General features: G+C 71.6%; 53 protein-coding genes (1 of these 53 running past the window's edge). 36 read left to right on the top strand and 17 right to left on the bottom strand.

The window, feature by feature from the left end:
- From DMB66_RS41425 to DMB66_RS41395, 7 genes are all read left to right on the top strand, one after another.
- Positions 1-1157, top strand: the 3' portion of a protein-coding gene (locus DMB66_RS41425) for a cobyric acid synthase (RefSeq protein WP_125809598.1). Its footprint begins 400 nt before the window's first position; the window shows 1157 of its 1557 coding nt (coding positions 401-1557); its start codon lies off the left edge, out of view; the stop codon is at positions 1155-1157.
- Positions 1147-1737 carry a uridine kinase gene (locus tag DMB66_RS41420; protein ID WP_125809597.1) on the top strand — a complete coding sequence of 197 codons (591 nt, stop codon included), beginning with the start codon at positions 1147-1149 and terminating at the stop codon, positions 1735-1737. The genes DMB66_RS41425 and DMB66_RS41420 overlap by 11 nt, the downstream gene beginning before the upstream one ends.
- Before the next feature lie 59 nt (positions 1738-1796).
- Entirely contained in the window at positions 1797-2870 is a 1074-nt protein-coding gene (locus DMB66_RS41415; protein ID WP_125809596.1) for a M48 family metallopeptidase, read from the top strand.
- Between the two features lie 138 nt (positions 2871-3008).
- The gene (locus tag DMB66_RS41410) at positions 3009-4358 is read left to right on the top strand and encodes a dipeptidase (RefSeq protein WP_125809595.1); all 1350 of its coding nucleotides are present in this window, start codon (positions 3009-3011) and stop codon (positions 4356-4358) included.
- A gap of 1 nt (position 4359) precedes the next feature.
- Positions 4360-5826 (top strand): FAD-dependent monooxygenase, encoded by a 1467-nt coding sequence (locus tag DMB66_RS41405; protein WP_233625219.1) that lies wholly within the window; start codon positions 4360-4362, stop codon positions 5824-5826.
- Between the two features lie 296 nt (positions 5827-6122).
- The gene (locus DMB66_RS41400; RefSeq protein WP_125809594.1) at positions 6123-6329 is read left to right on the top strand and encodes a hypothetical protein; all 207 of its coding nucleotides are present in this window, start codon (positions 6123-6125) and stop codon (positions 6327-6329) included.
- A 406-nt stretch (positions 6330-6735) separates the two neighbouring features.
- Positions 6736-8325, top strand: coding sequence for an ATP-dependent DNA ligase (locus DMB66_RS41395; protein ID WP_233625218.1), 1590 nt, complete (start codon positions 6736-6738; stop codon positions 8323-8325).
- A gap of 66 nt (positions 8326-8391) precedes the next feature.
- On the opposite strand, the gene DMB66_RS41390 is transcribed toward DMB66_RS41395, so the two are convergent.
- A complete protein-coding gene (locus DMB66_RS41390; RefSeq protein ID WP_125809593.1) occupies positions 8392-8826 on the bottom strand; it encodes a hypothetical protein in 435 nt (144 codons plus the stop codon).
- A 10-nt stretch (positions 8827-8836) separates the two neighbouring features.
- A complete protein-coding gene (locus tag DMB66_RS41385) occupies positions 8837-9655 on the bottom strand; it encodes an SURF1 family protein (protein ID WP_125809592.1) in 819 nt (272 codons plus the stop codon).
- Between the two features lie 111 nt (positions 9656-9766).
- On the opposite strand from DMB66_RS41385, the gene DMB66_RS41380 reads away from it, so the two are divergent.
- Complete coding sequence (locus DMB66_RS41380; RefSeq protein WP_125809591.1) at positions 9767-11308, top strand: cobyrinate a,c-diamide synthase; 1542 nt, start codon at positions 9767-9769, stop codon at positions 11306-11308.
- Positions 11309-11374: 66 nt separating this feature from the next.
- Complete coding sequence (locus DMB66_RS41375) at positions 11375-11980, top strand: TIGR03086 family metal-binding protein (RefSeq protein ID WP_125809590.1); 606 nt, start codon at positions 11375-11377, stop codon at positions 11978-11980.
- A gap of 64 nt (positions 11981-12044) precedes the next feature.
- Here the strand turns inward: DMB66_RS41375 and DMB66_RS41370 are convergent, their stop codons facing one another.
- Positions 12045-14198 (bottom strand): transglycosylase domain-containing protein, encoded by a 2154-nt coding sequence (locus DMB66_RS41370; protein ID WP_125809589.1) that lies wholly within the window; start codon positions 14196-14198, stop codon positions 12045-12047.
- An 84-nt stretch (positions 14199-14282) separates the two neighbouring features.
- Between DMB66_RS41370 and cobC the strand changes: the two genes are divergently transcribed.
- From cobC to DMB66_RS41350, 4 genes are read left to right on the top strand one after another with little or no spacing between them, the layout of a single operon-like run.
- Positions 14283-15374: an Rv2231c family pyridoxal phosphate-dependent protein CobC gene (cobC, locus tag DMB66_RS41365; protein WP_233625217.1), complete on the top strand. Its 1092-nt coding sequence runs from the start codon at positions 14283-14285 to the stop codon at positions 15372-15374.
- Positions 15371-16423 (top strand): nicotinate-nucleotide--dimethylbenzimidazole phosphoribosyltransferase, encoded by a 1053-nt coding sequence (gene cobT, locus DMB66_RS41360; RefSeq protein ID WP_125809587.1) that lies wholly within the window; start codon positions 15371-15373, stop codon positions 16421-16423. The genes cobC and cobT overlap by 4 nt, the downstream gene beginning before the upstream one ends.
- An 11-nt stretch (positions 16424-16434) precedes the next feature.
- Positions 16435-17637 carry a uroporphyrinogen-III C-methyltransferase gene (gene cobA / locus DMB66_RS41355; protein WP_125809603.1) on the top strand — a complete coding sequence of 401 codons (1203 nt, stop codon included), beginning with the start codon at positions 16435-16437 and terminating at the stop codon, positions 17635-17637.
- 9 nt (positions 17638-17646) lie between these two features.
- Positions 17647-18021 carry a VOC family protein gene (locus DMB66_RS41350; RefSeq protein ID WP_125809586.1) on the top strand — a complete coding sequence of 125 codons (375 nt, stop codon included), beginning with the start codon at positions 17647-17649 and terminating at the stop codon, positions 18019-18021.
- Positions 18022-18032: 11 nt separating this feature from the next.
- Here DMB66_RS41350 and DMB66_RS41345 read toward each other — a convergent pair whose 3' ends face one another.
- Positions 18033-19445, bottom strand: coding sequence for a trehalose-6-phosphate synthase (locus DMB66_RS41345; RefSeq protein ID WP_125809585.1), 1413 nt, complete (start codon positions 19443-19445; stop codon positions 18033-18035).
- A gap of 179 nt (positions 19446-19624) precedes the next feature.
- Between DMB66_RS41345 and DMB66_RS41340 the strand changes: the two genes are divergently transcribed.
- The 5 genes from DMB66_RS41340 (at position 19625) to DMB66_RS41320 (ending at position 23693) form a co-directional block, all read left to right on the top strand.
- A complete protein-coding gene (locus DMB66_RS41340; protein ID WP_125809584.1) occupies positions 19625-20086 on the top strand; it encodes a hypothetical protein in 462 nt (153 codons plus the stop codon).
- A gap of 118 nt (positions 20087-20204) precedes the next feature.
- Positions 20205-21881, top strand: coding sequence for an energy-dependent translational throttle protein EttA (gene ettA / locus DMB66_RS41335; RefSeq protein ID WP_125809583.1), 1677 nt, complete (start codon positions 20205-20207; stop codon positions 21879-21881).
- A gap of 37 nt (positions 21882-21918) precedes the next feature.
- Positions 21919-22320, top strand: a complete 402-nt coding sequence (locus DMB66_RS41330) for a thioesterase family protein (RefSeq protein ID WP_125809602.1) — start codon at positions 21919-21921, stop codon at positions 22318-22320.
- On the top strand, positions 22320-22979 hold the full coding sequence (locus tag DMB66_RS41325) for a hypothetical protein (protein ID WP_125809582.1): 660 nt from the start codon (positions 22320-22322) through the stop codon (positions 22977-22979). The genes DMB66_RS41330 and DMB66_RS41325 overlap by 1 nt, the downstream gene beginning before the upstream one ends.
- A gap of 129 nt (positions 22980-23108) precedes the next feature.
- Positions 23109-23693, top strand: a complete 585-nt coding sequence (locus tag DMB66_RS41320; protein WP_125809581.1) for a YbjN domain-containing protein — start codon at positions 23109-23111, stop codon at positions 23691-23693.
- Positions 23694-23742: 49 nt separating this feature from the next.
- Here DMB66_RS41320 and DMB66_RS41315 read toward each other — a convergent pair whose 3' ends face one another.
- The 4 genes from DMB66_RS41315 to DMB66_RS41300 all read right to left on the bottom strand — a co-directional run bounded on the left by DMB66_RS41315 (position 23743) and on the right by DMB66_RS41300 (position 28174).
- A complete protein-coding gene (locus DMB66_RS41315; RefSeq protein ID WP_125809580.1) occupies positions 23743-25002 on the bottom strand; it encodes a delta-60 repeat domain-containing protein in 1260 nt (419 codons plus the stop codon).
- 63 nt (positions 25003-25065) lie between these two features.
- Entirely contained in the window at positions 25066-25491 is a 426-nt protein-coding gene (locus tag DMB66_RS41310) for a globin (RefSeq protein WP_125809579.1), read from the bottom strand.
- Positions 25488-26858 carry an MFS transporter gene (locus tag DMB66_RS41305; protein WP_158647535.1) on the bottom strand — a complete coding sequence of 457 codons (1371 nt, stop codon included), beginning with the start codon at positions 26856-26858 and terminating at the stop codon, positions 25488-25490. Before DMB66_RS41305 ends, DMB66_RS41310 begins: the two co-directional genes overlap by 4 nt.
- A gap of 230 nt (positions 26859-27088) precedes the next feature.
- Complete coding sequence (locus DMB66_RS41300) at positions 27089-28174, bottom strand: mechanosensitive ion channel family protein (protein WP_199752924.1); 1086 nt, start codon at positions 28172-28174, stop codon at positions 27089-27091.
- 214 nt (positions 28175-28388) lie between these two features.
- On the opposite strand from DMB66_RS41300, the gene DMB66_RS41295 reads away from it, so the two are divergent.
- Complete coding sequence (locus tag DMB66_RS41295) at positions 28389-28931, top strand: HNH endonuclease (protein ID WP_125809577.1); 543 nt, start codon at positions 28389-28391, stop codon at positions 28929-28931.
- Between the two features lie 30 nt (positions 28932-28961).
- Here DMB66_RS41295 and DMB66_RS41290 read toward each other — a convergent pair whose 3' ends face one another.
- Positions 28962-29789, bottom strand: coding sequence for a class F sortase (locus DMB66_RS41290; protein WP_125809576.1), 828 nt, complete (start codon positions 29787-29789; stop codon positions 28962-28964).
- Between the two features lie 10 nt (positions 29790-29799).
- Positions 29800-30288 (bottom strand): hypothetical protein, encoded by a 489-nt coding sequence (locus DMB66_RS41285; RefSeq protein ID WP_125809575.1) that lies wholly within the window; start codon positions 30286-30288, stop codon positions 29800-29802.
- A 264-nt stretch (positions 30289-30552) separates the two neighbouring features.
- Here DMB66_RS41285 and DMB66_RS41280 point away from each other — a divergent pair, with 264 nt between their 5' ends.
- Together DMB66_RS41280 and DMB66_RS41275 are read left to right on the top strand one after the other, a co-directional pair.
- Positions 30553-30804, top strand: coding sequence for a hypothetical protein (locus DMB66_RS41280; RefSeq protein ID WP_233625216.1), 252 nt, complete (start codon positions 30553-30555; stop codon positions 30802-30804).
- Between the two features lie 91 nt (positions 30805-30895).
- Positions 30896-31279: a DUF5130 family protein gene (locus DMB66_RS41275; protein ID WP_125809600.1), complete on the top strand. Its 384-nt coding sequence runs from the start codon at positions 30896-30898 to the stop codon at positions 31277-31279.
- Positions 31280-31284: 5 nt separating this feature from the next.
- On the opposite strand, the gene DMB66_RS41270 is transcribed toward DMB66_RS41275, so the two are convergent.
- The gene (locus DMB66_RS41270) at positions 31285-31845 is read right to left on the bottom strand and encodes a Uma2 family endonuclease (protein ID WP_233625215.1); all 561 of its coding nucleotides are present in this window, start codon (positions 31843-31845) and stop codon (positions 31285-31287) included.
- A 122-nt stretch (positions 31846-31967) separates the two neighbouring features.
- Entirely contained in the window at positions 31968-34526 is a 2559-nt protein-coding gene (gene pepN, locus DMB66_RS41265) for an aminopeptidase N (protein ID WP_125809572.1), read from the bottom strand.
- Positions 34527-34652: 126 nt separating this feature from the next.
- Between pepN and DMB66_RS41260 the strand changes: the two genes are divergently transcribed.
- From DMB66_RS41260 to DMB66_RS41240, 5 genes are all read left to right on the top strand, one after another.
- The gene (locus tag DMB66_RS41260) at positions 34653-35279 is read left to right on the top strand and encodes a disulfide bond formation protein DsbA (protein ID WP_125809571.1); all 627 of its coding nucleotides are present in this window, start codon (positions 34653-34655) and stop codon (positions 35277-35279) included.
- A gap of 199 nt (positions 35280-35478) precedes the next feature.
- Entirely contained in the window at positions 35479-35721 is a 243-nt protein-coding gene (locus DMB66_RS41255) for a hypothetical protein (RefSeq protein WP_125809570.1), read from the top strand.
- Positions 35722-35781: 60 nt separating this feature from the next.
- Positions 35782-36972 (top strand): DUF1015 family protein, encoded by a 1191-nt coding sequence (locus DMB66_RS41250; RefSeq protein WP_125809569.1) that lies wholly within the window; start codon positions 35782-35784, stop codon positions 36970-36972.
- Positions 36972-37889 carry an alpha/beta hydrolase gene (locus DMB66_RS41245; RefSeq protein ID WP_125809568.1) on the top strand — a complete coding sequence of 306 codons (918 nt, stop codon included), beginning with the start codon at positions 36972-36974 and terminating at the stop codon, positions 37887-37889. The genes DMB66_RS41250 and DMB66_RS41245 overlap by 1 nt, the downstream gene beginning before the upstream one ends.
- Positions 37890-37913: 24 nt before the next feature.
- Positions 37914-38387 (top strand): ribose-5-phosphate isomerase, encoded by a 474-nt coding sequence (locus DMB66_RS41240; protein ID WP_125809567.1) that lies wholly within the window; start codon positions 37914-37916, stop codon positions 38385-38387.
- 57 nt (positions 38388-38444) lie between these two features.
- Here DMB66_RS41240 and DMB66_RS41235 read toward each other — a convergent pair whose 3' ends face one another.
- Positions 38445-38786 carry a hypothetical protein gene (locus tag DMB66_RS41235; protein WP_233625214.1) on the bottom strand — a complete coding sequence of 114 codons (342 nt, stop codon included), beginning with the start codon at positions 38784-38786 and terminating at the stop codon, positions 38445-38447.
- A 533-nt stretch (positions 38787-39319) separates the two neighbouring features.
- Positions 39320-40561, bottom strand: coding sequence for a GNAT family N-acetyltransferase (locus DMB66_RS41230; protein WP_125809566.1), 1242 nt, complete (start codon positions 40559-40561; stop codon positions 39320-39322).
- A 99-nt stretch (positions 40562-40660) separates the two neighbouring features.
- On the opposite strand from DMB66_RS41230, the gene DMB66_RS41225 reads away from it, so the two are divergent.
- Positions 40661-41269, top strand: a complete 609-nt coding sequence (locus DMB66_RS41225) for a DNA-directed RNA polymerase II (RefSeq protein ID WP_125809565.1) — start codon at positions 40661-40663, stop codon at positions 41267-41269.
- A gap of 26 nt (positions 41270-41295) precedes the next feature.
- Here the strand turns inward: DMB66_RS41225 and DMB66_RS41220 are convergent, their stop codons facing one another.
- Together DMB66_RS41220 and DMB66_RS41215 are read right to left on the bottom strand one after the other, a co-directional pair.
- Positions 41296-41409 (bottom strand): VOC family protein, encoded by a 114-nt coding sequence (locus DMB66_RS41220; protein WP_199752923.1) that lies wholly within the window; start codon positions 41407-41409, stop codon positions 41296-41298.
- Between the two features lie 77 nt (positions 41410-41486).
- Positions 41487-42629, bottom strand: coding sequence for a CAP domain-containing protein (locus tag DMB66_RS41215; protein WP_199752922.1), 1143 nt, complete (start codon positions 42627-42629; stop codon positions 41487-41489).
- A 143-nt stretch (positions 42630-42772) separates the two neighbouring features.
- Between DMB66_RS41215 and DMB66_RS41210 the strand changes: the two genes are divergently transcribed.
- From DMB66_RS41210 to DMB66_RS41180, 8 genes are all read left to right on the top strand, one after another.
- The gene (locus DMB66_RS41210; protein ID WP_125809563.1) at positions 42773-43150 is read left to right on the top strand and encodes a lipopolysaccharide assembly LapA domain-containing protein; all 378 of its coding nucleotides are present in this window, start codon (positions 42773-42775) and stop codon (positions 43148-43150) included.
- 85 nt (positions 43151-43235) lie between these two features.
- Entirely contained in the window at positions 43236-43559 is a 324-nt protein-coding gene (locus tag DMB66_RS41205) for a helix-turn-helix transcriptional regulator (RefSeq protein WP_125809562.1), read from the top strand.
- Positions 43556-44083, top strand: coding sequence for an SRPBCC domain-containing protein (locus DMB66_RS41200; RefSeq protein ID WP_125809561.1), 528 nt, complete (start codon positions 43556-43558; stop codon positions 44081-44083). The genes DMB66_RS41205 and DMB66_RS41200 overlap by 4 nt, the downstream gene beginning before the upstream one ends.
- A 62-nt stretch (positions 44084-44145) precedes the next feature.
- Positions 44146-44322 carry a hypothetical protein gene (locus DMB66_RS61700; RefSeq protein WP_158647534.1) on the top strand — a complete coding sequence of 59 codons (177 nt, stop codon included), beginning with the start codon at positions 44146-44148 and terminating at the stop codon, positions 44320-44322.
- Positions 44323-44430: 108 nt separating this feature from the next.
- Positions 44431-44961 carry a hypothetical protein gene (locus DMB66_RS41195; RefSeq protein WP_125809560.1) on the top strand — a complete coding sequence of 177 codons (531 nt, stop codon included), beginning with the start codon at positions 44431-44433 and terminating at the stop codon, positions 44959-44961.
- Positions 44962-45029: 68 nt separating this feature from the next.
- The gene (locus DMB66_RS41190) at positions 45030-46016 is read left to right on the top strand and encodes an alpha/beta hydrolase (RefSeq protein ID WP_233625213.1); all 987 of its coding nucleotides are present in this window, start codon (positions 45030-45032) and stop codon (positions 46014-46016) included.
- 138 nt (positions 46017-46154) lie between these two features.
- The gene (locus DMB66_RS41185) at positions 46155-48251 is read left to right on the top strand and encodes an ATP-binding domain-containing protein (protein WP_233625212.1); all 2097 of its coding nucleotides are present in this window, start codon (positions 46155-46157) and stop codon (positions 48249-48251) included.
- Positions 48252-48455: 204 nt separating this feature from the next.
- Positions 48456-49172, top strand: coding sequence for an LPXTG cell wall anchor domain-containing protein (locus DMB66_RS41180; RefSeq protein WP_125809558.1), 717 nt, complete (start codon positions 48456-48458; stop codon positions 49170-49172).
- Between the two features lie 149 nt (positions 49173-49321).
- On the opposite strand, the gene DMB66_RS41175 is transcribed toward DMB66_RS41180, so the two are convergent.
- Entirely contained in the window at positions 49322-50656 is a 1335-nt protein-coding gene (locus DMB66_RS41175; protein WP_125809557.1) for a serine hydrolase, read from the bottom strand.
- Between the two features lie 263 nt (positions 50657-50919).
- Between DMB66_RS41175 and DMB66_RS41170 the strand changes: the two genes are divergently transcribed.
- On the top strand, positions 50920-57671 hold a 6752-nt coding region (locus DMB66_RS41170; RefSeq protein ID WP_199752921.1), incomplete at its 3' end, for a LamG-like jellyroll fold domain-containing protein.

The raw sequence follows: 57671 nt of genomic DNA, 5'->3' as shown, positions 1-57671 counted from the left end.
TCTGCGAGGGCGCCGGCAGCCCGGCGGAGATCAATCTGCGTGACGGTGACTTCGTCAACATGGGCCTCGCCCGGCATGCCGGGCTGCCGGCGATCGTCGTGGGTGACATCGATCGCGGTGGGGTCTTCGCGGCGCTGTTCGGCACGGTCGCGCTGCTCAGTCCCGAGGACCAGGCGCTGATCAGCGGCTTCGTCATCAACAAGTTCCGCGGCGACCTCGGGCTGCTGCGGCCCGGGCTCGACATGATCACCGCGGCCACCGGGCGCCCGGTGCACGGCGTGCTGCCGTTCGACCTGGACGTGTGGCTGGACGCCGAGGATTCCCTGGCGTACGGGCGGGTGCTCGGCCGGCCCGCCGCCCCGCGCGGCACCGAGTGGCTGCGGGTGGCCGTGGTGCGGCTGCCGCGGATCTCCAACGCCACCGACGCCGAGGCGCTGGCCACCGAGCCCGGTGTGCGGGTCCGGCTCACGATCGAGCCGGCCGAGATCGCCGACGCCGACCTGGTCGTCCTGCCCGGTTCCAAGGCCACGGTCAGCGACCTGGCGTGGTTGCGTGAGACCGGCCTGGCCGATGCGGTCCGCGCGCACGCGGCCGCCGGCAAGCCGCTCGTCGGCATCTGCGGCGGCTTCCAGATGCTCGCCGACACGATCCACGACGACGTCGAGAGCCGCCGCGGCACCGTGGCCGGCCTGGGCCTGCTGCCGGTGGAGGTCACCTTCGGCGCGCGCAAGACCCTGGCCCGGTCGCGGGGCGCGGCCTGGGAGCAGGTCCCGGTGAGCGGCTACGAGATCCATCACGGGTACGTGTCGGCCGGCGAGCCGGCGCCGTTGCTGCGGTATGCGGACGGCGCCCCGGAGGGTGCGGTCGTCGGAGCGGTCTCGGGCACGCACTGGCACGGTGCCTTCGAGTCGGATGAGTTCCGCCGCCGGTTCCTGACCGAGGCGGCGCGCCAGGCGGGCCGGCACGGCTTCGAGGTGGCGCCGGACACCCGCTTCGCGGAGGTACGGGAGCGAGCCCTGGACGTTCTCGGCGACCTCGTCGAGGAACACCTCGACACGGATGCCCTGTGGCGGCTCATCGAGTCCGGCCCGTCCACCGGCCTGCCGTTCATTCCCCCGGGCGCCCCTGCCCAGCCGGGAGCGGCGGATGGGCGCTGAGTCCTTCGCCTCGCTCGCGGAGCGGATCCTCCAGCGGCCGCCGCTGCTCGGGCCGGTGCGGCTGGTGGCCGTCGACGGGCCCAGCGGGGCGGGCAAGAGCTGGTTCGCCGGCCGGCTGGGCAAGGCTGCCGGCATTCCGGTCGTCCACACCGACGATCTGCTCGACGGCTGGGACGACCAGTTCAGCTTCTGGGAGCGGCTCGAAGAACAGGTGCTCGACCCGCTGCGGCACGGCCGGTGTGCCACCTACCGGCGGTACCTCTGGCATCTCCAGGAGTTCGGCGGCAGCTCTGTCACTGTCGAGCCTGCTGCGGCCGTACTTCTGGAAGGGGTGAGCGCCGCCCGGCGGGAGATCCGGCCGGAGCTTTCCTACTCCGTCTTCGTCGCCGCGCCCGCCGATCTGCGGTGGCGGCGGGCCTTGGCACGGGACGGCCGCGACGATGTTGCCTTTCGGGCGTACCTTGAGCGCTGGCGCATGAACGAGGACCGGCACTTCGCGGCCGATGCGACTGAGGCGCACGCGGATCTCCGGGTCGACGGGGCCGCGGCGGGTTCCGACGATCGGTACGAACGGCTCTGACCGGCGCTGCCGGAGTGAACCACGATCAGCCGCGCGAGCGGCGGGAACGGGGACGGACGATGACGACCGACGACGAGAACCGCCCGGCGCGGCGCCGGATCACGCTTACCGGCATCAGCTCACGGGCCTGGGAGCACCCCGCCGACCGTGGCGCCCTGACCGCCCTGCGGGAGCTGCGCGGCTTCGACGACGTGGTGAAGGCCTTCTTCGGCATGTGGAACGAGCGCGGCTTCCGCCTGCAGTATCTGGCCGGCTCGATCCGGGTCGACCACCGCCAGTATCCGCGTGTCTACCAGCGTTTCGCCGAGGCCGCCGCCGCGCTCGACGTGGCCGAGCTGCCCGAGCTCTACGTGAGCCAGTCGCCGATGATCAACGGTCAGGCGATCGGGATGGACAAGCCGTTCATCGTCATCACCACCGCCGCGGTGGAGAAGCTCGACGACGAGGAATTGCGCGCGCTGCTGGGCCACGAGATCGGGCACGTGCGCAGCGGCCACGCGGTCTACAAGACGATCATGATGATCCTCACCCGGTGGGCGGCGAACCTGAGCTGGCTGCCGGTCGGTGCGATCGCCCTGCGCGCGATCATCGCGGCGATGTACGAGTGGTGGCGCAAGGCCGAGCTGTCCGCCGACCGCGCGGGCCTGCTCGCCGGCCAGGACCCGGCCGCGTCGACGCGCCTGCTGATGAAGCTGGCCGGCGGCGGCGACCTCAGCCAGATCGACACGGCCGCCTTCCTCGAGCAGGCCGCCGAGTACGAGGGCGGCGGCGACCTGCGCGACAGCATCCACAAGCTGGGCATGACCGCCTGGAGCACCCACCCGGTGCCCGTCGCGCGCGCCGCTGAGCTGCGCAAGTGGATCGACTCCGGTGAGTACGGCCAGATCCTCGGCGGCGACTACCCGCGGCGCGACTCCGACGGCAACGCCTCGGTCACCGATGACGTCAAGGCCGCCGCCGACTCCTACCGTCAGTCCTTCAAAGACTCGCAGGATCCGCTCGTCGGCCTGCTCCGCAAGCTCGGCGACGGCGCCGCCGACCTGGCCGGATCCGCCGCGCGCGGCGCCCGGGGCTGGGCCGGCCGGGGCCGCCGCAGCGACGAGGAGGAGCCGCCGCCACCGCCCGCGAGCTGAGTTGTCCACAGGCGTCGAAGTGGGCCCTCCCCGCCCGGGCCGCCCGGCCTAGGATCGGCTTATGAGCGAGCTTACGAGCGATTCACCAACTCTGCGCCCGACGAATGTCATCGCTGGAGCGTCAGCGGAGGCGATGGCATGAGCCTTTCCGAAGACGAGCTGCGCGCCGCGATCGCGCGGGAGCTGCCCGGTGTCCGTGCCGACCTCGAGCGGCTGGTCCGCATTCCCGGGATCGCGTTCGACGGCTTCGACCACTCGCACGTCGAGCGGTCCGCCGAGGCCGTCGCCGAGCTCCTGCGCGGCTGCGGGCTCGACGTGCAGATCGTCCGGGGCTCGGGTCAGCCCGCTGTCATCGGCCGCAAGGCGGCACCCGACGGTGCGCCGACGGTGCTGCTCTACGCACACCACGACGTGCAGCCCGCCGGCGACCCGGCGCTGTGGACCAGCGACCCGTTCGAGCCGGTCGAGCGCGACGGCCGGCTCTACGGCCGCGGCGCCGCCGACGACAAGGCCGGGGTGATGGCGCACGTCGCCGCGCTGCGGGCGTTCGGGGACGCGCTGCCGGTCGGGGTCGTGCTGTTCGTGGAGGGCGAGGAGGAATACGGCTCCGAGTCGCTCGACGAGCTGCTCGAAACGCACAAGGAGACGCTGCGCTCCGACGTCATCGTCATCGCCGACTCCGGCAACTGGGACATCGGCGTGCCCGCCCTGACCACGTCGCTGCGCGGCCTGGTCAACTGCTTCGTCGAGGTCAGCACCCTGGGCAACGCCGTGCACAGCGGCATGTTCGGCGGCGCGGTGCCGGATGCGCTCACGGTCCTGGCCCGGCTGATCGCCACCCTGCACGACGAGAACGGCGAGGTCGTCGTCGATGGCCTGGCCCGCCGTGAGGGCGCGACCGTCGACTACCCGGAGGATCGCTTCCGCCACGAGGCCGGCGTGCTCGACGGCGTCAAGCTGATCGGCGAGGGCCGGCTCACCGACCGGATCTGGACGAAGCCGGCCATCGCGGTGCTCGGCATCGACGCGCCGAAGACCAGCGAGGCGCCGAACGCCTTGGTGCCCCGGGCGAAGGCCAAGCTGAGCGTGCGGCTGGCGCCCGGCGACGACTGGAATTCGGCATACGCGGCGATCCGCGCCCACGTCGAGAAGTTCGTGCCCTGGGGCGCTCACGTCGAGGTCACGCTGGAGAGCGGCGGCGAGCCCTGCGTGATCGACGCGACCGGCCCGGCGTTCGACGCCGCCCGGGCCGCGTTCCAGGAGGCCTGGGACGGGGTCGCGCCGGTCGACATGGGCGTGGGTGGCTCGATCCCGTTCATCGCCACCTTCCAGGAGCTGTTCCCGGAGGCGGCGATCCTGGTGACCGGGGTCGAGGATCCCTACGCCGGCGCACACGGGCCCAACGAGAGCCTGCACCTCGGCGAGTTCGCCCGGGTGTGCCTGGCCGAGGCGCTGCTGCTGCGCAACGTGGCTGCGCTGGGCAAGTGACGTGGCCGCCGAGCTGAGCTGCGACGTGCTGGTCGTCGGCGCCGGCCCCACCGGGCTGATGCTGGCGAACTGGCTGGTGAAGCTCGGCGTCCGGGTCGTCGTCGTGGACGGCAAGGACGGCCCGACCATCCAGTCGCGGGCGCTGGTGGTCCAGGCCCGCAGCATGGAGGTCTATGACCAGCTCGGCATCGTGGAGAAGGTGCTCGCGGCGGCAAACCGTGCCGAGGCGCTGGCTCCGGGCTTCGGCAGCCGCGCCTTCGGCCGGATCCCGACGGGGCCGCTGGGCACGGGCGTCACGCCGTACCCGTGGATCGAGGTCTTGGAGCAGAGCCGCAACGAGGAGATCCTGTACGAAAACCTGCGGGCGCTCGGCGGCGCTGTCCGCTGGGGCCGGCAGGTCGACTCGTTGACGGCCACGCCGGAGCACGTCGAGGCCGTGCTGGGCGGCGAAACGATCACCGCCCGGTACTGCGTCGGCGCGGACGGCGCGAATTCCGTGGTCCGCAGGTCGCGCGGCATCGCGTTCGACGGGGTGACGAACCCGCACACCTTCTACGTCATCGACGCCGCGGCGGTGGGCGGGCTGGTCGACGGCGCGATCAACGTCCGGCCGGGCGGCGACGAGTTCCTGCTCGGCTTTCCGATGCGCGGCCGGGGCAACTGGCGCCTGATCGGCCTGGCCAGGGACGACGACGGCGACGACAAGATCGCCGAGGCGGACGCGCGGGCCCGGATCCGCCGCTCCTTCGCGGTGACCTATGCCGAGTCCCGCTGGTTCGCCACCTACAAGGTGCATCACCGGGTTGCGGCGACGTTCCGCGACGGCCCGTTCTTCCTGGCCGGCGACGCGGCGCACGTGCACTCGCCGGTCGGCGGCCAAGGCATGAACACCGGCCTGCAGGACGCGCACAACCTGGCCTTCAAGCTCGCGGACGCGGTGCACGGCCGGGCCGGCGACGCGTGGCTGGACCGCTACGAGGCCGAGCGGCGGCCGGTGGCCAAGACGCTGGTGGCGACGACCGACCGCCTGTTCGGCTTCATCACGTCGCAGCGAGTGGCCTTGCGGGCGTTGCGCCGGCTGGTCGTGCCCTTGCTGGCGCCGGTCGGCGTCCGCGTGCTGCCCCGCACGGCCGGCGGGTCGCGTTTCTTCCAATACGTTTCCCAGATCCGGATCCACTACAGCATGTCCTCTGACCCGCGGCGGGATCCCGTGATCGGCCGCCGGCTGCCCTGGGCCGGCGGCAACTACGAGGTGCTGCGGTCACTGCAGTGGCAGATCCACGGGTACGGCGGCATCGAGCGCGCCGAGGTGCCGGATCTGGGCCTGCCGGTGCACTTGTTCGGCGCCGCGCCGCAGACGCTGCTGCTTCCGGGACAGCTCTACCTCGTGCGGCCGGACGGTTTCGTGGCCGCAGCGGCCGCGCCGTCCGCGGCGGCGTCGGTGTTCCGGCAGGCCATGCCGCAGTGACCGGGCGCGCACCCGGCGTCGAGCGGCCCTGGCGTCGAGCGGCCCTGGCGTCGAGCGGCCCTGGCGTCGAGCGGCCCTGGCGTCGAGCGGCCCTGGCGTCGAGCGGCCCTGGCGTCGAGCGGCCCTGGCGTCGAGCGGCCCCGGCATCGAGCCGCGCGGCATCGATCTGGTTGCCGGGGCCTTTCGGGCTCGGCGCTCGCGCCGTTGTCGGCGAGGGTTGTCCGCTGCCGTTATCCGCGTCGCTTGATCGGGTGAGTCTGCTGCGCACGTGAGATCAATCCTGTTAGGATTCGAACATGAGTTCGAATGAGGCTATCGTGGCGCTCCGCGCCGCCGGCAGTGCTCTGGGGGACGTCGACGTCTCCGGGTGGGACGAGACCGCCCTCACCGACCAGCTCGCCGAGCTGTCGGACGCCCTGTGCCAGCTCGACGCGCAGCTCAGCCGCGTCGCCGAGGCTGTTCGCGCCCGCGGCTACCGCATCACCGAGCCGGTGGCCGCCTGACTTTGTTCCATGTCCCCGGGCCCGTCGCCCGGCGCGCCCCGTCGCCACGTGGTGCGCCGGGCGGCAGGCCCCTGCCCCTGGGCTCCCGATCCGGCCGCCGACTAGCTCGGCTGCCGGTTGGCACGGCCGTCGACTGGCTGGGGCTGCCGGTTGGCTGGGGCCGCCGGTTGGCTGGTCAGTCGGCTGGCTGGGCTGCCGGTTGGCACGGCCGTCGACTGGCTGGGGCCGCCGGTTGGCTGGTCAGCCGACTGGCTCGGCCGTCGCCCGGCAGCGGGTACCGGCCGCGACTCGCCCGACCGGGGGCGGATCGCTCCGCTTGCGCACCCTTTGGACGAGGCCGGCTTGCGAACGCTTCACGGGGGAGCGGCTCGTGACCGGCCCACGAATGTCGTAGGTGGCTGCCAGGATGGGGTTCGTGCAGTTCCTCGACCTGGCAGCCACCTCGGCAGCCGTTTCCGCCACCTCCGGCCGCAAGGCCAAGATCGACCTGCTCGCCGGCGCCCTGCGGCGTCTCGAGCCGAACGAGCTGGCCGCTGGCTCCGCCTACCTGGCCGGCGAGTTGCCGCAGCGCCAGACCGGGGTCGGCTATGCCGGCCTGCGCGACCGGCCCATCCCCGCCGTCGAGCCCAGCCTCACCGTGGCCGAGGTCGACGACCGGATCGCTGCCATCTCCGTCGTCTCCGGTGCCGGATCGCAGGCTCGCCGCCGTGAGTTGCTGGCCGAGCTCTTCGGGCGGGCCACCGCCGATGAGCAGCGCCTGCTTGTCGGCCTGTTCAGTGGTGAGCTTCGCCAGGGCGCTCAGGCCGGGCTGCTCGCCGATGCGATCGCCCGCGCCGCCGAGGTGCCCGGCACGGCTGTGCGCCGGGCGCTGCTGCTCTCCGGTGACCTCAAGCAGGTTGCTGTCGCGGCGCTCACCGGCGGTGCGCCCGCGCTCGCCGGGATCAGCCTGCGGGTCGGCACCCCGCTGACCCCGATGCTCGCGGGCAGCGCGCCTGATGTCGGTGCCGCGCTGCTGGCGACCGGTTCCCCGGCCACCGCCGATGTGAAGCTCGACGGCATTCGCATCCAGGTGCATCGGTCCGGCGCTGACGTCGCCGTCTTCACCCGCAGCCTGGATGACATCACCCCTCGGCTGCCCGATGTCGTCGCCGCCGCGCGGGCTGTGCCGGCGCGGGAGTTCGTGCTCGACGGCGAGGCCATGGCGCTTGACGCTCAGGGGCGGCCCCGGCCGTTCCAGGAGACGTCGAGCCGGGCCGCCACCCGGGGTGCCCGGCGTGGCGGCGCCGCCGCTGGGCCGGTCGAGGGGCCCGCGCTGGTTCCATATTTCTTCGATCTGCTGCATCTCGACGGCACCGACCTGCTGGACGAGCCGGGGCGGGTGCGCTGGGCGGCCTTGGCCGGCGCGCTGCCCGCCGAGCTGATCGTCGGGCGGCGGACCGTCGAGACCGAGGCACAGGCCGCCGAGGCCTTCGCCGCCGCGCTCGCCGCCGGGCAGGAGGGCGTCGTGATCAAGGCCCAGGAGGCGCCGTACGACGTGGGCCGCCGGGGTTCGGCCTGGGTCAAGGTCAAGCCGCGGCACACGCTGGATCTCGTCGTTCTCGCCGTGGAGTGGGGGCACGGGCGGCGCCAGGGGTGGTTGTCCAATCTGCACCTCGGCGCCCGCGATCCGGCGACCGGCGGGTTCATCATGCTGGGCAAGACGTTCAAGGGCCTCACCGACGAGCTGCTGCGCTGGCAGACCGAGCGGTTCAGGGAGCTGGCGATCGACGATTCCGGCTGGGTTGTCACCGTCCGGCCGGAGCAGGTCGTCGAGATCGCCTTCGACGGGGTGCAGACCTCACCGCGATATCCGGGCGGCGTGGCGCTGCGGTTCGCCCGGGTCCTGCGATACCGCGCCGACAAACGCGCGGAGGAAGCCGACACCATCGACATGGTCAAAGCTATCGGTCTGCCCGCCGACCCCGATGCCGGAAGGGCCGCGACCCCCGAGGATTGAGAGGGCGCCAGGGCCGCGCCGAAAGAACCACCGCACAGGGGCGGCTGAGCTGCGGAAACGGATCAGTTAGAGCGCCGCCAGGGAGCGGACGTAGTTGACCTGCTGGTGGACGTAGGTGACCTGGGACTGGTCGGTCACCGGGATGCGGGCCACGTACTGGCGGGTCGCGTTCGTCACCGTCACCTGCACCGTTCCACGCGGGATCGTCACCTTGACCAGCAGAAACAGCAGGCTGAAGATCGTCAGCACGCAGAAGCCCACCACCGCCGCCACGATCGCCCACGGGGGGATCTTCTGCTCGTTGTGCCAGTAGTCGTGCACCGTCCACGTCGAGCCTGCCAGGGGTATGTCGCCGGCGGGGGTGTGCACCAGCGTTGACGTCACCCCCATGTCGCCGATCTGGACGATCACCGGGCCCGGCAGCACCGGGTCCAGCGGGAGCGGCTGCTCGGGGGCGGGCACGCTCCAGGGATCACTCGGCGCGGAGTCCGGAAAGGTCACTCCGCCGAGGTTAGTCGGGCTGCCGCGTGCTGGGAACGGCCGCCAGGCGCTGGTCTGCCGCCGCCACCCGGTCCACCCGGTTCTTCGGCGTGTCTCCGTTGGCTTCCTTGCGGGCCTGCCACCCGTACGCCAGCAGCGCCATCACCGCGAACAGCCACCACTGGACCGCGTAGCCGCCGTTCTGCCACGAGTCCTCGTGGTCGATCGGTGTGCCCTTGAAGCCCGGCTCGGGGTCGCTGACCAGCACGTACGCCCCGTACACCGGGAATGGGAGCTCTTTTGCCAGCTTGGGCACCGCGATCCGTCGGGTGTCGATCCGGCCGTCGCGCCGGGCCAGCGGCGCCGGCCGGCTCTCCGACAGGTGCACCTGGCCGACCACCGTGACCTCGCCCGCCGGGGCGGCCGGGGCCACCGGCGCCGAGATGGCGTCGCCGTCCTTCGACGGCACCCAGCCCCGGTCGACCAGGACAGCCGTGCCGTCGGCGAGCAGCAGCGGGGTGACGATCTCGAAGCCCACCGAGCCGTCGACCGTGCGGCCGCGGGCCTGGATCTCGTGCGCCGGGTCGTAGCGTCCGGTGACGGTGACCTTGGTCCACGCCGCGTCCTCGCCGGGGGAGGAGCCGGGCGTGCCCGGCGCGGCGGGCTTGGCCAGCACGGATGTCAGCGGCACCGCGGGGGTGGAGTCGGCCGCGTCGATCCGGGCGTTGATCGCGCTGCGCTCCTGGTAGCGGTGCAGCTGCCAGTTGCCGAGGAATACCATGATCACCGAGGCGGCCACGGTGAGCGCCGCAGCGGCCAGCCAGCGGGGCGTCAGCAGGAACCGGTACACGAACCGAGGCTACCCGGCTCCCGGTCGCCGCTTTCCGCTGGCGGGTAGGGTGCGATGTTCGGCGGTCAATATCATGTCGCCGCCGTTTTCCGTATCCCCGAGGGAGCCATGATGTCCGCCCACTCGCGCCTGGTGGTGAGCGCACCCTCGTCGGGGCACGGGAAGACCGCGATCGCGGTCGGCCTGCTCGCCGCCTGCTCCGCGCGCGGCGTGCCGGCCACCGGCTTCAAGGTCGGCCCCGATCACACCGACGCCGCCTACCTCGGCCTGGCCGCGGGGCGGCCCGGCCGCAACCTCGACCCGCGCCTGGTCGGCGCGCAGCGCATCGCGCCGCTGTTCGCGCACGGCGCGGCCGGCTCCCAGATCTCGGTCATCGAGGGCGCGATGGGCCTGTTCGACAGCCTGACCGGGCAGCCCGAGATCGACGGTACGGCCGCGGTCGCCGCCGCGCTGCGCGCGCCGGTGGTGCTCGTGGTGGACGTGGCCGCGATGGGTCACTCGCTGGCGGCGCTGGTGCACGGGTTCCGGATGTTCGACGAGATGGTGCACCTCGGCGGCGTCATCCTCAACCGGGTGGCCTCGCCGCGCCACGAGGAGATGCTGCGGACCGCGCTGGACGACATCGGCATGCCCGTGCTGGGCGCGCTGCGCCGCGGCGACCTCCCCGCCGTGCTGCCCGGCCGCGCGCAGGGTCCGGTGCCGGTCGCGCACCGCTCGGTCGAGGCCGTCCGCGCCGTGCGCCGGCTCGGGGAGGCGGTCGCCGGCGCGATCGACCTCGATCGGGTGATGGCGCTGGCCGAAGCGGCGCCGCCGCTGCCCGGTCAGGCCTGGTCGCCGGCGGACGCGCTGGCCGAGGCGACCGGCGAGCCGCCGGTGCCGCCGGAGCACCGGCCGGTGATCGCGCTGGCGGGCGGGCCGGGTGCGCCCTACACGTACGTGGAGACGGTCGAGCTGCTCACCGCGGCGGGCGCCGAGGTGGCGATCGTCGACCCGCTGCGCGACGAGACCCTCCCGGCGGGCGCGCGCGGGCTCATGATCGGGGCGGCCCTGCCGGAGGGGTACGCGGAGGAGTTGTCCGCGAACCGCCGTCTGTGCGCGGCCGTGGCCCAGCTCGCCCATGACCACCTGCCGATCATCGCCGAGGGGGTCGGCCTGCCCTGGCTCACCCGGGACTTCGACGGCCGCCCGATGTGCGGGATCCTGGACGCGTCGGCGCAGACCTCGGGCCAGACGATCGCGGGCTACCGGGAGGCGACCGCCCCGGCGACCTCGCCGCTGGCCCCGGCCGGCGCCCGGATCACCGGCTACAAGCAGCACCGGGCGATCGTCACGCCGCGGTCCGGCTCGGTTCCGGCCTGGACCTGGGCCGGCGGCAATCCGGAGGGCTTCGTCTGGCGCCAGGTGCACGCGTCGCAGCTCGGGCTGCACTGGGCGGGCGCGCCGGAGATCGCCCGCCGCCTGGTCGCGGCGATGCTGAGCCCGGCTGAACAAGCGGCGATGCTGTCTCCGGGACAACAAGCGGCGATGCAGTCCTCGGGACAACAGACGGCGATGCTGTCCCAGGTGCAGCCCGCGGCGGTCGTTCCGCCGCCGGACGACGATCCGGGCGAGCAGACCCTGTCGCTGTCGGGACTCACCCCGCCCACCACCTGAACGATGTCTGCCGATGTCGCACCCCTTCCGTACGGTGAGGGTGTTCGACGAGAAGGGAGCACTCCCGTGGCCGACCGTGTCCCGCTGGATTTCGCCCCGCCGGTTCGCCGGGTGCGGTCGCTGTTGCTGGGCATCACCGACGATCACCTGGGCCTGCCGACGCCCTGCCCCGGCTGGAGCGTCGGCGACCTGCTCGACCACCTGACCGGCCTGTCCCGGGCGTTCACCCAGGCGGCGCAGAAGAGGTCCGGCGCGCCCGGCACCGACGACGCCCCGCCGCCACCGTCGTCGGCCAATCTGTCCCCGCAGTGGCGCAGCCGGCTCCCGGTCGTCCTGGAGGATCTGGCGATCGCCTGGCGTGCGCCCTCGGCGTGGGAGGGCACCGCCCGGGCGGGCGGCGTGACCCTGCCGGCCACGGTGATGGGCACGGTCGCGGTCAACGAGCTGACCATGCACGGCTGGGATCTGGCCCGGGCGACCGGCCAGGGATATGCCGCCGATCCCCGGCTGCTCGAGCCGCTGATCGAGTTCCTGTCCCAGGGCCCACGGGAGGGCACGCCGGGGATGTTCGGCCCGGTGGTGCCGATCGAAGACGAGGCCGACCTGCTCGACCAGGCGGTTTCGCTGGCCGGCCGGGATCCCCGCTGGCGCCCGACCTCGGCCGCACACTGACGGGCGAGGGGTGTCTGGCGGATCATGACGGCCCGCGCCGGGCCGCAGGCGACGCCAGAAACCCCTAGGGCGAGCCGTGGATCATCTCGTCCGGCGGCGGGTTGAATTTCAGCTTCGGCTGGCCCTTCAGGGCGTCCTTCAGCGTCTCCGCCACGGTGAGCTTCGAGATCGTGCCCCGGCTGGTGCCCACGGTGTTCTCCGGGTTGTCCGGGTCCGCCACGAAGGCCGCCGCCGCGAGCTGGGGCGTGAAGCCGCAGAACCACGCGCTCCGGTTGCTGTCGGTGGTGCCGCTCTTGCCGGCGACCGGGCGGTTCAGCGTCGCGTGCACCATGGGGGAGGTCTCCCAGCCGCCGCAGCTGCCCTTCGCCGCGCCGTAGCCGGTGACGCACCGGGCCGCGTCCGTCGCCGCCTGCGCGATCTCGGGTCGCAGCGCCTGGTGGCAGCGGGCGCCCGCGACCTTCTTGCCCTGGTAGCTCAGCGAGGTCCCGTCCCGGGTGTTGATCATGCGGACCGGGATCGGCTCGCAGTACTTGCCCTCGGCGGCCAGCGTCGCGAAGACGTTGGCCATCTCGACCGGCGTCGCGTCGCTGACGCCCAGCGTGAACGCGCCCCACCCGTCGGCGTGGTCCGGCCCGGCCAGCGTGCGGTCGATGTCGGTGCGCCACTTCAGGCCCAGCCGCTCGGCCATCCGGACCGCCTTCTCCGCGCCCACCTCCTCCTCGAGCTGGACGAAGTAGGTGTTCACCGACTTGCCGAAGCCGCTCCACATGGTCTGCCGGCCGGTCATCGACTTGCTGGAGTTCTGCGGGCACCAGTTGTCGCCGCAGGTCGCCGGGCCGGGCGCGGTGATGTACTTCGACACGTAGCGCTGCGGCGCGTAGAAGGCCGTGTCCAGCGGCATGCCCTCGTCCAGGGCCGCCAGCATGGTGAAGATCTTGAAGGTCGAGCCGGCCTGGTATCCCGCCATGTCGCCGCCGCCGAGCAGCGGGTTGACCGTGTTCGGATAGTTGCCCTTGAAGTGGTCGCGCTTGTGCCGGTCGCTGTGCTCGCCGTTCTTCGTCTGGTCGAGCGAGTACTTGCGGTTCACCGCCATCGCCTTGATCCGGCCGGTGCCCGGCTCGATGACGACCTCGCCGTGCGCGTAGACGCTCTTCTTCTTCTCCTTGGCCAGGACGTGCTTCATCGCGGACTTCTGGATCTTCGGGTCGATGGTGGTGACCACCTTGTAGCCGCCGCGCCGCAGGTTCTCCATGCGTTCCTGCGACGTCCTGCCGAAGGCCGGCTGCTCCATCCACCAGTTGCGCAGGTAGTCGCAGAAGAAGCCCCAGCTGTTGTGCTTCTTCGACACCGAGACGCAGTCGTTGGGCGGGGTGGTCAGCCGCAGCTTGATCCTGGTCCTCGTCGCCGTCGAGGCCTGGGCCGCGGTGATCGTGTTCATCTTCAGCATCTGGTCGATCACGTAGTTGCGCCGCTCGGTCGCCGCGCGCTGGTCGTTGGTCGCCGGGTCGTAGGCCGAGGGGGCCTTGACCAGCCCGGCGAGCAGCGCCGCCTCGGTCAGCGTCAGGTCCTTCGGCTTCTTGGAGAAGAACACCTCGGCGGCGGCGAAGATCCCGTACGCGCGGTGCCCGAAGTACGCCGAGTTGAGGTAGCGCTCCAGGATCTCCTCCTTCGAGATCCGCTTCTCCAGTTCGATGGCCAGCCGCATCTCCCGCAGCTTGCGGGCGGTGGTCTGCTCGGTGGCCTCGAGCGCTTCCTTCGGGGTCTGCGCGCCGTCGCGCAGCGCCATCCGCACGTACTGCATGGTCAGCGTGGACGCGCCCTGCGAGACGCCGCCGGCCTGCTGGTTCGCGACGAAGGCCCGGGCCACGCCCTTGGCGTCGACGCCGTTGTGCTCATAGAACCGGGTGTCCTCGGAGGCCACGATCGCCTGGGTGACGACCGGCGCCATGTCCGCGATCTTCGTCGGCTTGCGGTGCTCCTCGTAGAACGTGGTCAGCAGGGTCTTGCCGTCGTTGGCGTACACGTAGGTGGTCTGCGCCGACGGCACCTCGGTGAGGCCCTCCGGCAGGCTCTGCAGCGCGTCGGCGCCGCTCTTCGCCCCGGCGCCGGCCAGCGCCACCAGCGGGAAGATCAGACCGGCGACCACGATCCCGGCGATGAGGCCGGCGCGGATGAGCGGGGCGATCCGTCCAGCTTTGGCGAGTCCGGTCTGCGTCACCCCTCGAAGGTATGACAAAACGGCTGATGTCCTGACGGAACGGCCGAAGTAATCCGCCGGATCACATCGGGCATGCTGGGCCGTGTGACCTCTTCCGTGGATCTTCCTCAGCACGCCAGCGCCGGGGAGGCGGACCTGCATCATCACGGTGACGCGGAGGTGGCTCCGGGGCTGGTCGACCTCGCCGTCAACGTGCGGCGCCAGCCGATGCCGGCGTGGCTCGCCGAGCCGATTCGCGCGGCGTTGACGGAACTCGCGGCGTACCCCCGGGACACCGAGGCGACCGCCGCGGTCGCGGCCCGGCACCGCCGCGAGCCGGACGAGGTGCTGCTCACCGCCGGTGCGGCCCAGGCCTTCGTGCTGATCGCCCAGGCGCTGCGGGACGCGCGCCGCCCGGTCGTGGTGCACCCGCAGTTCACCGAGCCGGAGGCCGCGCTGCGCAACGCCGGGCACGTCGTCGAGCGGGTGCTGCTGCGCGAGGCCGACGGCTTCCGGCTCGACCCGGCCCTGGTGCCCGACGAGGCGGACCTGGTCTTCGTCGGCAACCCCACCAACCCGACGTCGGTGCTGCACCCGGCCGCCGACGTGGCCGCGCTGGCCCGCCCGGGCCGGGTGCTGGTCGTGGACGAGGCGTTCGCCGACACCACGTACCGGCCCGGGGTGAGCGGCGAGCCCGAGTCGCTGGCCGCGCGCCGCGACGTCCCGGGCCTGATCGTGCTGCGCAGCCTGACCAAGACCTGGGGGCTGGCCGGGCTGCGGATCGGCTATGCGCTCGGCCCGGCCGGCCTGCTGGCCCGGCTGGCCGCCGCGCAGCCGCTCTGGGCAGTCTCCACCCCCGCGCTGGCCGCGGCGACCGCCTGCGCGAGCCCGGTGGCCGTGGCCGCGGAACGCGCGATCGCCGCCGAACTGGCGGCGGAGCGCGAGCACCTGGTGGCCGGGCTGGCCGGCGTGCCGGAGGTCACTGTCGCGGGCCCGGCGGCCAGCGCCTTCGTCGCGGTCCGCCTGCCCGGCGCCGGCCAGGTGCGCCTTGAGCTGCGCAACCGGGGGTACGCGGTCCGCCGTGGCGATACATTCCCGGGGCTGGGTGCCGACTGGCTCCGGATCGCGGTGCGCGACACTGCCACCACGGACGCGTTTCTTGCGACCCTGACGGATGTGCTGAAGGAGCGACAGTGACCCTGGAGACGACCCTCGCCGCGATCGGTCCCGCCGACGAGCCGGCCATGGCCGCCGCCCGCGACCTGCAGGCCCGCCTGACCAAGCCGGCCGGCTCGCTGGGCGCGCTCGAGGACCTGTCGGTACGCCTGGCCGGGCTGGCCGGAAGCTGCCCGCCGCCGCTGCCGGAGCCGGCCGCGATCGCCGTCTTCGCCGGGGACCACGGCGTGCACGCCCAGGGCGTCACGCCGTGGCCGCAGGAGGTCACCGCCCAGATGGTGGCGAACTTCGTGGCCGGCGGTGCGGTGATCAACGCGTTCGCCCGCCAGGTCGGCGCCTCGCTGATGGTCGTCGACGTCGGCGTCGCGATCCCGCTGCACGGCGGGGACACGCTGCTCGACGCGAACGTCCGCCGGGGCACCCGCGACCTGGCCGTCGAGGCGGCGATGACCGTCGAGGAGGCGCGCGCGGCGCTGGAGGTGGGCATCTCGGTGGCCGGCGCGTTGGTCGACCAGGGCGCGAAGTGCCTGATCACCGGGGACATGGGCATCGCCAACACCACCCCCGCGGCGGCCCTGGTCGCCGCCTTCACCGGCGCGGACGCGGCGGCGGTGACCGGCCGGGGCACCGGGATCGACGACGAGACCCACGCCCGCAAGACCGCTGTCATCGCCGGCGCGCTGGCCCGGCACGCGCCCGATCCCCGGCAACCGCTGGCCACGCTCGCCGCCCTCGGCGGACTGGAGCACGCCGCGCTCGCCGGCTTCATCCTCGGCGCGGCCGAGCGCCGCGTTCCAGTGATCATCGACGGGATCATCGCCGGCTCGGCCGCCGTGGTCGCCGCCGCGCTCGCCCCCGACGCCGTCGCCGCGATGGTCGCCGGGCACCGCTCGGTCGAGCCCGGCGCGACCGTGGCGCTGGCGCACTTGGGCCTCACCCCGCTGCTGGATCTGGGCATGCGGCTGGGCGAGGGCTCCGGCGCGGCGCTCGCGCTGCCGATCGCCGCCGCCGCGGTCCGGGTTCTGCACGACGTGGCCACCTTCGACTCGGCGGGAGTATCGGAGAAGTGAACCTCTATCCCATGGCGCTGAAACTCGCCGGCCGGCGGGTGCTGGTCGTCGGCGGGGGTGCGGTGGCGACCCGGCGGATGCCGGCCCTGCTCGCCGCCGGTGCCCGGGTCGACGTCGTAGCACCCGCGCTGACCCCGGCGCTGCGGGCGCACGCGGATGCCGGCCGGCTGACCTGGCAGGAGCGGCGGTTCGTCGCCTCCGACGTGGACGGCGCCTGGCTGGTGCAGGTGGCCATCGACGATCCGGCGGCGTCCGCCGAGGTCAGCGTGGCCGCCGAGGAGCGTGGCGTGTTCTGTGTGCGCGCGGACGACCGCGAGGCCGCGACCGCCTGGACCCCCGCGGTGACCCGGCACGACGAGGTCACCGTGGCGGTCACCGACGGCGGTGACCGCAAGCGCGCCCGCGCGGTACGGGACCTGATCGCTGCCGCCCTCGAGGAAACGCCGCAGCGCCAGCAGGAACCCCTGCGTGGCCACGTCGCCCTTGTCGGCAGCGGTCCCGGGGACCCGGAGCTGATCACCGTCCGGGGCCGCCGCCTGCTGGCCCGCGCCGACGTGGTGGTGGCCGACCGGCTCGTGCCCGGCATGCTGCTCGACGAGCTGCGGCCCGATGTGGAGCTGGTCGACGCGGCCAAGATCCCGTACGGGGCCTCGGTGGCGCAGGAGGAGATCAACCGGATCATCGTGGAGCGGGCCAGGGCGGGCGCCTTCGTGGTCCGGCTCAAGGGCGGCGACCCGTTCGTCTTCGGCCGCGGCGGCGAGGAGGTCGTCGCGTGCGCCGAGGCGGGCGTACCGGTGCTGGTCGTGCCCGGGGTGACCAGCTCGATCGCCGTCCCGGCGCTGGCCGGCATCCCGGTCACCCATCGCGGCGTGGCGCACGAGTTCACGGTCGTCTCCGGGCACGTGCCGCCGGACAGCCCCGAGTCGCTGGTGGAGTGGCCCGCGCTGGCCCGGCTGCGCGGCACCCTGGTGGTGCTGATGGGCCTGAAGAACCTGCCGGCCATCGCCGCCCGGCTCGTCGCCGAGGGCCGCGCCCCGCGGACGCCGGCCGCGATCGTGCAGGAGGGCTCGACGGATGCCCAGCGGGTGCTGCGCAGCACTCTGGGCGAGGTGGCCGCGGCCGCCGCCGAGGCGGGGATCAAGCCGCCGGCGGTGGTGGTGATCGGCGACGTGGTCGCGATCCTGGATGGGGATAGCAGCGTGATCGATGGGTAACGCAATGATATGAGTGAGCGACCGCACATGACACTGTCCGGGATCGTGCTCGATTCCCCGGACGCGCAGGAACTAGCGGCCTTCTATCACCGGCTGCTCGGCTGGAGCGTCATCCAGGACGAGCCGGACTGGGTGAAGTTGGGCGCACCCAACGGCGGCCCGGGGCTGTCGTTCCAGACCGAGCCGGCGTACGTGCGCCCGGTCTGGCCGGCCGGCCCGGGCGATCCGCAGATGAAGGTGCACCTGGACATCCAGGTCGTGGATCTGGAAGCGGCCGGGGCGCACGCCGAGAAGGCCGGCGCCACCAAGGCCGACTTCCAGCCGCAGGAGGACGTCCGGGTCTATCTCGACCCGGACGGCCACCCGTTCTGCCTGTTTCTCTAGCCACCCAGCCGCTAGCCCTGCTCGGGCGACTCTTCGGCGTCGGGGCCGGCCAGCTCGGTGAGGAACGTGCGGGCCCACTCCGCCACGTCGTGGGTCCGCAGGTGCCGCTGCATGACGCGCATCCGGCGCTTGAGCTCGGCGGGCTCGGCGCCGGCGGCGCGCAGCAGGGCGTCCTTGACCCCGTCCGGGTCGTGCGGGTTGCACAGGAACGCCTGGCGCAGCTCGGTGGCCGCCCCGGCGAATTCGCTGAGCACCAGCGCACCGCCGCCGTTGGCGCGGCAGGCGACGTATTCCTTGGCGACCAGGTTCATGCCGTCGCGCAGCGGGGTGACCATCATGACGTCGGCCGCGACGTAGAGCGCCGCCAGCTCGGCCTTGCTGTATGACTGGTGCAGGTAGTGCACCGCGGGCATGCCGACCCGGCCGAACTCGCCGTTGATCCGGCCGACCTCGCGCTCCACCTTGACCCGCAGCGTCTGGTAGTGCTCGACGCGCTCCCGGCTGGGCGTCGCGACCTGCACCATCACCGCGTCCGGCACCTTGAGCTTGCCGTCGGACAGCAGCTCGCGGAACGCCTTCAGCCGCAGCTCGATGCCCTTGGTGTAGTCGAGCCGGTCGACGCCGAGGATCACCGTCTCCGGGTCGCCGAGCTCGGCGCGGATCTGCTTGGCCCGGGCCTGCACGGCCGGGTCGGCCGCCATCCGTTCCATCTCCGCGGTGTCGATGCTGATCGGGAACGCCCCGGCCTTGACCTTGCGGCCGTCGACCTGGATCGACTGGCCCTCGTATCGCAGGCCCAGCAGGTGCCGCGCCAGCCGGACGAAATTCTGCGCCGCGAGCCGCTGCTGGAAGCCGACCAGGTCGGCGCCGAGCAGGCCGCGCAGGATCTCGGCGCGGAACGGCATCTGCATGAACAGCTCGATGGGCGGGAACGGGATGTGCAGGAAGAAGCCGATCCGCAGGTCGGGCCGCAGCTCGCGGAGCATCGCCGGCACCAGCTGGAGCTGGTAGTCCTGCACCCAGACGGTCGCGCCCTGCTCGGCCACGTCCGCCGCGGCCTGCGCGAAGCGCTGGTTGACCAGCCGGTATGCCTCGCGCCAGCGCCGCTTGTAGACCGGCGTCTCGACGGCGTCGTGGTAGAGCGGCCAGATGGTCGCGTTGGACTGGCCCTCGTAGTAGCGCTCGAGCTCCTCGGCGCTCAGCGGCACCGGATGGATCTTGATGCCCTCGAGCTCGAACGGCGGGGGTGCTTCCCCGTCCCCGCCGGACCAGCCGATCCAGGTGCCCCGCTGCTGGGTGAGCACCGGATGCAGGGCGGTGACGAGCCCGCCGGGGCTCGGGCGCCATTGGCGTTCGCCGTCGACCATGATCTCGTCGACGGGCAGTCTGTTGGCTACTACGACGAAGGAACTTCGTTCGGCCACGCTGAGTGCACCTCCGGGTCGTTCTGGGTTCCGTCCCCGAGCCTACTGTGCGTAGCCGGTCGGGGCGTCCCCAGCTATGGTCCGGCCGCGCGGCACCGCTCTTGGCGGGAAGGTGCCATCCTGGGCCGGTGAGCCAGTCCGATGATCTTCCCCCGCCGCGCCGGCCACTGTTCTTCCCTGTGGTCATCGCCACCGTGCTGCTGAGCATCATCGGGATGTCGGCTGGCCTGGTCCTCGGCACTCGCCACGAGACGCCGCAGCGCACCGGTGACCAGACCAGCTATGTACCCCCTGGCCAGTCGGCTGCACCTGTCGCCTGCCCGCAGAAGATGCACGAAACCGCCAGGAAGGTCGGCTTCTACCTGCCGATGACCCAGCTGCTGAAGGTTCGGGCGGAGAGCGGCCTCACGGTTTGGATCTGCACGAACGAGAACGGCAAGCTGTTCTACCAGGCCAACCGCACTGACGACGAGGATGACTGGAGGGAGGGCGAGACGGCGCTGTTCCTGCCGGACGTGGTCAGGCAGGACGACGGCTTCTTCGCCAAGGCGCCCGACGGCAACACGTTCTTCGTCAACGACCAGCGGTTGGAGGTCGTGCGAGGGGGTAAGTCGCGGACGACGGCGGTCGAGCCGGAGTGAGTTTTCCGGGAATCCGGGCGGGCGGGACGGGGTTGTTGTAGGTGGCCGGTGGGGACCTGGAAAGATTGTCCTTTCGTTCCGGTAACCGGAAATCACGATCTCGGAGGTAGGCCGCACCGTGGCCCAGTTCATCTACGTCCTGGAAAAGGCGCGCAAGGCGCACGGCGACAAGGTCGTGCTCGACAATGTGACGCTCAACTTCCTGCCCGGCGTCAAGATCGGTGTGGTCGGCCCCAACGGCGCCGGTAAGTCCAGCCTGTTGAAGATCATGGCCGGGATTGACACCGTGAGCAACGGCGAGGCACGGCTCATGCCGGGCGCATCCGTCGGCATGCTCGCCCAGGAGCCCCCGCTCAACGAAGCCAAGACCGTCCTCGGCAACATCGAGGAGGCGGTCGCGGAGACCAAGGCCAAGCTCGAACGGTTCAACAAGATCGCCGAGCAGATGGCCACCGACTACACCGACGAGCTGATGGAGGAGATGGGCAAGCTCCAGGAGGAGCTCGACCACTCCAACGCGTGGGACGTCGACTCCCAGCTCGAACTGGCGATGGACGCCCTGCGGTGCCCGCCGCCGGACGCCGACGTCACCCTGCTCTCCGGTGGCGAGCGCCGCCGGGTCGCGCTGTGCAAGCTGCTGCTCGAGGCGCCCGACCTGCTGCTGCTCGACGAGCCCACCAACCACCTGGACGCCGAGAGCGTGCAGTGGCTGGAGCAGCACCTGGCCAAGTACGCCGGCACGGTCATCGCGATCACCCACGACCGGTACTTCCTGGACAACGTGGCCACCTGGATCCTGGAGCTGGACCGCGGCCGGACGTTCCCGTACGAGGGCAACTACTCGACATACCTGGACAAGAAGGCCGCCCGGCTGAAGCTGCAGGGCCGCAAGGACCAGAAGCTGCAGAAGCGCCTCGAGAACGAGCTCGAGTGGGTGCGCTCCAACGCCAAGGCCCGGCAGACCAAGTCGAAGGCCCGCCTCGACCGCTACGAGGAGATGGCCAACGAGGCGGAGAAGACCCGCAAGCTGGACTTCGAGGAGATCCAGATCCCGCCGGGCCCGCGCCTGGGCAACACGGTGATCGAGAGCAATGACCTGGTCAAGGGCTTCGACGACCGGGTGCTCATCGACCACCTGTCGTTCTCGCTGCCGCGCAACGGCATCGTCGGCATCATCGGCCCGAACGGCGTCGGCAAGACCACGCTGTTCAAGACCATCGTCGGGCTCGAGCAGCCGGATGAGGGCACGGTCCGGGTCGGCGAGACCGTGAAGCTGTCGTACGTGGACCAGAGCCGCGCCGGCCTCGACCCGGCGAAGACGGTGTGGGAGGTCGTCTCCGACGGGCTCGACTACATGATGGTCGGCAAGGTCGAGATGCCGTCCCGTGCCTACGTGGCCGCGTTCGGCTTCAAGGGCCCGGACCAGCAGAAGCCGGTCAAGGTCCTGTCCGGCGGTGAGCGCAACCGGCTCAACCTGGCGATGACCCTGAAGATCGGCGGCAACGTGCTGCTGCTCGACGAGCCGACGAACGACCTGGACGTGGAGACGCTGTCCAGCCTGGAGAACGCGCTGCTGGAGTTCCCGGGCTGCGCCGTGGTCATCTCGCACGACCGGATGTTCCTGGACCGGATCACCACCCACATGCTGGCGTGGGAGGGCACCGACGAGGACCCGGACAAGTGGTTCTGGTTCGAGGGCAACTACGACGCGTACGAGAAGAACAAGATCGACCGGCTCGGCGCCGACGCGGCCCGCCCGCATCGGGTGACCTACCGCAAGCTGACGCGTGACTGAGCCGACCCGCGGCGGAAAACCCCAGCGAACCCCGTCGATGAGGTTCACCCACGACGTGGCCGTGCGTTGGTCCGACATGGACGCGTACGGCCACGTCAACAACGCGCGCTTCCTCACCCTGTACGAGGAGGCGCGCGTCGCCATGTTCTTCGTCGGCGCCCGGGCGCAGGGCCTGACCTCGTTCGAGGACGGGATCGTGATCTCCCGGCACGAGGTCGACTATCTGCGCCCGGTGGATTACGGCGATGCCGTCCGGATCGAGTTGTGGGTCTCCGAGCTGCGGGCCGCCAGCTTCACCGTGGACTACGAGCTCTTCGACGGTGACGTGCTGGCCAGCCGGGCGAGGTCGGTCTGTGTGCCGTTCAACCTGGAGAAGCAGTTCCCGCGCCGGTTGACCACGGCCGAGAAGGACTTCCTCAAGCCGTACCAGGAGCTCTGATGACCGCGCACGGCATCGCCGGCGTCGCGGACGCGGGCGCGTTCCTGGCCCGGCTGACCCGGCTCGACCGCAACGTGCTGGTCCGGCTGCGCTCGGCGGGCGAGCACACCGCGCTGTGGGCGGTCCTGCCCTGGGGCGTGCTGGTCACCCGCAAGGTGGCCGGGCCCGGCCCGGGCGACGCGACCGTGCCGGCGGCCGGTCTGCTGGCCGCGCTGGCCGGGCAGAGCCCGGAGTTGCCCGCCAGGCGGGACGCCGAATGGCGCTGGCAGCTGCCGCCGGGCCGATCGATCGCGGTCGAAACGGTGGCGGCGGCCGAGCTGAGCCGGCTGGCCGAGGCGGCGGCCGTCACGTTGCGCGAGGTGACCGCGGGCGGCCTCGCGGGCCGCGCGGTCGGGCAGCGCGCCGTGCGCGACGCCTTACTGGATCACGTCGCGCTTGTGGTCACCCGGGACGAGGGCGAGCCGGTGGAGGTCTCCCAGCGACTCGTCCAGGCGGTGTCGCGGATGGGTTTCCTCGGTCCGGCCGATCAGGACACCCCCGCGACGCGGGTGCGCATGGCGGGACGCTGGGTGGGGCTTTCTGCACCATATGGAGTTGCGTGGCTACAGCCGGTCCAAGTATTGACCGTCATGCCTATAGGGGGTCACCCGAAAGGGTGATGTGGCATCGGTCGTCCGGTCGCGCCCTCCCTTTGAGGGGATGACCTCCGCGACCTGTACGGGTACCGTCGCCCCGAGGTCCACCGCTACGTCCGGCGGCGGGCCTGCTGGGGAGCGAGGTGCACAACGATGCCGTGGTGGTCATGGCGTCCCGCGTCGGCCGGAGGCGATGAGCCCGAGACCGGCGGCGAGGTGGCGTTGCAGAGCAACGTCCGCGTCGGAGTGCCGACGCAGCGTGAGCCGGGACACTCTTCGATGTCCTCCGCCGATCGGTCCGCGAGCGACGAGCCCGATCAGGTCGCCACCGTGGATCTGGAGCGCATCGGCAAGGCCCTCGATCTGCTGGATATCCGGTTCCTGGCCGACGGCGGTGGCAGCCTGCTGGCCATGTGGGAACGGCACGCCGTGTTGTTCACGCTCGAGGGGCCCGACGACGAGATCCTGGTGATGCGGGCCCGTCCGCACGCGACGGTCCCGCCGGACTGGGCCGACCGCGCCTACCGCGTGGTCAACGAGTGGAACCACACCCGCCGCTTCTGCAAGGCCTACGTCGGCGATCCCACCGAGCGGGGCCAGCTCCCGATCTACGCCGAGCTGCAGGTGCCGCTCGCCTCGGGCGCGCACGACGCGCTGCTGGTGGAGATGCTCGACTGTGGCGCGGCCGTCGCGACCTCGTTCGTCGACTGGTTGCACGACGAGGGCGCGCTGCTCTGACGGACGTGAAGAAGGGCCCCGAGGGGCCCTCTTTCCTTTGCGGGACCGTTCAGCTCAGCGGGAACATACCGACCCGGCCGTGATACTCGCGGCCCAGCTTGTCGGTGTCCGAGCCGACGATCAGGCCCTCCGGCACGACCTGGAACGCGCGCACGCCGACCCCCCGGTCCCGGCTCGGGTTCCAGACCAGGGCCTTGCCGGTCGCGGGGTTGATCGCGCCGATGCCGACCCGCGGGACGGCACCCGGACCCGGGCCCTTGGCGTCGCTGCCGTACGGGTTGTCCAGGTAGCGCTGGTGGCCGCCGACGTACACCGCGCTGCCGGTCACCGCGACCGCGTAGAGCGAGTCGCCGCCGGTGCGCTGGACCCAGGTCGGGTTGTGCTTGCCGCCGCCGGTGGCCTCGAAGCGGGCCGCCGAGTCGCAGAGCTTGGTCGGCGAGGAGACCCGGCCGGTCGCGGCGACGACGAACCACCTGCCGTCCGGGGAGAACTTCACCTGGCGCAGGTAGGTGTCGAAACCCTCCAGGCAGGCCGGCTGGTAGGCGTCGGTGTACCAGCTCGTGAGGGTGGCCGCGGCGCCGGTGATGTCGAACATCGCGATCTGGGTGCGGGCGGCCGTGCCCACCTTGAGCAGCGCGCCGACCGCGATCAGCCGGCTGCCGTCGGGGGAGATGTCGAAGTGCTCGACCCGGGGCCGGCTCAGGCCGGGCGCGGAGATCTTGGCATCGAAGCCGGGGTCGACCCGGCCGGTGCCGGCGTCCACCCGGGCCAGCCCGACCCGGGTGACGCCGTTGATCGCGGAGAAGGTGCCGCCGGCGTAGAGCTTGGCGCCGCGCGTGTTCAGGACGCGCACGTCGCCCCAGTTGGTCTTCGCGGCGAAGCCGGTGATCCGGGCGCCGTCGCCGATCGCGACCCGGGCGAGCCCTCGTTGCGCCGCGCCGTTCACCGTCTTGAAGCCGCCGCCCAGGTAGACGGTGTTGCTCGCGCCCGGAGCCAGGGCGTAGACCGCGGCGTCGACGGCCGGGGCGAACGAGCGCACCGCGCCGTCCCGGAGCCCGTACGCGAAGATGTTCTTCCGGGCGTAGGTGGTCTTGCGCGCGCTGTCCTGGACCCTGGTGAAGCTGCCGCCGACGACGACCGTGTCGCCGACCACCGCGAGCGCCCAGACCGTCCCGTCCAGCACGTGCGGGGTGAAGTCGACCGGGTTGGCCGAGACCACCGCCGATTGGGCCGGGTCAGCCACCGAGGGCGTCGCGCCCAGCAGGGCGGCGCAGGTCAGCGCGGTGGCGGCGAGCAAGCGGCGTCGCATCGGTCAGCTCCTGGGATCGGGAACGCGACCGTCCGTGGTGGGACGACCGCGTCATACACCCGATCAACGAGCGGGTTGACCTCCGGGATGCGCGTCCATCTTGTTGACCATGAAGTATGCGGCGCGCTCGAGATAGTCCCAGAGCGTGGTGTGTTGGGGCTCCGGCAGCCGCAGCGAGTCGACGGCGGCGCGCATGTGCCGCAGCCAGGCGTCCCGCTCGGCCGGGCCGACCGTGAACGGTGCGTGCCGCATCCGCAACCGTGGGTGGCCGCGCTGGGCCGAATAGGTGTTCGGGCCGCCCCAATACTGCATCAGGAAGAGCGTCAGCCGTTCCGCGGCCGGGCCGAGATCCTCCTCGGGATACATCGGGCGCAGCAGGGGATCCTCCGCCACGCCCGCGTAGAAGGCGTCGACGAGCCGGCGGAAGGTCGGCTCGCCGCCGATGGCGGAGAAGAAGCTGACGTCCGGTTCCTCGCTGGATGCGCTCACCGATCCAGTTTGCCAGCCGCGCTGCGCCGAACCTGCTCCGGTGTGACGCGCGTTGCTCCGGCGTGCTCGGGCACGGCCGGGCTGACCGGCATGTCATACGCCGAATATCGCGGCCGGCGGGACACCAGCACGACCATCAGCACCAGGCCGCCGAGGCTCCACAGGCCGACGACCAGGGGAATCGACGAGACCTGGGCCAGCGCGCCGGTCACCACCACCGCGAAGAACTGGATGAACTGCACGCCGCCCTGCATGACGGCGTATGCCCGGGCGCGGTAGCCGTGCGGGAGCGCGAGCACGAACTCGCCGTTGAGGGTGGGCATCAGGCCGCCCTGGGCGACGCCGGAGACCCCGGCCAGCACGGCGACCGTGGCGGCGTTCGGCGCGAACATGGTCAGGGCCAGGGCCAGCGGCGCCAGCACGGCGAACGGCTTCACCAGGCGCCGGCGGCCGGACGGGCGAACCAGCCGGCCGACGGCCAGCCCGCCGATCACGAAGCCGACCGGGCCGGCCGCCATGATCAGGCCCTGGTCGAAGCCCCGGGCGGACGGGTCGTGGTGGAACAGCGCGGCCCAGCCGGCGGCCAGGCCCTCGGGCAGGATCGCGAAGGTGGTCAGCGCGAACACCGTGAGCGCGATCGAGCGGAGCAACGGCGTGCCGAAGACCAGCCGGAACCCCTCGCCGGTCTCGCGCAGCAGGTGCCGGCGCTGGTCCGGACCGGCGGCCGCGGGCCGCGGATCCACCCAGAGCGCGATGATCACGGCCGAGATGACGAACGAGATCGCGTCCAGGGCGATGCCGAGCCGGGCGTTGATCCCGGTGGCGACGAGGGCGCCGACCACATAGCCGAAGACCTGGGCGGCCTGCGAGGTAGAGGCGTTGACCGCGAGCCCGGTGACGAGCGTGCGGCGTTCCAGGATCAGCGGCAGCAGCGCCGAGCGGGCGGCCTGGGTGGGCGGCGCGCCCAGCATGGCCACGAAGAGCAGCACCAGGATCGCGTATATCGGCATGCCGGGCAGGGCGATGAGCGCGATCGGGACGGCCCGGGCCAGGTCGGCGACGATCAACACCCGACGGTACGGATAGCGCTCCGCGATCGCCGCCAGGAACGGCCCGCCGACGATCCACGGCAGGTAACTGATCGCGAACGACGCCGCGGACAGCAGCACCGACCGGGACTGCTGGTAGACCAGCACCATGATGGCGGCCCGGGCCAGGTAGTCGCCGAGCCAGTTGACGACGAGCGAGGAATAGACCGCGCGATATTCACGGGCCGCGAAGAGATCTCGGAACGTGACAGAGGTGTCCGGCTCCGGAGCGCCCCCGGCTCGGTCAGCCGGCTGCGCAGCGGGTCGGTCGTCCGACACCTGGACCCTCCATCGATCGCGATCACCGGCTGATCGGCGGGATCGCCGCCGGCCGGACACGTTCGTGAAGGAAATTCGGGGTGGTCGGATCCCGCGCGAACGTGACGCTGCAAGTGCAGATGCTCCTTGCACGATTCTGCCCGATCGTCCGAGCCCTGGCTAGGGCGTACGGGGAAAATGTCGGCCATTCGGTGGAGTCCGGACATCCCCCATCTTGTCGTCCTCCCAGGTCAGGTCGCACCCCCAGGGGTGCCGGAGGAGTCGCCGGAACCGCCGGAGGACATCGGAGGCACCGCCGAACGGGGCAACATCCGCGACGCGGCGATGCGTTCGGAGATGCCGGAGGTCTCCAGCGCCTCGGTGAGCCGGCGCCGCAACTCGCGTTGCACGATCGGCTGACCCTCCGCGGTGGTCTTCGCGATCGTGCGGATCACCGCGCCGTCGACGGTCATCTGCTCGACTCCGATCACGTCCGGCGGCTCGAGGAACTCGGTCGCGTGCTCCGGCTCGTCGGCGAGCGCCATCGCGGCCTCGCGCAGGACCGCGGTGGCCTGCTCGGAGTTGACGAAGCCGATCGGGATGTCGATGACCACCATCGCCCAGCCCTGGCTCTTGTTGCCGACCCGGATGATCTCGCCGTTGCGGATGTACCAGAGCACGCCACGCATGTCCCGCACGGTGGTGACCCGCAGGCCGACCGTCTCCACGACCCCGGCCGCGTCACCCAGGTCGACCGAGTCGCCGACGCCGTACTGGTCCTCCAGCAGCATGAACAGGCCCGCGATCAGGTCCTTGACCAGGCTCTGCGCGCCGAAGCCGAGGGCCACGCCGACGATGCTCGCGCTGGCCAGCAGGGGCCCGAGGTTGAACCCGAGCTCGCCCAGGACCAGCAGCACGGCCATGGTGAAGACGACCGCGGTGACGAAGCTGCGCAGCACCGAGCCGATGGCCTCGGCACGCTGCCGCCGGCGCTCCGGGATGAAGGTGTTGTCGGCGGCCTCCTGCTGCTTGTCCGCGCGCTCGCGCAGGGGCTTGAGCAGCGCGGGCATGGCGGCCCGCGAGGTGGTGGCGGTGAGCCGGTGGATGGCGCGGTGCAGCAGCCATCGGATGAGCACCGCGATCAGAATGATCAGGATGATCCGCACCGGCTTCACGACGAACAGGTATCCGCCGTTGGCCAGCCACTGGATCCCGGTCTGGTCGAAGACCCAGGTGCAGACCGCGTCGGTCTTGCAGCTCTCGGTGACGTTCGGCGTCCCGGGCAGGAAGGGCGCGGGCGAACCGGAGGGGGCTGGGATGGGGGCTAACGGAATCACGGGGCCCTAACCTACCGGCTCGCCCGCCCCGCGCCGGAACCGGACATCTGCCCCGGAGACCTCAGACGTTTACGGTCCGGCCACAGATTGTGCTCGCCAATTCGCCGTTCGTCAGGGACTATTGGGCCACGAGCACCGGAGGATTCCGGCGCTCGTGCCATGACGACAAGCACACGGGAGCGGTTGCAAGCACTTACACCGAAGGGTGATCGCGATGCCTGACATACGACCCGCAGTGGGCTCCTCCGCGTTGGTGTTGAACGCTACCTACGAGCCGCTGTGCGTCGTATCGGTGCGTCGAGCGACCATCCTGGTGTTGACGGCCAAGGCTGAATGCGTCTCCGACGGGGACGGCATCCTGCACAGCCCCCACTACACCCTCCCGGTGCCGTCGGTGGTCCGGCTGACGAGGTACGTGAGGGTTCCGTACCGCACCCACGTCGGGCTCTCCCGCCGAGCGATCTTCGCCCGCGACGGCGGCCGCTGCGCCTACTGCCGCGGCTCGGCCGAGACCATCGACCACGTCTTCCCCCGCAGCCGCGGCGGCCTGCACGCCTGGGACAACGTGGTGGCGGCCTGCGCCAAGTGCAACCACAGCAAGGGCGACAAGACGCCGGCGGAGCTGGGCTGGCGCCTGCACCAGGCCCCGGCGGCCCCGCGCGGGGTGGCCTGGCGCGTGCTCGGCCACCGCACCCCGGACCCCCGCTGGGCGGACTGGCTGGATCTCCCGAAGCCCCTGATCGCCGAAGCCGCCTGACCGCTCGCGCGGCCCACGAATCGTGCTGACCTAGGTCTCCTCGGCGCTGACCAGGCTGGCGAAGACCACGACGTTGTCGCTGTAACCCCGCTTGCCGCCCAGCCACTTGCCGCCGCAGGTCATCAGGCGCAGGGACGGCCTGCTGTAGTCGCCGTAGACGCGCTTGGCCGGCAGCTTCTCCTTGCTGAAGGACTCCACCGAGTTGATCTGGAAGATCGCCACCGAGTCGTCCTCGCGGAGCACCTCGATCCGCTGGCCCGCCTTGAGCTTGCCCAGGTTGGCGAAGACCGACGGGCCGGTGCGGGTGTCCGCGTGCCCCACGATCAGCGCCGGGCCGAACTGGCCCGGCGTCGGGCCTTGATCGAACCAGCCCGCCTCGTTGTGCCTCTTCAGCGGAGGCACGTCCACCGACGAGCCGTCCTTCGCCAGCCCCACCCGCAGGATCGGCGCCTCCACCTTGATCGACGGGATGGTCAGGCGCTTCGGCGGGCTCGGGTCCAGGACCGGGAACGCGCGTGGCGGCGGCTTGTCCGGGCCCTTGAACAGCTCGCCCAGGTCGAAGCCGGTCGCCGCGCCCAGGCCCGCGCCGACGGTGAACAGGCCGACGAACACCAGGATCGCCGCCATCAGGCCGAGCGGCATCGGCCGGCGGCCGGACAGCGCGCGGGGGCGCGGCGGCGGTGTGCGGGCCGGTGCGACCAACAACCGGGGGCGCACTGTCCCGGGGACGGGCCTGGGGCGGACTCGCGTGGGGACGGGCCGGGGGCGGGTCACGATCTCGGCGGGGCGGCGGCGCAGGACCGAGGCGGGCATCTCGGGGCCGGGAGGCGCGGGGCGGTGGAGCGCCGGTCGGGTCATCGGCCGCGCCTCAGCCGAGGCGGCGGCGACGGGTGGCCACCACGCTCAGTGCCAAGCCGGCGGCCAGCGCCACCAGGCCGCCGCCGATCAGGAACGGCGCGGCTCGACCGGGTGCCGTGCCGCCACCGCCGGTCGCCGGTCCGCGGACCGGTTCCACCTTGACCACGACGTGCAGCGTGCTCTTCGCCGTCTTGCCGTCCGGGCACTTCAGGTCGACGTCGTAGTCGCCCGCGTCGGTGGTGGCCGGCACCCGGGCGGTCGCCGTCAGGAAGCCGTACCGGGGGGAGACGATGATCGCGCCGGTCGGGTCGATGGTGACCGTCGCCGCCTTGAGGTTGTCGTCACAGCTGGCCCGGATGCCGATCTCGTCGCCGGCGCGGACCGTGCTCGGGTTGACCTCCACGAAGACGCCGACTGCCCGAGCTGGGGAAACGTCGATCAGCACGACCGGTACGGCCAGGGCCAGCGCCGCGAGCGCGGCCGGGACGGGTATGCGCATGACCTCCCCCTCCTGCCGTCCGGGGCAGGAACTTCGCGGACGGCGCGTGAGGGTGATTTTCGCACCTCCGGGCCGTTTTCGCGTGGGCGCGGAGATCCCGCTTATGAGTGTTGACACCCGACGCTCCGCGACGACCCGCACTCCGCTACCGTGATTGACGTTCGGATCACTGGGAAGACAGTGAATTAGCCCGGTTCCTTTTGACGCCTGGGGGCGTTGAGGTTGTCGATTTTCAGCACGATTCTCGTTTATGCGATCATCCCTTTGGGTGTCATCGCCGTCGTCGCCGCACTCGTCGCGTCCGGCTCCACCCGGGCCCGGCCCGCCCGCCGCTACCGGCCCGGCCGGCCCTACGACTTCAAGCCGATCTGGTTCCTGGCCTCGCCCGCACAGGTGAGCCCGGCGTTCGGTGGCAGGAACGCGTCCGCTCCGGAGCTGCCCGCAGGTGTCATCGAGGACTCCGCGGGCAGGCAGGTGCGGCCCGGCCCGACAGGAGGCGCAAGTGACCGTTGGTGAGCACGACGCCATCGTCAGCGGCTCCGAGCAGCCGTTGACCGCCCTCGACCACGCCGGTGGCCCGACGCTGACCGAGGCGCCCGAGCTGACGATGTCGCCGGAGAGCATCGCGGCGCTCGACGGGCCGTTCACCACCCGGCAGCTCCTGCGCCTCGACGAGGCGCTACGGGTCGCCGACCAGCAGACCGGCCTGACCTTCAGCGTCTTCATCGGCGACCTCGAGGAGCCGACCCGCGATCACGCCGAGCGGCTGCACCGTCAGCTCGACGGCGCCGCGAAGGCGGTGCTGATCGCCATCTCGCCGAACCAGCGGGTGCTGGAGATCGTCACCGGCACGGATGCCCGCAAGCGCATCACCGACCGCGACGCCAAGCTCGCGGCGCTGTCGATGGCGGCCGCATTCGCCGGCGGAGACCTCTCCGGGGGCGTGCTCGCCGGGATCGACCAGCTGGCGTCACACGCCGGCCGGCACTAAACGCGTCAGAGCCACGCGGACGGGGCCACCCGCACCGGGAACGGGGCGTCGACCTGCACCGGGTCGGCGCCCTGCACCGTCTGCAGCGGCAGGTAGCCGTCGGGACCCAGGACGTAGGTGTGCAGCACCGGCACCGGCTCCGGCTCGATCCGCCAGTAGGCGGGGATGCCCGCGTCGGCGTAGAGGGTCGGCTTGAGCAGCCGGTCGTAGCGGCGGCTGGTGTCGGCCTCCACCTCGATCACGCACGCGACGTCGGCGGGGTCGGCCCAGATCGCGCCCGACGAGTGCGGCCGCAGCACGGTCACGTCCGGGACCAGGCTGCTGGCGCCGGCCTCGACGCCGAGCCGGGCGCAAACCCACCAGCCGCGGGGCGCGGCGCCGCGCAGTGCGACCAGCACGGCCTGGACGATGGCCTCGTGCGGACCGTCCAGCGGCGGGGTGACGTGCAGGCTGCCGTCGACGATCTCGTAGCGGTGCCCGTCCTGCGGGAACAGGTGCAGGTCCGGTTCGGTCCAGCGGCCGTCGGGGGCGGTCCACCTCGGCAGGGAGTTCGTACCGATGGCCACCGGCCCACCTCCATCACTGTGGAGTGCCAGCGTACTCACGCAGTGTTGTTTCCGGTGGGTTTCGGCGCCGTAGGTTTTGCGGGTCGCGCGGAATTCAATTCCGCACGACCCGCGTGAACTCATCAAGCGGCGCTGGCGTCCTTCGCGCGGGCCCGCAGCGCCCGCAGCACACCGTCACGGCCCTCGGCCACCAGGCGGCGCAGCGAGGGCGAGTGGTCGTCGTCGGCCAGCCAGGCGTCGGTCAGGGCGACCGTCTCCTGGCTGACCTGGTACGCCGGGTAGGCCAGCATGGCGAACTCCTGCGCGGGCTCGCTGTCCGAGCGGGCCCACACGTCGTCGATGACCTCGAAGAACCTCGGAGCGTAGGGCGCGGTCAGCGCCACCTGCGTCGAGGTCTGGAAGCCCTGCAGCAGCGACCGGCTGAGCCAGTTCGCCAGCGTCTCGTCGCCGGTCAGCTGGGCCCAGACCCGGGCCTTGTTCTCCGGCGTCGGCAGCAGCGCCCGGGCCAGCGCGGCCTCCCGCTCGCCGCTGGCCGTCCGGTCCGACGCCAGCTCCTCGTCGATCTCCGCCTCGGTCGCCGCGCCCCGGGAGGCCAGCGCCTCCAGCAGCGACCAGCGCAGCTCGGTGTCGATCGTCAGACCCTCGGGCACGCCGGTGCCGCCCCGCCAGCCCCGGAGCACCACCAGGTCGTCCTCGCTGCGGGCCGCGTTGATGAAGGCGCGCGCCCAGGCGAGCTGGAAGCCGCTGCCCGGCTGGGCCGCGGCCAGCGCCTGCCGGGCCGTGTCGGCGAGCAGCGCCCAGCCGGTCGGCGCCCACGCCGGGTCCGCGTACACGGTCAGCGTCGTCGCCGCCTGCCGCAGGGTCGCGGTGGTCAGGTTGATGTCGCGTTCCTTGGGCAGGCCGGTGCTGACCAGGGCCAGGTAGTCCCGCGCCGCCAGCTCGGCGTCGCGCAGCATGTCCCAGGCCGCGGCCCAGCACAGCGCGCGCGGCAGCGACGACTCGAAGCCGTCGATGTGCTGAACGACCGCGGCCATCGAGCGCTCGTCCAGGCGCAGCTTCGCGTACGTCAGGTCGTCGTCGTTGAGCAGCAGCACGTCCGCGGCCGGCACCCCGACCAGCGCCGTGATCTCGGTCTCCTCGCCGGTCACGTCGATCTCCAGCAGCTCGCGGCGCACCAGCCGGTCGCCCCGGACGTCGTAGAGGCCGACGCCGATGCGGTGGGTGCGCAGCGTGGGATAGGCGGCGGGCGCCTCCTGCTTCACCACGACCTTCGCGTACGCGCCGTCGGCGCCGATGGTCAGCACCGGCCGCAGCGTGTTGACCTGGGCGGTCTCCAGCCACTGCGCGGCGAACTTGCGCAGCTCGCGGCCCGACGCCGTCTCCAGCTCGGTCAGCAGGTCGTCGAACGTGGCGTTGCCCCACGCGTACCGCTGGAAGTACGCCCGCAGCCCGGCCCGGAACGAGTCCAGCCCGACGTACGCGACGAGCTGCTTGATGACGCTCGCGCCCTTGGCGTACGTGATGCCGTCGAAGTTGACCTCGACCGCCTCCAGGTCGGGCATCTCGCAGTAGACCGGGTGGGTCGAGGACAGCTGGTCCTGCCGGTAGCCCCAGGACTTGCGGACCGACAGGAACGTCGACCAGGCGTCGGTGAAGCGGGTGGCGGAGGTGTTGCACCAGTGGCTCGCCCACTCCGCGAACGACTCGTTCAGCCACAGGTCGTTCCACCAGCGCATGGTCACCAGGTCGCCGAACCACATGTGGGCCAGCTCGTGCAGGATCGTGTTGGCGCGCTGCTCGTACTCGTAGTCGGTGACCTGCGACCGGAAGATGTAGTGCGCCTCGGCGTGCGTGACGCAGCCGAAATTCTCCATCGCGCCGGCGTTGAAGTCGGGCACCCAGAGCTGGTCGTATTTCGGCAGCGGATAGCGCACGCCGAACTGCTCGTGGAAGAAGTCGAAGCCCTGCTTGGTGATCAGGAACAGCTCGTCCGGGTCGAGATACCGCGCCATCGACGCCCGGCAGTAGATGCCCAGCTCGATGCCGTCGTGGCTGTCGCGCACCTCGTGGTACGGCCCGGCGCAGAGCGCGGTGATGTAGGTGCTCATCCGCGGCGACGTGCCGAAATGCACCGTCTTCGCGCCGTCGGCGGCCGGCACGCTCTCGGCGGCCGGCATGTTGGACACCACCGTCCAGTGCCCCGGCACCGTCGCGTGCCAGGTGTAGACGCTCTTCAGGTCGGGCTGGTCGAAGGCGGCATAGACGCGCTGGGCGTCCGCCGTCTCGAACTGGCTGTACAGGTAGATCTCGTGGTCGACCGGGTCCTCGCTGCGCTGCATGCCCTGCCCGCTCGCCGAGTAGGCGAAGTCGGCGTCGACGACCAGGGTGTTGTCCGCGGCCAGCCCGGTCAGCGTCAGGCCGTTCTCCGCCGACCAACCGGACAGGTCGACCGGCGCGCCGTTGAGCACCGCGGACCGTACGCTCGCCGCCGCCACCTCGATGAACGTCTGCGCGCCGGGCTCGGCGCAGCGGAACGTGACCTCGGTGGTCGAACGGAACGTGCCGGCGCCGGGCCCGCCTCGGCCGTCCGTCAGATCCAAGGCGATGTCGTACCCGGTCACCTCGAGCAGGCGGGCCCGCTCGGCGGCCTCGACCTGGGTCAGGTTACGAACTCCGGCCACGTTCACTCTCCTCCATGCTGATCCGGGCTTCGGCGGCCCCGACCCAGAACTTTCCCGTAACCCTATGCGCTCGACTCGTGGTGCATGTCACCGCCGGGTTCGGGCCGGGCGAGGCAGGATCGGGGTATGACTGAACGCTCCGCGGTCGACATGTGGTTCGACCCGATCTGCCCCTGGGCCTGGATGACTTCCCGCTGGCTGCTCGAGGTCGAGCAGGTCCGTTCCATCGACATCACGTTCAACGTCATGAGTCTCTCGGTGCTCAACTCGGGCCGCGAACTGCCCGAGCAGTACCAGGACCTCATGGCCAAGGGATGGGGCCCGGTCCGGGTCTGCGTCGCCGCCGCCGAGACCGCCGGCCCGCAGGTCCTGCGCGCCCTCTACGCCGCCCTGGGCACCCGCATCCACCTGGGGAAGTACGAGCTGGACGCCAAGCTCTACACCGAGGCGCTGGCCGAGGTGGGCCTCGACCCGGCGCTCGCCGACGCGGCCACCAGCGACGCCTGGGACGACGCGCTGAAGGCCAGCCACAACGCCGGCATGAAGCCGGTCGGCACGGACGTCGGCACGCCCGTCATCCACGCGCCCGGGCCGGTGGCGGGGGAGAAGGTGGCCTTCTTCGGCCCGGTGGTCACGCCGGCGCCGAAGGGCGAGGCGGCGGGCAAGCTCTGGGACGGCGTCCTGCTGGTCGCCGGCACGCCCGGCTTCTTCGAGCTCAAGCGCAGCCGAGACATCGACCCCATCTTCGAGTAGCAGTTCCTGGACGAGTTCGCCGCTTAGCCCACCCGCGGCGGAAAATCCAGGCAAGTTCGCCGCTCAGCCCACCCGCGGCGGAAAACCCAGGCAAGTTCGCCGCTCAGCCCACACGCGGCGGAAAACCCATGCAAGTTCGCCACCTGAGCCTCCGACAGGTCGTTGGATGGGTGAGAACCACATCTGACCGGAGGCTTTGATGGCCGAGTCCGACTGCGTCGCCACTTCCACGATCGCTGTCTATCGCGGGGCCTGGGACAGCGTCTGCCCCAGTCTGCCGGCGGATGTCGCCGCGATGGTGGCCCCGCCCGTCACCGTCATCGCCTTCCCGGTGGTGGTGCCGGGCCGCCCCGTCGCGGCCGTCCGCGAGGCGAAGCAGGCCAAGATGCGCGGCAACATGCCGTCCGTGCCCGCGTACGGCAAGGCCCGCCGCACGAAGTGAGGGTGGGAACACACCTGGGGTGTGCATACGAATGTCACAGCCGGTAGGTAGGTTCGCGGCATGACGGTCGTGCACCCGATCAGCCGGGCCTGGATCACCACTGGCGGCACCGGCGCGCAAAATTACGACGAGTTCGCCGACGATGCCGAGATCACCGGGATCATCGCCGCGAACCCGCACAGCGCGCTCGCCATCGAGATGCCCCACCGGGCGCCGGGGTCGGTGGGCAAGTCGTTCCTCGACTGCCTCGGCGACGCCGCCGGCCGGCTCGCACGGGAGCAGGAGGTGGGCAGCTATTCACCCGCTGAGCAGGTGGTGGTCCTCTACCGGATCTCCGCGCCCGGCGAGCCCGACGCCTTCGGCCTGTGGGCGATGGTCGACACCGACCAGATCTCCACCAGCGTCGACGAGCCCGGCCTGGTCATCCGCAACGAGGACGTGTTCATCGCCAAGGTGCGCGAGCGCGTCGCCCTGGCCGAGGCCCTGCGCACCCTGCTCTCGCCGGTGCTGCTGCTGCAGACCGGCAAGGGCGACGAGCTGCACGCCGCGCTCGCCGCGGCCACCGACGCGGCCGGCGTGCCGGCGGCCACCGACACCGACCAGAGCGGCCGCACGCACGCCATCTGGGTGGTTCCCGCCGGCCCGCTGCAGGCCGAGCTGACCGGGCTGGCCGGCGGCGGCGAGCTGGTCGTCGCGGACGGCAACCACCGCAGCCTGGCCGCGCAGACCGGCGGGCTGGCGCGATTCCTGGCGGTCGTCACCACCCCGGCCTCCGTCGCCATCCAGCCATACAACCGCCTGGTCAGCGAGGTCCCGGAGGCCGACTTCGTCGCTCGCCTCACCGCGGCCGGGGCCCGGGTCGAGGAGCTGCCGCGCCCCGCGGCGGTGCCCGCCAAGGGCACCATCGAGCTGTACGCGGCCGGCCGCTCGTATGCGGTGGTGTTGCCACCGGCGCCGGGCGCGTCCCCCGTGGAGAGCCTGGATCACGCCCTGGTGGAGCGGATCCTGCTCGGCGACGTGCTCGGGCTCGACCCGGGCGACAAGCGGGTCTCCTATGTCGGCGGCGACTACCCGGCCGGGTGGCTGCGCGGCGAGGTGGACGCGGGCCGTGCCGAGCTGGCCGTGCTGATCGCCCCGGTGACGGTCGAGGATTTCGTGGCGGTCAACCTGGCCCGGCAGAAGCTGCCCCGCAAGAGCACCTGGTTCACCCCGAAGGCCCGGGGCGGCCTCGTCCTGGCGCAGCTCGGCTGATGCTGCACCCACAAGTAGAGGCGTCGCTGGCGATCCGGCGGCGGCCGAGCGCGGAGGCGCTCGCCGCCGACCCATACGAGTTGTTGCTCTTCGCCCGGCAGGCGATGGAGGAGTCGAACGAGGCCGAGTGCGGCCCGGCGGTCCCGTTGCCGGTGGTGGCCGACGTCGACGCGGACGGCGTGCCCTGCCGGCTGTATGCGGCCCGCACCGGCGCGCCCGTCCTGGTCTACGTGCACGGTGGCGGCTGGTGCTACGGCAGCGTCGAGACGGTCGACAGGCTCTGCCGGCGCATCGCGGACCGCTCGGGCTGCGCGGTCCTGTCGGTCGACTACCGGCTCGCCCCCGAGCATGTGTTCCCGGCCGGCCTCGAGGACGTGGAGACCGTGCTGGGCTGGGTCCGCAAGGAAGGCGCGGGCCTGGGCGTCGACCCGTCCCGGCTGGCGATCGGCGGGGACAGCGCCGGCGCGCAGCTCGCCACCGTCGCCGCCCGGCGCCAGCGGGACGCCGCCACCCCGCTCGACTACCAGGTGCTGATCTACCCGGCGATCGACCCGATGACGGCCTCGGAGTCCTACGACGAGGTCGGCGGTTACGGCCTCGACCGGGCGGCGATGCGGCTGGCGTGGGAGACGTTCGTGCCCGATCCGGCGCAGCGCTTCAGCCCCGACGTGGCGCCGCTGGCGGTCGCCGACCTGGCCGGCATGCCGCCGACGCTGCTGCTCACCGCCGAATACGACGTCCTGCGCGACGAGGGCGCAGACTATGCGGACGCGCTGCTCACGGCGGGTGTGTCGGTGGTCCACGTGCGGTATGCGGGCGTCAATCACGGGTTCGTCCGCAAGCTCGCCCTCTTCGACGCGGCGCGGGTCGCCGCCGACCAGATCGCGGCCGGCCTGCGGGCCGCGCTGACGTTCTGATCGTGGTTTGACAGACTTCGGGTCATGCGCGTCTACCTGGGTTCCGATCACGCCGGCTTCGAGCTGAAGATGCACCTCGTCAATCACCTCGCCAAGCAGGGCTACGACGTCGTCGACGTCGGACCGCACGTTTACGACCCCGAGGACGACTACCCGGCGTTCTGCCTGGCCACCGGCGCGAAGGTGGTCGCCGACGAGGGCAGCCTGGGCATCGTCATCGGCGGCTCCGGCAACGGCGAGCAGATCGCCGCGAACAAGATCCCCGGGGTCCGCTCGGCGCTGGCGTGGAAGGTCGAGATCGCCCAGCTGGCCCGCCAGCACAACGACTCGAACGTGTTGAGCATCGGCGGCCGCGAACACACCCTCGACGACGCCACCGCGATGGCCGAGGCCTTCCTGACGACCCCGTTCTCGGGCAGCGAGCGCCACGCCCGCCGCATCGCCCAGCTCGCCGAGTACGAGAGCACCCGCGTGCTGCCGCCCCTGCCCGCAAGCTGATCCGCTTCCGGGCGCTGATCCGCTTCTGGGCGTTGGCCCGCTTGCGGGTGTTGGCCGCTAGCGGTTGCGGGGCAGGTCCTCCCGTGGCATCCAGTTGCGCCGCACGATCACCAGCTCGTCCGCTGCCTCGGCGAGCTGCTCGGCCGTCGGTCGGGCGGCGTCCCGGGCCCGCAGCGCCGCGCCCACGCTGACCTGCGACGAGCCAGAGCCGACAAGCCCGCGCAGGCCGCGCTCGGACTGGTCGTCCCCGCCTGCGCCCGCACCGGACGTCGGCCGAGCCGCGGGCCTGGTGGGCCGCCCGGCCGGCGGCGGGCCGGTCCGGATCGGTCGCGCACCCGGGCGGGGACTCGCGCCCGCGACCTCGATGTGGGCGGGCCCGGCCGCAGCTGGCCCGGGCACGGCTGGCCCAGGCACGGCTGGCGCGGGCACGGCTGGCCCAGGCACGGCCACGGCGGGCCCGGGATCGAGCACCTCCGCCGTCTCAGCCACGGATCCCACGGATCCCGCCGCCTCGGCCGCAGGCCTAGCTGCTTCTGCCACGAGCCTGGCCATCTCGGCCGTCCCCGTCGCTGGTCCGGCCATCTCGGCTGGCCCGGCCGAAGGCCCGGCCCTCTCGGCAGGACCGGCTGCGGCCCTCTCGGCAGGACCGGCTGCGGCCCTCTCGGCAGGACCGGCTGCGGGCCCGGCAGGACCGGCTGCGGGCCCGGCAGGACCGGCTGCGGGCCCGGCAGCACCGGCCACGGGCCGGGCCCCGGCCGCGGGTCGGGCAGCCTCAGCCACAGGCCGGGCTGTCACAGGTGGCTCGGCCGTCCCGGGGGACGGGTCGGCCGGCGCGGCGGGCGGGGTCGCGGCCGACGAGGAGGGACGCAAGCGACGGCGTCGACGTTCGGGTTCTTCGCCCATGACGCCGAACCTACCGTCGCCCGGCCCACTCAGAACACCTCGGTGGGATTCGGCATTCGATGCCAGCCGAACGCGACGGACGCCCGCCGCAGCGTGCCCGGGGTCAGTTCGCGGACCGTTCCGGCGGCGGCCAGCGCGGCGAGCGACGTCGCACCCAGGTAGGCCGAGCCGAGCTCCAGCACCGTGCAGGCCAGGTCGGCGGGGTCGGTCGTGGGCCGGCAAGTGGCACCGCCGTCCGGGCCGGCGGTGAGGCGCCAGCGGCCGGTGTTCTGCTCCAGCAGCGGGTCGGTGACCTCCAGCACGACGTCGACCGGGGCCGCGTACGACCGGGCCGCGAGCGCCTTGGGCAGGTCGGTGATGCGGATCCAGAGGCCGTCGGACAGGGCGCTGCCCAGCCGGCGCGGCTCGTCGACCAGATACTGCAGCGGCTCGTCCACGGCGGCGAAGGAGACCGTCGCCGAGCGGGCCAGGTCGATGGTGAGCAGGAAGTTCCACAGGGCGGCGTAGGCGACCGGATCGTCGGCCACCACCTCGCGGACCTGCACCTCGCTGTCCGGCCCGTGCCGGTTCCAGCGGTCCTTGGTGCGCCAGAGCGCGTACCCCGTCGGGCCCTTCGGGGTGTCGTACACCAAGCCGTGCAGGCTGGTCGCGCCCTCGCGCTGCGATTCCAGGTCGGCCAGCACGTACCGCCACCACCGGTCGTCGCGGCTCGACCAGCCGGTGCGCTCGGGCCGTACCCGCTCGTAGACCTTGGCCAGCTCGGCGATCGCGTCCTTGGGCTCGACCAGGCGCAGCCGGTCGGCGGAGCCGGGCGCGAGCCCCGCCGGTGGCCGTACCTCCCGCATCATGATCTCCATGTGCAGACGCCGCGCCGCCGGTCCGTAGCCGAAGCGCGGATAGATCTTGGTCTCGCTGGCCCAGAGGGTGGCGATCGGCTCGCGGCCCGCGGCCGCGATGTCCCGCAGCTGGCGGTGCATCATCCGGGTGAGCAGCCCGCGGCGCTTGTGCGTCGGCGCGACGCTGACCAGCGAGACGTGCGCGGCCGGCACGATCGCGCCGGGCACGGTCAGCTCCCGGGTGAACGCCGCCGTGTGCCCCACGATGGCGTCGCCGTCCTGGACCACGAGCGTGCGCTCGGGCTCGACGACCGAACCTTCGGAGTCGCGGGCCTCCGGGGTGCCCTGCTCGTGGAAGGCGAAACTGAGTAGCTCGAAGACGGCGGGCCAGTCGTCGGCGTCGCCCGTCCTGATGATGATCCCGGAGTCGTCCATGCTGATTGTGTAACGGACTGGCCGCGCGAAGGCGACCTATTTGTTGGCTCGTTACTCTCGTTGTAGGGCGGCAACCGGCCGTACCGGGGGAGGGACACGATGCCAGAGCAACCGCAGTGGTCCGAGCGGACGCTCGACATGCCACCGCAGGATCCCTGGGCCGACCCACCGACGGCCTCAGTACCGCCGCGGCCGGCCTCGGCGCCGCCGGGCCAGCCGGCCCAGCCGCCACCCGCGCCCTCGCCGTTCTCGAGCGGCCGCGCGGCGGTGAACCCGCGTCCGCGGACCCAGCAGTTCGCGGCGGAGCACGAGCCGACCGGCACGGGCTGGCCGGGTGCCGACGCGCCGCAGGAACGCCACTCGCTCGGCTGGCACATGCGCCAGCTGCGGATCGGTGGTGAGTGGAGCTTCGCGGGCCTGCTGTTCGCGTTCGTCTGCTGGGGGATCTGGGCGATCTCGTCCGACGGCGACCTGACCACGCCGGTCGTGGTCTTCATCGTGTCGTTGCTGGTCGCGGCGGGCCTGTTCGCGCTGTCCCGGCTGGTCGGCCGGCTGGTGCTGGAACGGCAGTTCGGCCGCGTGCGCCGCACCGCCCGCGGCTCGCACATCGTCGCGGGGATCTTCCTGGTCGGCGTGGGTGTCGCCCACCTGCGCCAGACGGAATGGGTGATGACGGCCTTCAACTGGACCGTCGACCTGTTCCAATGACGGCGGCGCCGTTTCCCGACAGGAGATCAGACGTCGGCTTCCAGGGCGGACCGCAGCACCGGCAGGCCCAGCTTGCCCTCATAGAAGGCGACCGCCTGCTGGATGTCGGACACGGCGATCGAGGCTCTGAGGTGATACATGCTCAAGGGCATGCACCGCACTCTTCCATGCGAGCCGGCTGACCGCCGGCCGCGCGTGCGCGGCCGGCGGCTACCGGTCAGAGCGGGCTGGCGAAGTCCTGGGTCCAGACCAGCGAGCCCTGCGCGTCGGCCGCCACGCCGACGCCGATGTTCTTGAACCCGCAGTTCAGGATGTTCGCCTTGTGCCCGGCGCTGTTCATCCAGCTCGTCATGACCTCGGCGGGGGTGCGCTGGCCCTTGGCGATGTTCTCGCCGGCGCCGGACCAGCGGTAACCCGCGCTGGTGATCCGGGTGGAGAAGGCGACCCCCTCCGGCGTGGTGTGGCTGAAGTAGCCGCGGGCCGCCATGTCCGTCGAGTGCCCGCGGGCCGCCGCGATGAGCCGGTCGTCGGTGGTCAGTGCCGCGCAGCCGGCCTTCGCCCGCTCGGTGTTGACGATCGTCACGACCTCGGCCTCCAGCGCCGTGTTGCCGGTCGGCGCGCTGGTCGGGGTCGGGGTCGGGATCGGCGCCGGGCTGGTCGGCGCGGGCGCGGACGGGCTGGCCGGTGCCGTGGGCGGGGCGGTCGGCTGCGTCGTGGTCGGGGCGGTGCTGCTGGGCGCCGTACCGCCGGGTGTCGGGCTGGTCGGCACCGGGCTTTCGGAGGCCGGCGGCGGGGCGGGCGGGGTCGGCGTCGCCGACCCGCCGGGGGTGACCGTGGCTGTCGCGCCGGGGACACCGGAGGCTGTCGCTGTCGGCGCAGTGGTGGGCGGCGTGCCGTCGGTGGTGATGACCACCTTGTCGATGTCCGGGGCGGCGCCGACCGGGTTGGCGAAGGCCAGGTTGTTCACGCCGGCCCGCAGCGTCGCGGTGAGCCGCAGGGTGCCCGGCCGGGAGGTGCCGCGGGTGCCGGGGAAGGCGACCGCGATGGGCACCGCACCGTTCACGCTGATCTGTGCGGTCCGGTCGCGCTCGGCGGTGTACGTCACGGCCAGCCGGGTCGACCCGGCCTTCTCGGCCACGACGCCGGTGATGGTGAGGACGCCCTGGCCGCCGATGCCGGTGACCCGGCTGCCGCCTGAGCAGCGCCGGCAGTCGACGGTGCGGGCACCTCCGGCGAAGGTGTTGGCGGAGGCCTCGGCCTCGTACGTCGCGGTTCCGGCGCTCGCGCTGGCGGCGACGGCGATCCCGGCGGCGACGGTGACGGCGGCCATAACGGCGCCGATGAGGACGGGTCTGCGCATGATCATCCGATTCAGGTGGGGGTGGGCGGTCCGGCGCAGACGGTAACGGCATTATTTGATGTTGGTCTATTAGTTCTGGCTTAATTCTGGCAACGCCCGTGAACGGGGTTAACAGAGCGCAAGGATGGGCAAGACTGAGAGCTATGGCGCACCCATCCGAGAACCGTCCGCTCACCTCCGCCGAGGACACGCCGCCGCCGCTCCCGCCGGAGCTGGCCGGGACGCTCGCGGGCCTGGAAGGTGCGGGTGAGGCGCCGCCGCGCCGGGAGCCGGTGAGGGTTCCGCGGACCCGTACCAGTGCGGTCTGGTTCGGGGTGTGGGCCGGCGCCGTCTCGCTGATCCTGCTGATCGTCTTCGTCGCCCAGAACACTGGCAACGTGCGCCTGAGCTTCCTCTGGTTCGACGGCCAGATCTCGCTGGCGCTGGCGATGCTCATCGCCGGGGTGTGCGGCGCGTTCGTCGCGATGGCCGTCGCCTCGGTCCGGATCATCCAGCTGCGCCGCCTGGTCCGCCGCCGCTGACCGCTTGCCGACCCCGCCCGGCCGCTCGCCGGGCGGGGTTCTTTCGGGCTTGACATGTGACCTATTGGTCACATAACTTTACGTCATGAACGAGGACGACGACCGGGTGTTCAAGGCACTCGCCGACCCGACCCGTCGCTTCCTGCTCGACCTGCTCTTCACCCGCGAGGGGCGCACGCTCACCGAGCTCGAGTCCGAGGTGGAGATGACCCGCTTCGGCGTGGCCAAGCACCTCAAGGTGCTCGAGGAGGCCGGGCTGGTGGTGGTCCGCCGCGCGGGCCGGGAGAAATTGCACTTCCTCAACCCCGTGCCGATCCGGCTGATCCACGACCGCTGGATCGACAAGTACACAGAGCGTCACGTGACGGCGCTCATCGATCTCAAGAACGCGCTGGAGGACGAGACATGACCACGGAGACGATCGCCGAGACCACCCAGGTCTACCGCGTGTGGATCAAGACCACGCCGGAACGGATCTGGACCGCGATCACCGACCCGGAGTGGACCGTGAAGTACGGCTACGCGGCCCCGGCCTATTACGAGCTGAAGCCGGGCGGTGCCTACCACTCGGACGCCACCGACGAGATGCGCGAGTTCGGCGCGCAGAACGGCTTCCCGATCCCCGACCAGGTCGTCGACGGCGAGGTCGTGGAGTGCGACCCGCCGCGCCTGCTGGTGCAGACCTGGCGGATGCTGATGGACCCGACGACCGCGGCGGAGCCGTACACGACGCTGACCTACCTCATCGAGGAGCTCAAGTCGCAGCCCGGCGTCTGCCGCCTGACCATCACCCACGAGATGGCCGGCGCCCCGGCCACGGCCACGATGGTGGCCGGCTCGCCGCTCGACGAGGCCGGCGGCGGTGGCTGGGCCTGGGTGCTCAGCGACCTCAAGTCGGTGCTGGAGACGGGTACGGCGCTGAGCGGTCGCTAGCCGACAGGGGACGCCGGTCCGCGCGGGCGGGCCGGCGTGCCCCTCTCCGCTACCCTGGCGCCATGACCGGGTTCTGGACGCTGCTGGTGGTGCTGGCCGTGATGATCGCCGGGCTGGCGATCTTCGTTAGCCGCCGCGACCGCGGCCGGCAGCAGGCCACGGAAGCGGCCGCCTACGGTCACCCCGTGATCGAGACCCCGGGCAAGCGCGACACAGGCCTCGACGGCGGCTCGATCTAGACCGGTTTGACCGGAGCTGCCAGTCTCCAGGCATGGCGGCACCCCTCGATGTGAGCACCCCGCGTCGCGCGGTGCGGCACCCGGCGGCATCGACAGTCGGTCGCCCTGGTGGTGGCCGTTCCGCTGGGTGCGCTGCTGGCCGGAGTGACCGTAGCCGTGGCCTTCCCACTCGCGCGGGGCCTGGAGACCGGCCGGTCCGCCGGCTCCGCCGTCGACGATCCGACCCTGATGCCGGTCCTGCTGCGGGAATTGGCCGCCTTCCCGCTGTACGCCGCGGCCGGCGTCGGGTTGGGCATGCTGTACGCCGGCAGCGGGCGGCTGCGCGGGAAGGCGAAGCTGCTGGTGCCGTTGCTGCTGCTCGGCTGGTGCGTCGCCACCCTGACCGGGCTGCTTCAGGACGACGAGTTCGATGCCTGGCCCTGGCTGCTGTGGGCCGTCCCGTTCGTCGCGGCGGGTGCGGCGATCGCGCTGGCGGGCCTGTCGCTCGACGTGTGGGAATTCCCGCCGGTGCCGGTGGGCGACTGGGGGCACGGCGCGAGCGTCGCGCTGCTGGTGAGTGCCACGGCGTACGCGGTGGGGTTGAACCTGCTCGCGCACCTGGCGGCGCGGCGCCGGCGGACACCAGGGAAGCCTGTCTGACCGCCGCCGCCCGGGCCGATCAAGATTGACGGCAGTGAATGGTACGGTCCGAGATCGGGAGGTTCGCTGTGCACCCGTCTTTTGGACCGCCGCCGCCGTTCGATCCGGAACTGGCGGCGGGCCTGGCCGCCCTGGGCGACGCCGCGCCTGCTCCGCTCACCCCGGAAAGGCTTCCTGACCTGCGGCGCGAGGCCGCGGAAGCGACGCCGCCGACGGACGAGGAGCTCAGCCAGGACGGCGCCTACCAGGTCTCGGAACGGACGATTCCCGGGCCGCCGGGAGCTCCGGATCTGTCGCTGCTCATCTGCCGTCCCGTTGGCGGCACCGCCCCGATGCCCGTGCTCTACGGCATCCACGGCGGCGGCATGGTCGGTGGCCACCATCGCAACAGCGCCGCCAACGTGCTGCGCTGGGCCAGGCATCGGCCGACCATCATGCTGCTGTCGGTCGCATACCGGGTGGCGCCCGAGACGCCGCACCCCGGGCCCGTGGAGGACTGCTACGCCGGGCTGGTCTGGACGGCGAAGCACGCCGGCGAATTGGGCATCGATCCGGACCGGATCATCGTGGCCGGCGGCAGCGCGGGCGGCGGGCTCGCCGCGGCCGTCGCCCTGCTGGCCCGGGACCGGACCGGCCCGCCGCTGCTCGGACAGTTGCTGCTGTGCCCGATGCTGGACGACCGCAACGACTCCCCGTCGGCGCATCAGATGACCGGCGTCGGCATCTGGGACCGCGTGTCGAACGAGACCGGCTGGACGGCGCTGCTCGGTGCCGCTCGCGGCGGACCGGACGTGTCGCCGTACGCCGCGCCCGCACGCGCCACCGATCTGTCCGGGCTTCCCCCGGCCTTCATCGACGTCGGCTCCGCCGAGACGTTCCGGGACGAGGACGTGGCGTACGCCAGCCGACTCTGGCAGGCCGGCGGCCAGGCGGAGCTGCACGTCTGGCCGGGCGGATTCCACGGCTTCGACGGGTTCGTGCCCGATGCGGCCATCTCCCGAGACGCTGAGGAAGCCAGACTGCGCTGGCTGGACCGCCTGCTCGGCGCCCCATGATCGATTTTCGCCCACGCACGGAGTGGGGTCGGTCACTTATTGCGGGCGAGCCTCGCCCGGCTGCCGCCGGAAAGTAAGTCAAGCCTTACATTGCCGCACATTCTCCCGACAATTGAAGGTCGGCGAGAGGGGGTGGCGGTGGCGGATCAGGTCGCGGCCGAGCAGGTACGGGTGACAGCCATGTACGAGCGGCTGGATGCGGAGGCGGCCGCGGTGCGGGCGGAACTCGCCGCCGCCGGGGTTTCTCCGGGGCCGAGCCTGACGCCGGCTCCCGGCTCGTCTTCGGCACCCGACCTGGCCTCCGCGCTCGACCGGGAGGCGGCCGTGGCCCGGCTGGCACGCAAGCTGGCGGACCTCCACGCGGCGGAGTCGGCCTGCTGCTTCGGCCGCATCGACCGGGCCGACGGGACGACCCTGCACATCGGACGGCGCGGGCTGTGGCAGGACGGGGAACCGTTGCTGGTCGACTGGCGCGCGCCCGCCGCCACCCCGTTCTACGCCGCAACACCCGCACACCCGATGGGGCTCCGCCGCCGGCGCCACCTGCGGCTCGCCGAACGTACGGTGAAAGGCCTCTCGGACGAGATCCTCGACGGCTCGGCACCGACCGCCGACGACGTGCTCGGCGACGGCCCGCTGGCCGAGGCGCTGAACGCCGAACGCACCGGGCGGATGCGCGACGTGGTGACCACCCTGCAAGCGGAACAGGACGCCATCGTCCGCTCACCCCACCGCGGCGTCACCGTCGTCCAAGGCGGACCCGGCACCGGAAAGACCGTCGTCGCGCTGCACCGCGCGGCGTATGCGCTGTTCGCCTTTCCACCGGCAGCGTCGCGGGGCGTGCTGGTGATCGGTCCGGACCCGCGGTTTCTCGACTACATCTCGCAGGTGCTGCCGTCCCTCGGCGAGAACGACGTCCGGCTGGCGACCCGGACCGGGATCGCCGGCGCCTCGGTCGAGCCGGACCCCGCCGCGCGCCTCAAGGGGCGGGCCGCGTTCGCCGACGGACTCGCCAACTGGGTCCGGGCCCGGCGCCCCGCCGCCGCGCCCATCTCGCTGCCGGTGGGCAACGAACTGATCGAGATCGGAGCGGCCGCGGTGGCCGACGCGCTCGCCGCCGCCGGGGATCTGCCGCACAATCCGGCCCGGGCAGCCTTCAAGGAGCATCTGATCGCCGAGGTCGTCCGGGTGCGGGCCCAGGCCGCGCGGGACCAACTCGAGCGGATCGACGCGGAGACGGCCCAACTCGTCGGCCTGGATCTCGACGAGGCGGTGGCGGCGGACCTGCGGTCACTGGGCCTGGCCGACCCACCGGCGGCCTCCGCAACGGCCGGCTTCCCGGCGAGCGGCCCGGCGGCGGCCGGCGTGGAAGTCGACGATCCGGCCACGGCACGCTCCGCGCTGCAGCACGACCAGCGGCTCGACCACGCGATCACCGCACTCTGGCCGCCGCTCACCCCGCCCGAGGCGGTGGAGGCCCTGTTCGCCGACCCCGCCGCCCATCTCCCCGCACTGGCCGCCGACGACTGGGCGCTGGTGCGGCGGACTCCCGGGTCGCCGTGGACCGCGGCGGACATGGCGCTGCTCGACGAGGCCGCCGGCCTGATCGATGGGCCCTCGGACGACGTGTACGGGCATGTCGTGGTCGACGAGGCGCAGGAACTCACCGAGATGGACTGGCGAGCCGTGATGCGCCGCTGCCCGAGCCGCTCGATGACCGTGGTCGGCGACTTCGCGCAGGCCGGCCCGGGCTCGACGCTGACCGGCTGGCAGGACGCCCTTCGCCCGCACGTCGGCGGCCGCTTCCACGTGCACACCCTGACGATCAACTACCGAACCACCGCGGAGATCCTGGACAGCACTCGCGACCTGCTCGCCGCCATAGCGCCGGACCAGCGACTCAGCCGCTCCCTCCGGCACGGCGAACCGCCCCGCCATCGCCGGGCCACGGCCGTTGTCCGTACGGTGCTGGAGGAACTGGACGCACAGACCGCAACCGGTCCCGGCGAGCTCATCGCGGTGATCTGCGCCGACCGGTCGGCGCCCCGGCTGGCCGCCACGGCGATCTCCGACCGGGCCCGGGTGGTGCCCGTCTCCGAGGCCCGCGGCCTCGAGTTCGACTCGGTTCTCGTCATCGACCCGCAGGAGATCATCGCGTCTCGCCCAAGCGGCAGGCGAGATCTCTACGTGGCCCTGACCCGCGCCACCCGCCGCGTTTGCACCATCACCCGGTAACCGTCGGTAATGCCGGGAGGGCACTCCGCCACGAGGCCCGCACGGTTCGCTCACTGGGGCGATCTGACCGAATCGCCTGCTCAGTGCGGGTGACTGACTGCCCGCTCGTGCCCAAACGAGCATTGACGAAATCCGCAGTCTTGCCTGTCCGCCCACCGACGGTAGTATCCCCAGGCTTTGCCTTCAACGGGGAGGAAGACCCACGTGCTACGAAAGATCCCGGCCGGCGTCCTGATGGCGCTGGTCCTCCTGATACCCGCGGCGCCAGCGGCGGCACGAGCCGAGACCCCCGGGCTCGACGCGGCCTGCCAAACGGTCGAGCGCAAGCTCTTCAAGGACATCCGCGAGCTGGTCACCATCGACCTGGACACCGCCACCGATGTGGAGATCCAGGTTGTTGCCAACCAGATCCTGGCTGCGGCAAAAGCCAACTCGTTGCCCGTCCTGCCTGGCGCGATGCAGGAGCGGCTGCGCGGCACCGCGGAAGACCTGCGGGCCTTCCTCAAGAAGGGCATGAAGACCGCCTGGACGGCGGATCTGCGGATCTCGGTCGGCCGAACGCTGACCGGCGCCGGCGCCAACGTGCGGGCGGCCGCGCAGAAGGTGCTCGACGACGGGAGCATCGATGCTTCCCTGGCTTACCTGAACGAGGGTCTGTACGCCGCACGTGCGCTTGACTGCGCGTCTCAGCCCACACCGACGACGACCGCCACACCGAGCGCCACGCCCAGCGCCTCGACGACCGCCGCACCTGTTCCAACCTCCTCCGCCAGCACGGACACCACCGGCGGCGAGGGTGGTGGGCTGCCCCTGACCGGTGCCGACACCGGGACTGTGGCCGTCGTCGGCGGTGCGCTCCTGCTCCTCGGCGGCGCCGGCTACCTGATCGGACGCCGCCGCCGTTCCCGCTTCGTGGCATAGCCGGCCGATCGCGCCCGGCTGAATGCTCCGTCGAGCCGGGCGCGATCAGCGGCGTGTCTGCTGCGCAACAGGAATCGCGCTCGCGGTGAGCGGTCCATCGGGGCATCCGCCACGCGCACGGCCCCGCCTGCTGCGGAGGATCGCCGTTGTCATGCGATGGCGTTGTGTACGGCGACGCGGTGGGTGTCCGGGTTGGACCAGCTCCAGTTCGGGTGGGCCCGGTTGGTCAGGAGGACGACGACGGTTTTGCGGGCTGGGCTGACCAGCAGGCTGGTGCCGGTGAACCCGGTGTGGCCGAAGGTGGTGGGGGAAGCGAGTTTGCCCATGAACCAGGGCTGGTTCAGTTCGACGCCGAGGCCGTGGTCGGCGGTGCGCTTCGGGCGCTCCGCGTCGATGGCGGGTTTGCCTTTGTTCACGTTGGTGAGCGCCTGCTTGAGGAGCGCGGCGGAGAGCAGGCGTTTGCCGTTGTAGGTGCCGCCGTTGAGCATGAGTTGGCCGATGACTGCGACGTCTTTGGCGGTGCCGAAGATGCCGGCGTGTCCGGCGATGCCGCCGAGGTGGTTGCAGACGTCGTCGTGGACGGTGCCGCGGAGTAGGCCTCGGGAGGAGCGGGCGTCGGTGGCGACGAGGCGTTGTTTGGCGCTGACCCATTTCAGGGGTTGGAAGCCGGTGTCTTTGAGCCCGAGCGGGGTGAGCAGGTTGTCGCGCAGGGCTTTGTCGAGGGTTTTGCCGGTGAGTTTCTCGACGAGCCGGCCCAGCACCATGAGGCCGACGCTGGAGTAGCGGAACGTGGTTCCCGGCACGCCGCCCTTGACCAGCGGGGTGGTCAGCACCGACTTCCAGCGGGCGGTGTTGTTGGTCATGCCGGTGACCTTGGCGCCGACGGGCAGGGCGGAGGTGTGGGCGAGCAGCATGGCGATGGTGATCTTGTTCTTGCCGGTGCCGGTGAACTCGGGCAGGTATTTCTGTACCGGCGCGGCCAGGTCGACCTTGCCCTTGTCGACCAGTTGCAGGACGAGCAGGGCCGTGTAGACCTTGGTCAGCGACGCCAGGTCGAAGATTGAGTCCGGCTTGGCGGCGACCCGCTTGCTTGCCGGTAGTTCGACCGGGCCGGCCTGGTAGCGCAGGGCGTGCCCGACGGCGGTGTGCAGTGTGGTCTTGCCGTCGACCATGACGAGGGCGACCGCTCCGGCGTACCCGGGGTGTTTGGGATTGTCGGGGGTCGGCTTCAGGTATTTGGTCAGCACGTTCTGCACCCGGGCCGCGTACGCGGGCGGGGCGGCTGCGCGGGTCTGCGCTGGCGTTACCGCCGTGGTGGCGGACGATGTCGAGGGCGCCACGGCGACCTCGCCGGCGACCGGCACCGCTGGTGGTGCCGTGGCGGGTTCGGCCCAGGTCGGTGCGGGGTTCTCGGCGCAGCCGGCCAGGGCGGCGGCGGCGCTGGAGAGTCCGGCTCCGAGCAGCATGCGACGGGTGAGAGACACGGCGCGATGATGACACACCACCCCCACGCGCCGCTGCCGCTCATCGACCGTTCACCATGCGTTTTCAGAGAAAGTCGCGCTGGAACTGTGGCGTGCGTCACGTGACAATCACTCTCTGAATCATAAATCGGACAGACAGTGATCAACTTGAGGCGTAAGTCCGATTGATGCGCGTCATGTGCCGATGACGGCTTGTTGCATCGATGAACGCGAAACCCTACGGTTCTGGCAATTCGTGGCCCGAGTAACGGGGGGACGCTGCGATGTCGCACGAGCGTGCACACTTTTTCAGTGACTGGAACGCAGGATGGCGCCTCGGCTGGATCCATCGGCTGAGCCTGTTCATCATCCTGGTTCTGGTCGCCTCCATCGCGGACGTGCCGGTGAACGCGGGAACTCCGGCCGTGGCCACGTTGCCCCAGGCGCCGGCGACGAAGCCCGCCTGTCCCGCTGACCGTGCGGACGTGGCGTCCGCGGCGGTCGCGGCGAAACTCTGCGGTGGCCGAGTCGAGGCGGTGGGGGAGCGGACGGAGACCACGCAGGTCTTCGTCAACCCGGACGGCACGATCACGGAGGATCGCGCGCTGGCGCCGGTGCGGGTGAAGTCCGGCGACAAGTGGCAGGACGTCGACCTGACCCTGGTCAAGGCCGCGGACGGCAAGGTCGAGCCGCGGGTGCACGCGCGGAACCTGCGGCTCTCCGGTGCGGCGAGCGGTGCCGGTGAGCACGAGGTCGTCGCACTCGGCTCGGGTGAGCAGCGCACGAGCATCTCCTGGAAGGGTGCGCTGCCGGAGCCGGTGCTGGACGGCTCGACGGCCACGTACCCGGAGGTGCTGCCCGGCGTCGATCTGGTGGTGAAGGCGCAGACCACCGGGTATGAGCAGTTCTTCGTCGCGAAGGACCGCGCGGCGTTGGACCGGGTGGAGAAGCTGACGCTGCCGATGAACACCGGCAAGCTGACCGCCGCGCCCGACGGCGCCGGCGGGCTGACGTTCAAGGACGCCAAGGGACGCACGGTCGGCCGGTCGCAGGCGCCGGAGATGTGGGACGCGAGGATCGGCCCGGTCTCGGGGGATCATGTCAACCGGGCGCCGGTCGGTATGCGTACGGTCAAGAAGTCCGCGGGTAAGGCGGTGCTGGAGCTGACCGCCGACCCGGACTTCGTCGACCGCCCGGATTTGGCGTTCCCGGTGACGATCGACCCGCCGGCGTCGTTGCCGGTGGCGTTCGACGCGTTCGTGCAGAACAGCTACAGCAGTGACCAGTCCGGCGCGGACGAGCTGAAGCTCGGTCATGTCGTAGACGGTGGTTCGTATACGGCGCGTTCGTATCTGCGGTTCGGTACGACCGGGATCTGGGGCAGCCGGATCATGTCGGCCAAGCTGCGGCTGTGGGAGTTCCACTCGTACTCGTGCACGGCGATGTCGTGGGAGGCGTGGCGCACCGACCGGGCTGATTCCGCTACCCGGTGGACGGCGCAGCCGACCGCGCGGGAGAAGGTCGGTACGTCGACCGAGACCAAGGGTTACAGCTCCTCCTGCGCGGATGGTTACGTCTACATCGAGGTCGGCAAGGCACTGCAGTCGGCGGCGGACAACAGCTGGAACGACGTCACGGTGATGTTGCGCGGCACCAGCGAGACCGATACCCGTAGCTGGAAGAAGTTCGACTCGGCCGAGGCCGGCCACCCGCCGGTGATCTCGGTGACCTACAACGCCGCACCCGGTACACCCACCGCACTGGCCGTGGCTCCCTGCTACAGCTCCTGCGCCGCCGGGGCGCGGACCTCGGCGGTACGCCCGACGCTGTCGGCGAAACTCGCCGACAGCAACGCCGGGCAGGCTCTGCGCGCCGAGTTCGAGGTCCGCAACAAGGCCACCGCCGCGGTCGTGGCCACCTCCGGGATCAGCACCGGAAGCCCTGGCTGGACGAACGGATCGACCGCGACCTGGCAGGTCGGCACCAACCTGGTCAACGCCACTACCTACCAGTGGCGGGTACGGGCGAAGGATCCGTACCACGACGGCGGCTGGACCGGTTGGACCGACCTGACCGTCGACACCGACAAACCCCTGGTCCCGTTCGTCTCCGCGACCCTCTATCTCAATGACGGGCAGCCGCACGGCGGCGCCGGTCAGTCCGACACCTTCACCTTCACCCCTGCCTCGGGCACCGGCGATCTGGCCGCGTTCGTCTACCGGCTCGACACTGACGCCTCCGCGACCACAATCGCGGCGACCGGCGCCATCACCCGGACGCTGAGCCCGCCAGACGGGCAACGCACCCTGACCGTGCAAGCCAAAGACCGCGCCGGGAACCTGTCCAACGCCAACGTCTACACCTTCTCCGCGGGCAATGCCGCGCTGGCACAGCCGTTGCCGGGCGCGACGATCGTCAAGCGCACGAAGCTGCAGATCACCACCCCGGTCAGCGGCTACACCAGGGCATTCTTCGAGTATCGGCGCGGCCCGGGTGGCGTGACTCTGCCCGTACCGTCGGCGAACCTGACCTCCGCGATGGGCGAGCCCATCACCGCCACCGCCGCGGCGCCCGCCGCTCTCGGCTCCCTCGGCGGGTACGCGATCTGGAACGCCTCCGACACCCTCGGCACTGTCGGTGGTGTGGTCGAGGTCCGGGCCCGGATTTACACCGCCACCTCGACCAGCCCGGTGTACGACACCGCGTGGATCCGCGTGACCGTCAACTCGAACGGCGACGGCGGCGCGGTCGACGAACTTGGCGGCGGCGACGTGGACCTGCTCAGCGGCGACCTCGCGCTGACGGCCACCGACGCGAACGAGGCCGGTTTGTCGGTGACCCGGGACGCCTCGTCGCGCAACCCGGCCGACGGTTACGTCGCCATGCCGCAGAAGTTGACCGCCAACCAGCAGCAGGTCTCGACCGACCTCACCGGCTTCACCACGCCGAGCACATCGACCGCGGTCCGGTCGACCGGGCGCGGCCAGGGCGAGATCACCCCCGCCGACTCCGTCGAGATCACCCCGGCCACGACCGGCACCAGCAACGACACCTACGTCGCGGTTGGCGGTGACACCGGCGCCCTTCGGCTCGGTATGCAACCCGGCCGCACGTACCGGATGACGGGTTGGATCCACGTGCCCGCCGCGACCACGCTCGCGCCGAGCAACGCCGACCGTGGCCTGCGCGTCGTCGGCTGGTACAAGACGGGAACCACGTACACGCCGGTCCCATCCGCGATGGCCGCCTACACCGACGCCTGGCAGGAACTGTCGGTCGACATGACCGTGCCGGTCGGCGCGACCGAGGCGCTTTTCCGCCTCTACAACGGCAACGCCGCCACGAGTGGCAAGAAGGTCTACTGGGACAACATCTCGATGACTGAGGTCGTCGCCCCGTTCGGCCCCTCCTGGTCGGGCGGCGCCAGCGGCGGCCCGGCCGACACGGACTACACCACGCTCGCCTTCCCGCAGCCCTCCGTGGCCCGGGTGAACACCATCGGCGGCGACTGGATCACCTTCTCCCGCAACACCACCGGCGGCGAGACGTTCACCCCGGAACCGGGCAACGAGGGCATGGTGCTGACCCGCCCGGATGCCGGTACGTATCGGCTGGCCGACGCCGACGGCTCGGTGAGCGAGTTCACCCAGCAGGGCGGCGTCTGGACGGTCACGTCGAGCTGGACCGACGAGGACAACTCGACCACCCGTTATGTGTACGACACCACCGGTGGCCGGATGCTGCTGAAGAAGGTCGTCAATCCGGTTGAGCCCGGCGTGGACGACACGAACGGTTGCACGGGCAGCACCCTGCCGCGGGGGTGTGAGGTCCTCGAGTACGGCTATGCGACCAGCACGACCGCGGGGCTGAGCCAGACGGTGTTCGGTGACTATCTCGACCGGGTCGCGACGGTGAAGATCTGGAACTGGGATCCGGACGCGAACGCGGTCAACGCGGTCGAGGTCGTCAAGTACCGGTACGACAACCTTGGCCGGCTTCGCCAGCAGTGGGATCCGCGGATCTCCCCCGCGCTGGTCACCGCCTATGAGTACGACGCCGCGGGCCGGGTCACCAGAACGACTCCGCCCGGCGAACTTCCGTGGCAGTTCGACTACGCGAACCCGGACGTGGACAGCGCGGCGTTGCGCTGGAATCTGGACGGCGCCGCCACCGACAGCTCCGGTGCGGGCCGCAACGGCACCGCCACCGGCGTGGCCTGGGGCGAGGCCAACGACCCAGCGAATCCGGCGGACCGGGCAGCGGTCTTCACCGGCGCTGCGACGGCTCAGATCACGGCGACGGGCACACCGTTGTCCAACACCGCCCCCTACACGGTGGCGGCCTGGGCCCGGATCACCGACACCTCGGTCAACCGCACCATCGTCTCCAAGGACGGCTCTCGGACCAGCGGCTTCTTCCTCACCTACGTGGCCGCGGAGAACAAGTGGGCGTTCTCCCGCACCACAGCGGACGCCGACTCCTCCAGCGCGGTCCGTGCCACCTCGAATGTGGCACCCACGCTGGGGCGCTGGACCCACCTCGCCGGCGTCTACGACACGGCGTCCGGAACAATGAAGCTCTACGTCAACGGCGTGCTGCAGAGCACGACAGCGGCGACGGGCGGCTGGAACGCGACTGGCAACTACGTCGTGGGCCGTGCCAAGTGGGCCGGCGCCAACACCAATCCGTGGACCGGCGGCATCGACGACGTGCGCGTCTACGGCTCCGCGCTCACCGGCGACCAGATCGCCGATCTGGCCGGGGACGAGAACACCGGCCGGCTGATCCGCGCACGCCGGGCCGCGCTCAAGCCAGGCAGCAAGACGGAGACCGACGGCGAGATCGCCACCAGCGTGGTCTACAACGTTCCGCTGACGAAAGCAGCCGGCGGCCCGCAAGACCTGAACCACGCGGCCATCTCCGCCTGGGGCCAGAGCGATCTGCCCACCGACGCCACCGCGATCTTCGATCCGGAGGACACCCCTGCCCGCAACAGCGCCACTCCCGCCAGCCCGGGTGTCAACGGCTATCCGTACGCGACCGTGCACTACCTCAACGCCGGAGGAAAGGAGGTCAACACCGCCTCGGCCGCCGGAGACATCAGCACCAGAGAGTACGACCGGTTCGGCAACGTGGTCCGGACCCTCACGGCCACTGACCGGATGCTCGCCCTGGGCACGCTGCCGGGCGCCGCCACCGCCCTGGCCGAGCTGGGCCTGCTCGATTCCGACCCGGCCAGCCGCGCCCTGGAGCTGTCCACCGTCAACCGGTACAGCACCGACGGTATCGACCTGCTGGAGACGGTCGGGCCGACCGCCACCATGGTCGTGGAGCAGGACGTGGCCGACCCCGACGGCGGCGGGCCGCTCAGCGCGGTGGCGGCCGGCCAGACCGTGATCGCTCGGTCCCGGACACTGCGTGCCTACGACGAGGGCAAACCGGACGGCGCGACCTACCACCTGCTCACCACCCAGACCGAAGGCGCGGCGATCGACGGCTACCCGTTCGCCGACACCCGGGTCGTCAAGAACTACTACGACGCGGAACAGGGTGGAACGTCCGGCTGGACGGTCAAGATGCCCACCAAGGTCGTCGCCGACGCCGCCGCCGGTGGCGAGCAGCGGACGTCGTACAGCGTTTTCAACCCGGCGGGACAACTGCTTGTTCAGTGGGGGGCCGGCGCCACCGGCAGCGATGCCCGAACGACCAGGTCGATCTACTACACAGCCGGAGCCAACGCCGCCGACGGGGCCTGCGGCAACCGTCCCGAGTGGGCCGGTCAGCCCTGCCTCTCCCGCTCGGCCGGCGCGGTCACCGGGCACGACCCGGAGCGCATGACCAGCGACCTGCCGGTCCGCCGGATCACCGGCTACCACCGTTTCGGTGACGAGACGGAGGTGACCGAGAGCGCAGGCGGCAAGTCGCGCACCACCACGACGGTTCATGACGCCGCCACCCGGGTGATCAGCACGACCGTCACCGCCGAGCAGGGTGTCGCCGTTCCCGTGGTGACCACGGACTATGACCAGGCGACCGGAGACGCCGCCACGACCAGCACGGGTACCGACACCATCCGCCGCGAGTACGACCTGCTCGGTCGCCTGGTCGGCTACACCGACGCGGACGGCGCGCGCACGGCCACCGAGTTCGACCGATACAGCCGGACCCTGCGAGTCAGCGACCCGACCGGGACCACCAGCTACACCTATGACCGGGCGATCGACCCGCGCGGCCAGGTCACCACCGTCACGGACAGCGTGGCCGGGGCCTTCAACGCCGCCTATGCGCCGGACGGGCAGCTCAGCGTGGTGAAGTACCCGGGCGGACTTACCCGTACCGACAGCTTCGACGCCAACCGGCAGCCGGTGGGCCGCACCTACACCCGCGACTCCGACGGCGAGATCGTCTACTCCGAGTCGGTGCTGGAGAACTCGGCCGGGCAATGGGTGGAGCAGGAGTACACCGGCGGCAGCAAGCGGTACTCCTACGACGGGCTGGGCCGGCTCATCCGGACCCGGCACGACAGCGCGGCGACCGCCGGCTGCGTCACCCGGACCTACACGTACGACGTCCGCTCCAACCGCAGGCAGCAGGAACTCTCCGGGCCCGGAACGGACGGCGTCTGCAGCACGGACGGTGCCACGCTGACCGAGCACTCGTACGACTCGGCCGACCGGCTCACCGATGCCGGCTACAGCTACGACGCGTTCGGGCGGACCACTGCCGTACCGGGCGGGCTGACCAATACCTACTACGCGAACGACCTGGTACAGCGCCAGGAACTGGGCGACGCCCGGCAGACCTGGACGCTCGACCCGGCGTACCGGTTCCGCGGTTTCAGCACCGAGACGGAGGTCGACGGCGCCTGGATCGGGTCCACCTCGAAGCTGAACCACTACGGTGACGACACCGATGAGGTCCGGTGGGTCGTCGAGGACACCGCGGGCCAGGCCTTCACCCGCAACGTCGCCGGTCCGGACAGCGACCTGGCGGCGACGACGACGTCGACCGGTGAGGTCCAGCTCCAGCTCACCAA

The organism is Actinoplanes sp. ATCC 53533 (genome assembly GCF_003947245.1).
This window is presented reverse-complemented; position numbering and strand designations above follow the sequence as displayed.

Bases quoted from the DNA above. Each gene is read 5' to 3' on its own strand.
- DMB66_RS41420 (WP_125809597.1), top strand. From the start codon at position 1,147: ATGGGCGCTGAGTCCTTCGCCTCGCTCGCGGAGCGGATCCTCCAGCGG.
- DMB66_RS41415 (WP_125809596.1), top strand. From the start codon at position 1,797: ATGACGACCGACGACGAGAACCGCCCGGCGCGGCGCCGGATCACGCTT.
- DMB66_RS41410 (WP_125809595.1), top strand. From the start codon at position 3,009: ATGAGCCTTTCCGAAGACGAGCTGCGCGCCGCGATCGCGCGGGAGCTG.
- DMB66_RS41400 (WP_125809594.1), top strand. From the start codon at position 6,123: ATGAGTTCGAATGAGGCTATCGTGGCGCTCCGCGCCGCCGGCAGTGCT.
- DMB66_RS41395 (WP_233625218.1), top strand. From the start codon at position 6,736: ATGGGGTTCGTGCAGTTCCTCGACCTGGCAGCCACCTCGGCAGCCGTT.
- DMB66_RS41380 (WP_125809591.1), top strand. From the start codon at position 9,767: ATGTCCGCCCACTCGCGCCTGGTGGTGAGCGCACCCTCGTCGGGGCAC.
- cobA (WP_125809603.1), top strand. From the start codon at position 16,435: ATGGCGCTGAAACTCGCCGGCCGGCGGGTGCTGGTCGTCGGCGGGGGT.
- DMB66_RS41350 (WP_125809586.1), top strand. From the start codon at position 17,647: ATGAGTGAGCGACCGCACATGACACTGTCCGGGATCGTGCTCGATTCC.
- DMB66_RS41330 (WP_125809602.1), top strand. From the start codon at position 21,919: ATGAGGTTCACCCACGACGTGGCCGTGCGTTGGTCCGACATGGACGCG.
- DMB66_RS41325 (WP_125809582.1), top strand. From the start codon at position 22,320: ATGACCGCGCACGGCATCGCCGGCGTCGCGGACGCGGGCGCGTTCCTG.
- DMB66_RS41320 (WP_125809581.1), top strand. From the start codon at position 23,109: ATGCCGTGGTGGTCATGGCGTCCCGCGTCGGCCGGAGGCGATGAGCCC.
- DMB66_RS41315 (WP_125809580.1), bottom strand. From the start codon at position 25,002: ATGCGACGCCGCTTGCTCGCCGCCACCGCGCTGACCTGCGCCGCCCTG.
- DMB66_RS41295 (WP_125809577.1), top strand. From the start codon at position 28,389: ATGCCTGACATACGACCCGCAGTGGGCTCCTCCGCGTTGGTGTTGAAC.
- DMB66_RS41290 (WP_125809576.1), bottom strand. From the start codon at position 29,789: ATGACCCGACCGGCGCTCCACCGCCCCGCGCCTCCCGGCCCCGAGATG.
- DMB66_RS41285 (WP_125809575.1), bottom strand. From the start codon at position 30,288: ATGCGCATACCCGTCCCGGCCGCGCTCGCGGCGCTGGCCCTGGCCGTA.
- DMB66_RS41275 (WP_125809600.1), top strand. From the start codon at position 30,896: ATGTCGCCGGAGAGCATCGCGGCGCTCGACGGGCCGTTCACCACCCGG.
- DMB66_RS41260 (WP_125809571.1), top strand. From the start codon at position 34,653: ATGACTGAACGCTCCGCGGTCGACATGTGGTTCGACCCGATCTGCCCC.
- DMB66_RS41255 (WP_125809570.1), top strand. From the start codon at position 35,479: ATGGCCGAGTCCGACTGCGTCGCCACTTCCACGATCGCTGTCTATCGC.
- DMB66_RS41250 (WP_125809569.1), top strand. From the start codon at position 35,782: ATGACGGTCGTGCACCCGATCAGCCGGGCCTGGATCACCACTGGCGGC.
- DMB66_RS41245 (WP_125809568.1), top strand. From the start codon at position 36,972: ATGCTGCACCCACAAGTAGAGGCGTCGCTGGCGATCCGGCGGCGGCCG.
- DMB66_RS41240 (WP_125809567.1), top strand. From the start codon at position 37,914: ATGCGCGTCTACCTGGGTTCCGATCACGCCGGCTTCGAGCTGAAGATG.
- DMB66_RS41230 (WP_125809566.1), bottom strand. From the start codon at position 40,561: ATGGACGACTCCGGGATCATCATCAGGACGGGCGACGCCGACGACTGG.
- DMB66_RS41225 (WP_125809565.1), top strand. From the start codon at position 40,661: ATGCCAGAGCAACCGCAGTGGTCCGAGCGGACGCTCGACATGCCACCG.
- DMB66_RS41220 (WP_199752923.1), bottom strand. From the start codon at position 41,409: ATGTATCACCTCAGAGCCTCGATCGCCGTGTCCGACATCCAGCAGGCG.
- DMB66_RS41215 (WP_199752922.1), bottom strand. From the start codon at position 42,629: ATGCGCAGACCCGTCCTCATCGGCGCCGTTATGGCCGCCGTCACCGTC.
- DMB66_RS41210 (WP_125809563.1), top strand. From the start codon at position 42,773: ATGGCGCACCCATCCGAGAACCGTCCGCTCACCTCCGCCGAGGACACG.
- DMB66_RS41205 (WP_125809562.1), top strand. From the start codon at position 43,236: ATGAACGAGGACGACGACCGGGTGTTCAAGGCACTCGCCGACCCGACC.
- DMB66_RS41200 (WP_125809561.1), top strand. From the start codon at position 43,556: ATGACCACGGAGACGATCGCCGAGACCACCCAGGTCTACCGCGTGTGG.
- DMB66_RS61700 (WP_158647534.1), top strand. From the start codon at position 44,146: ATGACCGGGTTCTGGACGCTGCTGGTGGTGCTGGCCGTGATGATCGCC.